Below are 44106 nucleotides of genomic sequence, written 5' to 3'. Positions count from 1 at the left end.
GGTACGACCGAGTGGATTCGAACCACCGATTTTGGCGTGGGTCATAGAGAGCGGTAGTGCTCTAACCAACTGAGCTACAGATGTTTTAAATTTGGAACATTAAAAATTGGTACGACCGAGTGGATTCGAACCACTGATTTTGGCGTGGGTTATAGAGAGCGGTAGTGCTCTAACCAACTGAGTGAAACTTTTTAAATTAGTATATTTATTAATAGAAGTTGTAGGAATTACTAAGAAGCAATAAAGATATAATTGGTACGACCGAGTGGATTCGAACCACCGACCTCTACCATGTCAAGGTAGCGCTCTAACCAACTGAGCTACGGTCGTACTGAGATGTTAAAATCAAGATTGGTACAACCGAGTGGATTCGAACCACCGACCTTTGGACCGGGCCATTAAGAGTGGTAGTGCTCTTTCCTTTGGTTATACCTAAATCGTGGTACAACCGAGTGGATTCGAACCACCGACCCCTACCATGTCAAGGTAGTGCTCTAACCAACTGAGCTACGGTTGTATTTTGATTTAAAACTGTTGTTAGCGTGGCTAAACAACGGAGGCTAATATATAGCGACTGGTTGTGTGAATCAAGCAGCTTTAGCTATTTTTGTGCTAAGTGCTGGTTTTTTATTCATAACGGACTAATTTCGCACGTTCTGTAAAAACCTTGCCACCAAGCAACATGGCTTTTCGCAGAGTGCTTAAGACTTTGTAAAATTGCGTCATTACTTTCGCTATTTACAAACTGGGCCAATTCTGTGTCACGCCATATTTGCTGGTAAAGAGGTTGTAGAGTTTCTAATCGACCCACTAAGAATGATTGATAAGGCTGTAGTTGCTCTAAATAAAACTTTTTAAACACATTACTCAACGTTTGCGCTTTTTGTTTATTCTTGTTTGCAGGGCAGAGATCATCTTTTGAATACTTCATGAGCAGCGCTGTTAATTGTTGATTGTAATGTGTTTGCACACGAGCTGCAGAAATTAGTAGCTTGTTGTATTTAAAACGATTTAATACTTCGAGTTGGTTGATGATTTGCTCAGGCTCTATAGCGTTTATTTTGCCGGTATTAATTTGATTGTTTAACTTAGCAATTTGCTCCATCGCGCTCACGGTTTCGCTAAAACCTGCGGTGTTTTCATCAATGTGTGTCGAACTTAGCTGCCAGCTTTGCTTAAACTCGCTTTCATTGAGGAGCATAGCTTTAAAGTAGGTCGCAAGGTTTGCTTGCTTTTGTCCTGCGGTGAGTTTTATTTTTTCAACTAGCTCACCTTGCTCATCAAAGCTTTCTAAGCATTCATTTGCGCTTTGAATAAACTTAATTTGATAACTAAGAACATTAGCAGGCGTTGCTGTTTTGCCAAGCTGGTTATTGTGCTCAGCAATAAGGGTTGCAAGTTTACATGGACGTAACTGGGCAAGTTCAAGCATACCAATGGTTGCTTTATCTTCAGTATTTTCAGTAAAGTGGTTAACAGTTAGTGTACTTGGTTTAGATAGCTTAAAACTTTCGGTTTTAAGCACGTTTTCTAATCTTTGCGCGTAGGTGTGATTTACATCACCGGAAGAGGGCATGCAGGCAATAAGTGCCACGCACGCTGTTGCGATGATAGAGTTTAGAAGGCTATTGGTTTTGCAAAAAAGGTGCATGTTTAAATCGCCTATGAACAGTGAACATCAACATAATTGCTGCGGCACTTAACCCCACAATAATGCCTATCCAAAAGCCATGAGGGCCCATTGCTGGAACAATTAAATCTGTACGAGCAAGTACGAAGCCAAGCGCAAAGCCGATCAACCAATAGGATACAAAGGTGATATAGCCAATTGGTGCCGTGTATTTTAACCCACGCAAAATACCATTGGCAGAAACTTGCAGGGCATCTGGTAACTGGTAGATACAAGCAAGTACCATGATTGAAGAGGCAAGGGCTAATACTTCAGGGTTATCAGAATACAATTGGCTTATAATATCTCGGGCAAAAAAGGTCACACTTGCCAGCAGAAAAGCAATAATTGCCGCGAGAATATAACTTGTTTTAACGGCATTTTTTAACTGCTGATAATGTTGTTGGCCAAATAAATTGCCTATTCGAATGCTAATCGCAATTGAGAGGCTCAACGGCATCATAAACAATAAAGTCGTCACACTGGCTGCAATTTGGTGACCGGCAACAGCAACAGCACCTAAGTGCGCTATAAACAAAGGAATACAGGCAAATAGCGTAACTTCAAAAAAAGTAGCTAATGAAATTGGAATACCCACTTTGGTGATAGTCCATAAAGTCGCGAGCTTTGGGGCTCTAAAATTTGCTAATAATGCTTTGGCATCAATCTTTCTATTAAAGTGACAATAAATAACCTGAGTTAACGCCATTGCTGTAAATACCAGTGCCGTGGCAATACCACAGCCCGCGCCACCGTAGGCTTGAAAACCTAATTTACCGTGTATAAATACGTAATTGGCAGGAATATTGACCGCTAAGCCAATTAAGCTAATGTAGAAAGCAGGTTTGGTCATTCCCATACCTTCAGTGATATTGCGGTACACACTGAAAAGTAAAAAACCAAAAATACCCCATTTTACAAAATGAATGTATTGCTCAGCTAAATGGGTAATAGACTGTGAGGTGTCTAATTGACTAAGCACTGTATCAGCAAGGCTTGCCAGCCCTAAACCGATTATGGCAAGTACTAACGCCAGATACAGACCTTGTTGAAAGTAGTGGCTAATACCTTGTTTATCGTTTGAACCAGCAAACTGCGCTATGATACCCGTTAACGCCAATAATATGCCTTGCAGTGCAAGCATTAACGGATTCCAAATACCCGTTGCAATAGAAAGTGCTGCCAAGTCTGTTGCACTTACTTGGCCTGCCATCACGGTATCTACAACCGTCATTAAAATAAGGGTTACCTGTGCCAAAAAAACAGGAATGGCTAACGAAATTAACCTTTTGGCTTCCCAACTACAAAAAGACATAAAATACACAACTAAATAAACAGACAGCCATTGTAATCTATTCATAGATCAATAAAAATCGCAGTTATCTATTTAATGAAGAAAAGAGAAAGCGATGTTCACTGGAATTGTGCAAACGCAAGCCGTTGTGGTTGATGCTACTAACCAAGGCGGTGTACTAAGGCTAGCTTTACAAGTAGAACAGCAATACGCTGAAAACTTGAATATCGGCGCTAGCATAGCCATTAATGGTTGTTGTTTAACCGTGGTGAAGTTTGCATCAGACACTCAAGGGTGCTGTGTTATAAATTTTGATGTGATTGATGAAACATTGAAGTTAACCAACCTAGGTAAGCTGGCTGTCAATGATACGGTGAATTTTGAACGTTCAGTGACTTTTGGGACTGAACTGGGCGGGCATATCGTATCGGGCCACATTCATTGTATGGCCGAGATACTTTCAATTAAACACCATCAAGACAACTGTAAAATGCAATTAGCATTAGCAAAAGAGTGGCAAAAATACGTGCTGTGCAAAGGGTTTGTCAGCGTTAACGGGGCAAGCCTCACTGTAGGTGAAGTTGATGAGCAGGGCTTTTGGTTGCACTTAATCCCAGAAACACTCTCAATTACCAATCTCGATAACTACCGCGAAGGGGATAAGTTAAATATCGAAGTCGATCAGCAAACTTATACCATTATCAACACGGTCGAAAATTATCTCTCGCAAGAAGGGCATATAAAACGAGCAAATTAAAAAATTTGCTCGTCGTCACTATCGACATGTAATTCGAGTTTGTTGTGTGCGTAATCGATATGCATATTCAAATGGATGGGATTGCAACATGCTGCGCAATCTTCATAGTAATCTTGGTCACCGTCACTTGCATCAAGTGCTACGTGAATGTGGTGGCCACAGTGAGGGCATGAAATCCGTTGTGTGTATTGGTCTTTCATCAGCTTTTACCTTAATCAGGCATGCCTGAGTTCGTTAAATTGCAATCTTCATTAAACCCTAACTCATCAAAAATGAATCTAGATTTAATTAGATTGATATAACTCACTAACCGAATTTATTTAAGCGTAGTGCTACCAATTCGGTTAGCATCTTTATTAATACGCTTTATAAGCTAAATATAGCTGTGTTTAGCGGTTTGTGACATTCCTTTTACAGTGATTTTTAGCTTATTTCAGGAGCTGATCAATTTGTTGTTTTGCTTCAGTAAGATAGTGCCCTGCAAAGATATTGGCATTATTGAGCATAGGGTATAGTTGGTAGATGGCTCTACGTTGCTCGTAGCCTACCTGCAATGGGTAGATATCGTTATAGGCGTCATAAAAGCTATCGGGAAGTGGTGCATAAAGCTCACTCATTGCGATATCGCATTCCCGATCACCATAATAACAAGCAGGGTCAAACACACTGGGCACATTATTATAAAAGCCCATATTTCGACGCCAAAAGTCACCGTGTAATAACGAAGGCTCTACAATATGGCTATGCAGTGCGTCTTTAACAAAAGCGATGAAGGTGTCTTGATTAACAAGCTCAATGCCTTTTTCTTGTAATAACTGCAATTGCCAGCCAATGCGTTCTTCAGCAAAAAATACATCCCATTTTTTGTGCCAACGATTAGGTTGTAGAGTGGGGCCAAGGAAGTTGTCGTTATCTAAGCCGAACATAGCTTGGGTATGCTTTTGGTGTAAATGGGCAAGGTGTTCTCCCATTTCATGCCAATTGGTATGGGGCTGTTTATCAAGTTCTAACCATTCAAGCACGATAAATGAAAACTCAATATTGCAACCTGTGGTGATGCAATCTGGGATCATAAATAAGCTTTCTTGAGTTAACAGCTCTAGATTAAAGGCTTCGCACTCTAGGCGCTCCAGATCACTTAAGTGAGCGACTTTCACAAAGAAGTGGTGTAAATCATCGCCAATTTGGAAGTATTTATCGTTATTGGGTGATTGTAATTGGCGCTTAAAGGTATGCTTAAAATCAAAATGCATCGCTTGGCTAATCTGTTCATTCACCGAATTCCACATAATTTTGTTCACCTTTTAACCATATAATTAAACTATGGCAAAAAGACGATGAATTAACAAACCCATAGCGTTAATATTGTTAAAGTTTATCGAAGTATTTATGAGGGGTCAGATGAATAAAAGTCTCATTACTAACTTAGTGGCACTTGCCTTAGTATTAGTCGGATTTTTATTTGAACAAGCAATTGTGCTTTCTGTTGGTTTATTTGCGTTATCGGGCGCAGTAACAAACTGGCTTGCTATTCACATGCTATTCGAAAAAGTACCATTTTTATACGGCTCTGGTGTTATAACATTAAAGTTTGCGTCTTTTAAGGTGGCGATTCGTAACTTGGTAATGACCGAGTTCTTCGCTGAAGAAAAAATCGATCAGGTCATGGCGCTCGCTAAACCGAATATTGATTTAGAGCCTGTGATCAGTGAAGTTAATTTAAGTCCGGCTTATGACTCTTTAATTGAGGTTATTGAAAACTCTCAATTTGGTGGCATGCTGTCGATGTTTGGTGGACGTGATGCGCTCGAGCCAATGCGCGAACCTTTCATTGAAAAAATGAAAGCAGCGGTGATTGATATTTCGAAGAGCGACGAATTTAAAACCATTCTTGATGAAAAGCTATTTGCAAAATCTCACCTTGGTGGCTCATTACACAGTACAGTTGAGCGTTTAGTTGATGAACGATTGAATGAGCTTACACCAACCATGGTAAAAGATATTATTCAAACCATGATCAAAGAACATTTAGGTTGGTTAGTAATTTGGGGTGGGGTGTTTGGCGGCTTATTTGGCCTGATAGCTGCGCTAGTCTAATGAAGAAGGAATTTGTAGCAGGCCTTCAAAGACCTGCTACTGTGTATTCATCATTATTTTGAGCCTGCAATTACAATCACAGTGTCATCAGATACGTTAGCGATATCTTGAATACTGGTTTTTGTTGCTATGTCAAAATTTAAGTATTTCGCAGAGTTATGCAACCCATAAGTGCTAACAAACTTATTAGTTGGCATATCATTGCAAAATAGTTTTTCTGTCATTACTCGTTTACTTAAGCGTAAATCGCGCATAGTTCCGATTACATTGAGTGGCTTATTTGATGCAATAGCCATACACGCTTGAGTGCCAACTGAGTTATCTGCTGCGACAAATTGGGCTGCACTTGCATCAGTTGCTGCTAGTGAAGAACCTAAAATTATTGCTGTACCTAGTGCTGTAGTTAACGTATTCATCTTTCTCTCCAGTTGTTGTCTATAACGTAACATTTGTGCGACCTGGCTATTATGGATACTGCACACTTCCTGTTTGCTGGGCACATTTAAAGTATTACGCTAAACAAAAACAATTGCTGTTAATGAAAATCGACAAGATGTAAGTAAGTATGTAGATGTGAACAAACAAAACTAACCGCTTGATAAGTGCTATTTTAAAGTGTGAATGTTGACACAATTAGCCTTAAAATTTTTTAATTAATTTTTAAAAATCCTGTATTAGCTCGTATTTAAGACTTGATATTTACGTGGCTGTTACATTTAAGTATTAACTCTAGCTTTTCTTTAAAAGGCTAATCAGAGTATAAGGAGCATCAGTGACCACAAAATTAGCAGGCTATTATCAACAAGCCTATGCATCTGAATCAAAACACTTTAATCAATGTTTTTATTGTGGTTGTGAAGCAACTGAGCGAGATTTTTGTCCGCCACTGCATATGCTGCAAAGCATTATAGATTTAGGCGAAGAGGCCGAATTTATATCAATTCCAGCATGTTATGAGTGCTTTGCATTACTGCATAACGAACGAGTGCTAACTATTGATGGGCGAGTGACAAAGCTAAAAAAGAAACTTTCTGCAAAATATGCAAAAGCGCTGAGAATTTATCACATGTGGCATGAAAGTGAACTTCACGATATGAGTGATGAGTTTGTGCACAGTATTAAAGCAGGCATGAAGTTAGGTGCAGAGGCGGCAGAGCGATTAGCATTTCAAGGTTATAGTTATGCAACTGAAGATGCCAGTGTCACTATTCGCGAGAAACGTGCCGAATTTGATGTGCAAGGCAAAGTCTTTTATGACTTTAAAGACGCGCTTAATTACTGCATTAATGATTTACAAGTCGACAGAACAGAATTCTATAAGCTGGTGGTCGAAGATTATAATGGTGATTTTAACCGTGCATTGAGTCAATACCGCCATCGACACGAAAAAATAACCGCAGCTAACGATGCAGATTCACTGATTAAAAGTTTTGCCAAGCAGCACAAGCAAAACTCAGACTTTGTAACTCGAACTGTGAAACATTTTATCAACAAAGATCCGAGCTTAACTACCGAAGGTGCGTTAGAGCAGTTATATAACAACTACATAAAGAAATAGTGCTCTGTGAGGCTGGTTATTCGTCTTGAATATTGGTGACTGGCCTCGTTTACTCGCATTAGAATTAACAATTAGTTAAAGTAATTAAATAATAAAAAAGAGGAACGTAAGAATGCAAAAATTTGCACCATCCTTGTTGGTTATGGCGCTTGGTGTCGCGTTAGCGGGTTGTCAAGACAATGGCCCACAAGATCCAAAAGTCTCAATTAACAAAAACCCATACCCAAGCACTTATCAGCCACTTGCATCACAAAGTACGTTAATCACTAATGCCACTGTTTTAACCGGCACAGGTGAGCGTTTAGATAACGCAGATGTATTCTTTGTTGATGGCAAAGTACAACAAGTAGGTAAAGACCTTTCTGTACAAGCTGATAAAACAATTGATGCAGAAGGTAAATGGGTAACACCGGGTATTATTGACGTGCATTCACATTTAGGTGCATACCCAACTCCATCAGTGGCATCACACCAAGATGGTAATGAAATGACCAGCCCTGTGACTGCAGAAGTATGGGTTGAGCATTCAGTATGGCCACAAGATCCTGGCTTTAACCGTGCTCGTGAAGGCGGTATTACGTCATTACAAATTCTACCTGGTTCAGCAAACTTAATTGGTGGCCGCGGTGTAACGCTTAAAAACATTCCCTCGCACACGATGCAAGGTATGAAGTTTCCTGAAGCACCATATGGTTTAAAAATGGCATGTGGTGAAAACCCGAAACGTGTTTATGGCCGCAAAGGTGTTTTACCATCAACGCGTATGGGTAACATGGCGGGCTATCGCACAGCGTGGATTGAAGCGACTGAGTACAAACGTGAATGGGATAAGTACGAAAGTGATTATGCCGCAGGTAAAAACCCTGCAGCACCTCACCGCGACATCAAGCTAGATACGCTAGCAGGTGTGTTAGAAGGTGACATATTAATCCATAACCACTGTTATAAAGCAGAAGAAATGGCCATGATGATCGACCTCGGTAAAGAGTTTGGTTATCACTCAGGTACTTTCCATCACGGTGTTGAAGCATACAAAATTGCTGACTTACTTGCTGAAAACGGTAACTGTGCGGCACTTTGGCCAGATTGGTGGGGCTTTAAAATGGAAGCCTACGACATGGTTCAAGAGAACGTAGCAATTGTAGATGCTGTTAAAAATTCATGTGCCGTTGTTCACTCTGATTCTGATACAACGATTCAACGCTTAAATCAAGAAGCCGGTAAAGTGATGTATCGCGCGAATGATGTGGGTTACGACATCTCTGAGCAACACGCAATTAAGTGGATCACTTCAAACGCGGCTAAATCGCTAGGTATTGATGATAAAACAGGTTCACTTGAAGCAGGTAAGCAAGCTGATGTGGTTATTTGGAACCAAAACCCATTCAGTGTTTATGCGAAAGCTGAACAAGTATTTATCGATGGTGCCAAAGTTTATGATCGTAACGATGATAAATACCAAGCACAAAGTGATTTCATGCTAGGTCAAAAATAGGAGTAACATTGATGACAAAATTAACTAAATCATTAAAGCTGTCACTTGTTGCTGCTGGCTTATTTTCTGCGACAGCAAGTGCTGCATCGGTAGCGATTGTCAATGCAACACTACACACTTCAACAGAGCAAGGCGTACTTGAAGGCGCAAGCGTTGTTATTGAAGATGGCAAAATTGTTGCAATTAACCCAGCGACTGTCAACGCGGATACAACCATTGATGCAAAAGGCCAAATCGTGACTGCAGGCTTTATTGGTACTATGAACCAATTAGGCTTAGTGGAAGTGGGTGCTGTTGCAGGGTCGCGCGATGGTGGTGACGACAAAGCAGGCATTGACTTTGATCCAAGCCTTGCATTCAACCCACGCAGTAGCTTAATTCCTTATGCACGCAAGGGCGGTATTACTCAAGATGTGATTGTACCAAACGGTGGTGACAGTATCTTTGCGGGTCTTGCATCTGTAGTTGATCTATCAGGTAGCTTTGAAAGCGTAAATAAAAAGCAAGTTGCACTTGTTGTTCATTTAGGTGAAAAGAGTAAAGGCTCACGTGCTATGTCGATGAAAACTCTTATCGACAAGCTTGAAGGCGAAAAGTCAGCTAAAAAAGATGACAAAAAAGAGCCATCAACAGAGCAAAAAGTTATAGCTGCTGTGCTTTCGGGTGATATGCCGCTGATTGCCAGTGTTCAACGCGCATCAGACATCTATGAACTTGTTAAGTTAAAAGAAAGCTATGGCATCAATTTAGTGATTCATGGCGGTGATGATGCTGTTGTGGTTGCTGATACATTAGCTAAAGCGGATGTACCTGTGATCATCAGCTCTATGGCTAACTTACCGGGTAGCTTTGACTCTATGCATGCAAATCTTGCTAACGCAGGTAAGCTTGAAAAAGCTGGTGTAAAAGTCATTATTGGTGTTGCTGGTGACTCAAGCCACAATGTATACCAATTACGTTTTGATGCAGGTAATGCTGTGTCATACGGTATGAGCCAACAAGGTGCACTTAGCGCAGTTACCAGCAATATTGCTGATGTTTTTGGTTTAAACTCAGGCGCAATTGCCAAAGGTAAACGTGCAAACCTAGTTATGTGGTCTGCTGATCCATTTGAGCTTAACTCACACGTAAGGAAAATGTGGATCAACGGTGAAGAGGTTTCAACCGAAGCGCGTCAAGACAAACTACGCGACCGTTATACAACTGATTCAGCGATGCCACGCGCTTATACTAAATAAGTGCTCAACATATAAAAAGGCCGCAAATTTGCGGCCTTTTTAATACATATTTTCAAACTAAAAGCTAAAAAATTAGATTGCTTAGTTTATAAAGGCTAAGGCCAAATATAAGCAGTATTACTGGCACAATTACAAGGTTAAGTAAAAGCGAATTAGTGTATCCTTTCATCACCGATTTTTGATTCACTAACCAAACAAGGTAACAGGTAACAATTGGAAGTAATAATCCATTGGCAGCTTGCGCAAAGATGATAACCGCAACCGGATCAAGCCCAAGCGATGCGACCAGTGCACCGAAAACAAGGATAGTGATAGCAACCAGTTTAAAACGTGTATCACTCATTTGTGTTGACCAACCAAGCATGCCGCAAACAGCGTAAGCACCCGCAAGCGGTGCAGTTATTGCGCTTGTAAGTCCAGCTGCACATAAACCGATAGCAAAAAAATAATGAGCCATACCACCTAGAAGGGGCTCAAGTTGCACAGCCATATTGGCCGCTGAAATTTTACCTGCATCGGTACCATAAAATGCCACAGAGGCTGTTGATAAGATAGCTAACGTGATTATGCCACCTAAAGTTATCGAAATACCGGTATCAAGGTTTGTTTCTTTGATTACTTTGTCGATATTTTTTGAACTATCGTGTTTTTCTGCAAGTACCCCAGAGTGTAAAAACAGGTTGTAGGGCACAATGGTTGTGCCTATCAAGGCAAGTACCGTGGTAATTGAATTATCAGGTAAGCTAGGTATAAATCCTTTTAGCACTTCACCAAGTGGCGGAGCCGCCATCACCAGCGTTGAAATAAACACTAAGCTCATCAACACCACTAAAACAATTAACGCCCCCTCAATGACTTTATGTTTGCCAGTATACAAAAGTACTGCACTTAGAATCGCAATAAGGGGAGTCCAGAGTAGTGGACTCACTGAAGGGAGTATTTCTTGCAGTCCTAAACTGGCACCAGTCAGATTGCCTGCTTCATAGGCTGCACTGCCAATACCAATTGCACTGATCACTAATATGGCAGCCAGGGCTTTAAAAATCGGTGTTTGAATGGTGGTTCTGAGTGCAGATGCTAAATCAAGTCCTGTAGCAACACCAAGACGAGCAGCCATTGATTGCAACAAAATAGTCGCTACAACTGAGAACAATAACGTCCAAATAAGAGCAAAGCCAAAATTAGCACCTGCAACACTTGCCGTGGTGATGGTACCTGGTCCAATAAAAGCTGCGGTGACTAGCAGTCCGGGCCCTAAACGCATAATAAAACCTTTTATTATTATTTTTATACATTAACTATTAGCAAAACAGCTAATGTTTTAGAAAACAGACCATATAGAGTATAGACAGACTTAGTATGGGTAAAGTAAAACAGGTGAATCGCTTAAAGTTAGCGAGTTGAACTTAGACCAATCCACACTGTAATTTTTATATACAGTACGTAGTAATGGCACAGTACGCATAACGAAATTAAAGTAAATGCACCTAAAATCAATGGTTTGCTTTAAGTTTTGGCTTGGTAGGTATCTTGCAAAGTGTATATGCTTTTAACTAAAGGAAATGAAAATGCCTGAACTTACTCTTTCAGCATATGCGGCCGTGTATGTTTATCTGATTATGCTGACAATTCAGTGGGTGGTTGCCGCTGTCACTAAAGCCAAACAGCCCAATGCGGTGCCTGGTAAACTCGATAATTCATTAAGCCACGATAGCTTTGTATTTCGTTCACATCGCACATTTATGAATACCTTAGAAAATAGCCCGTTATTTTTAGGTAGCGTATTTCTGGGGTTCTTTTTAAACTTGAACAGTAGTGCATTTGCACTGTGTATTTGGTTGTATGTGATAGCCAGGATCATTCATATGCTGCTGTATTATGGTGTAGCAACTGAGAAGAATCCAAGCCCACGCAGCTATTTCTTTTTAATCGCTGCTTTGGCAAATAGTGTGATGCTTGTTTTAATTGGTTTACGTTTGATTTAAACAGCATTGCTAACATATATAAAAGGCATTGAATGAATGCTCATACAATGCCTTTTTTAATACTGAAAACCTAGCTACTCAACGCCAATAAAGCCACCTGTTTGGTGTGACCATAGGGCAGCATAGATACCATCTTGGGCAATTAGTTGCTCGTGAGAGCCTTGTTCAACCACGCCACCTTCATCAAGCACAATGAGTCTATCCATTTGCGCAATAGTTGATAGGCGGTGCGCAATGGCAATAACTGTTTTGCCGGTCATTAAATCGTCTAGGCTAGTTTGAATTGCGGCTTCTACTTCAGAATCAAGGGCACTGGTTGCCTCATCTAAGATTAGAATTGGTGCATCTTTTAGAAGGACTCGTGCAATAGCAATACGTTGACGTTGACCACCAGAAAGCTTCACACCGCGTTCACCAACTTGTGCGGCAAAGCCTTTATTGCCTTTGCTGTCTTCTAAGTCTTCGATGAACTCAATTGCTTCTGCTTGCTTTGCGGCTGCAAGCATTTCATCTTCAGTAGCATCGGGTCTGCCATAAAGAATGTTATCTTTTACTGAGCGGTGTAACAGCGAGGTATCTTGCGTCACCATCGCAATGTGCTTACGTAAGCTTTCTTGGCTTACCTCAGCGATGTTTTGACCATCGATAGAAATCGTACCTGAGTCAACATCATAAAAGCGCAGTAACAAATTCACTAAGGTAGATTTACCTGCACCAGAGCGACCTACTAAACCTATTTTCTCACCCGGTTTAATATCTAAATTTAAGCCATTGATAACAGGGCCGCGGAGGGTCTCGTTGGCAGCTTTACCATAGTTAAATTGCACATTCTCAAAGCTTATCGACCCTTCATTAACAGTAAGAGTGCTTGCGTTTTCTTTATCATCCACTTCAATCGGCGTTGATAGGGTTTTCATACCATCAGCAACAGTACCAATGTTTTCAAATAGACTACTGATCTCCCACATGATCCACTGTGCCATACCGTTTAGTCTCAGTGATAAACTCACCGCAATGGCGATAGCTCCAACACTGATGGCGCTAATTGACCATAGATATAAAGAGAGGGCAGCAATACTAAATACCAATAAGTAATTTAGCGTGTTGATAGAGAAGTTTAGGCTAGTAACTAAGCGCATTTGCTTATATACCGGTTGTAAAAACACATCCATACTATCTTTTGCATATTGTTCTTCTCGCTGTGTGTACGAGAACAATTTGATAGTAGAAATGTTAGTGTAGCTATCAACTACACGTCCGGTCATTTCTGAGCGCGCATCCGCTTGTGAGCTTGCTACCTTCTTGAGCTTAGGTACAAAATACATTTGAATAGCGGCGTACAAAACCAGCCAAACCAATAATGGCAACATTAAACGCCAGTCAGATTCTGCGACCAAAAACACCATGGCGCCAAAATAGACCACGATATACATTAGTACATCGAGCAGTTTCATCACCGATTCACGAACAGCTAATGAGGTTTGCATCACTTTAGTTGCAATACGGCCGGCAAATTCGTTTTGATAAAAACTAACACTCTGACGAAGCAAATAACGGTGCGCTAACCAACGGATAGACATAGGATAGTTGCCAAGCAGCGCTTGATGTAAAACCGCTGAGTGAAAGAACACGACAATAGGTAACACCACCAGCAACATAACCGCCATTTTTGTAAGCTCAGCCTGCTGTTCTACAAACAAGGTATCTGGGGTGTATTGACCAAGCCAATCGACAAGCTGGCCCATGTAACTAAATAGCGATACTTCTAAAATAGCGAGTGCAGCGGCGCTTAACGACATCAGCAGCAATGAAAGCTCCATGCCACGAGTATAGTGACGGCAAAAAGCAAATAAGCTATTAGGTGGCTGAGAGGGTTGCTCTTTAGGAAACGGATTAGTCATCCGTTCAAATAAACGATACATAGACGACGCTTTTTAAAAATCAAAGTGGCCTTACTATACCATTTGAGTGGTTTTTTAGCAGTTCATTTAATTTAAAAACTAAGATTAAAATCTATCAACTATTCAGTTATTTACATCTAGTGTGAGAAATGAAAATATAATAAGAAAAAGGAATTAATGATGAAAAAGTTGCTTTGTACGCTGTCCCTCGTTTTTAGCTTACCGCTTTGTGCCTACCAAACCGACACCCACATATTTAAGGGCAAAAAAACCAGCATCGAAAAACCCGTAACGGTGACATTACCTGATGGCTATCAGGACTCAAAAAAATACAATGTTATCTATGTATTACATGGCTACAGTGGCAATCACAGCGATTGGACTAAGCTTACAAACATAGAAAAACTGGCAGACCAATATGATGTCATCATTGTTAACCCAGATGGCAACTTCGGTTCGTGGTATCTCGATTCTGATATCGACAAAAGCTCGCAATACGAAACCTACATTGCAGACGATTTACTAAATTATATCGATTCTGAATATTCGACTAATCGGTCTAAAAGTGGCCGTGCAATAACAGGCTTATCAATGGGTGGCTTTGGTGCCTTGCACATTGCAATAAATCACCCAGAACAGTTTGCAGCAGTTTCAGGGATATCTGCTGGGGTTGATGTTAGGCCCTTTAGTGCAGAGTTTGACCTTGAAAAAGTACTCGGCAGTTATGCTGAAAACAAAGAAAAATGGGATAGCATTGCCATTATTAACAACCTCCATAAAATTGCTGCTGGCAATACGGCATGGAAAAAGGGCGCTGATACCTTACCTATTATGCTTGATATAGGCGTTGATGACTTTTTTATTGAGCAAAACCGAGCGCTACACCAGGCGATGTTAAAAATGCGCATCCGCCATGACTATGTTGAGCGACCGGGTATTCATGACTGGCACTATTGGAATAAAGTGATTGCCTACCAATTTTTATTTTTAACCTCACATATGGCGCCATAAAAGATGCTTCAACGTATTCTGGTGTTAATTGCTATCGGCTTTTTCGCTTTTATTGGTTGGGTTATTTATCTTGCCAATACTGGGCAAAAGTCGGTGTTTTTCGAACTCGTTGCGGCCATTCCTTACGGTGATAAGTTGGGGCATTTTTGCTTATTTGGACTACTTACGTTATTCATAAACCTTGCCTTTAAGTTTAAAACATTGAACCTTGCTGGACGGCCTATTTATTTAGCTGTGTTGATTGTGAGTACGTTTGTGATTTTAGAAGAGCTAAGCCAATTTTTTATTGAATCGAGAACATTAGACTTTGTTGATTTAATTGCAGATTTTACTGGTATCGCAATATTTAGTGCCATATCTGCATGGCTTAGCAAAAAGTTATATCCACCCAAGGTCTAAACTTTCAGTGACTTGTTAGGTTTCGTCTATACTCAGTATAGTGCTAGCCTAAAAGTTGCGTATGAACAAAAATACCTCAGATTATTTGTCAGATATTATTGAGCTATTACTTGATGCTGTTTGCGTAGTAGATGTAAAAGGCACCTTGCTGTTTACTAATCCAGCCTTTGAAACAATTTTCGGATACGCACCAGAAGAAGCCATCAATAGAAAAATGTTGGACTTTGTTTATCCCGAAGATAGAGCAAAAACCATTAATGCTATCAATCAGATAATGACAGATAATCTACATCCAAGGTTTGTAAATCGGTGGGTGAAAAAAGACGGTACTGTGGTCCATGTCTTGTGGTCTGTCTATTGGTCAAAAGAAAAGCAAGTTAGAGTAGCGATTGCTCATGATATAACAGAACAGAAAAAGCTTGAGCAAAAACTCATATTCATGGCTGGGCACGATCCACTCACTAATCTCCCTAATCGTAGCTTTTTAATTACCCAACTAGAAGGGTCACTATCCACTGCTAATACTATTTCTGCAATTATTGCGGTATTGTTTATCGATATTGATGGCTTCAAGCAAGTCAATGATATTCACGGCCACAGTGCTGGCGACAAGCTATTAAAAACTATTGCCATGCGAATTCGCCATGTATTGGATAAAGACGACATAGTTGGCCGTTTGGGAGGGGATGAGTTTGTAATTGTTGTAAAAAGTGTAAAACGCAAAGCTGATGTAAAAAAAATTGCTGATAAACTAAGTCGTGAAATATGTAAGCCTTTAGTTTTTAATGATGATGAACTGTGTTATTCCCCAAGTATTGGTGCAGTTCTCTTTCCAGAGCATTATGGTGATGCAGAATTCTTAATACAGTGTGCAGATAAAGCTATGTACAAAGCTAAGTATGAAGGGGGTAATCGCTTGGTGTTTTATAACGAGGGAATAAAGTTATCAGGCACTAAAAATATTAAATAGTATTAATAGCTTTATCGGAAAAATGTTTTAACCTATTAATTTGTTTTCTAACGCATTACTATTGCGCGAAATGAAATATTAGTTAGCCTTTAATGATTCATTGAAGGAGTGAAACTATGTTAAAGCGTAAAATAACAACAACGGGTGCTTTGTTTAGCTCATCGCTGTTATTGGTCTCGGCAGCTCATGCCACAACACCTCAATATAAAGATCAACAAGCTTTGCATGATATTGCAAGTGCTGTTTCTAAAACACGTATAGAGCAAGATATTCAAACGCTGGTTGATTTTGGCACTCGCCATACTCTCTCTGAGACGAAATCAGATACGCGCGGTATTGGTGCTGCAAGACGTTGGATCAAGTCTGAATTTGAGGCGATTTCTAAAGCTTGCGGTAACTGCCTAGAAATCATCGAGGTAAAAGACACTATCTCCGGTGAAAAGCGTATTCCAAACCCGGTTGACGTGGTCAATATTGTGGCTATACAGCGTGGTCAAGTTGATGCAAACCGTATGGTTATGATGTCGGGTGATATTGACTCGAGAGTGTCTGATGTTATGGACTATACCTCAGATGCGCCAGGGGCTAACGATAATGCATCTGGAGTGGCTGGCGTGCTTGAATCGGCGCGAGTTTTATCAAAGTATAAATTTAACGGCTCAATTGTTTACGCAGCATTATCTGGTGAAGAGCAAGGCTTGTTTGGCGGTAAAATCTTAGCTAAATATGCACAAGAGCATGATTGGCGTGTTCATGGTGTTTTAAACAATGACATGATTGGTAATTCAACGGGCATTAATGGTGTAACAGATAACACAACTGCACGTATTTTCTCTGAAGGCACACGCGTTATTGAAACGAAAGACCAGGCTCATAAACGCCGTTTTACGGGTGGTGAGGTTGACTCAGCAAGTCGTAACCTTGCGCGCTACATAGATACAATCGCAGATCGTTACATCGAGAATCTAGATACCATGTTGGTATATCGACTCGATCGGTTTGGTCGAGGAGGGCACCATCGTCCATTTAACGATGTTGGCTTTGCAGCTGTGCGTATTATGGAGACAAACGAAAACTATAATCAACAGCATCAAGACTTACGTACTGAAAATGGTATTACTTATGGTGACACCATCGACCATGTTGATTTTGCCTATGCGGCGAAATTAACGTCACTCAATGCAGTGACAATGGCTTCAATGGCGTGGGCTCCAGCGCCGCCAACGGGTGTTAGTATTTCAGGTGCCGTAAAGCCGAGTACAACATTAGCGTGGCATAAAAGTGATGATCCAACGGTGGTCAGTTATAAAATCTATTGGCGTTATACCAGTGAGCCACAATGGCAGTTTAGCCGCGATGTTGGGAAGGTAACCGAAGCAACCCTTAAAAATGTTGTTATCGATAACTACTATTTTGGTGTTGCGGCTGTAAACAAAGACGGTATTGAATCACCGGTTGTATTTCCTGGCGATGTTGGCGCGTTCGAATGGCCAGACAAATCTGCTAAATAGCAATCGTTAAGTCATAGCGGACACCACCCAGTTCGCTATGAGCTGCTGTAATACGCCAGTTATGGGCTTCGACAATTTGTTTTACTATCGCAAGCCCAATTCCTGAACCTGACTGTTTCACTGTTTTTAAGTCAGGCACTCTATAAAGATGGTCAAAAATCTTTGCTAAACTCTCGTCGCTGACGCCAGGAGCTGAATCTTCATAGCAGATTAAAAGCTGTGTTTGGTTTTGGCTAATCGTCAAATTAATCTTACCAGGGTGATTTGTGTACTTAAGCGAATTACTGATTAAGTTTGCAAATAACTGTGAAAGCCGTGTTGCATCGCACTCAAAACTTAGTTCATCAGCAACATTTTGTGTAAATGTCACTTCAAATTTTTCAAGCTGGATCAGCATATCTGCGTGTAAGCTTTGGAAATACTCAGCCGCATTAACTGTTGTTACGTTGAGCTGAAAACTGCTTTGTTCTAAAAGTGAAATTTTATTTAAATCAGTCACTAAAGTTGCCATGTCGGTGATTTTTTGGTTAAGTTTTTCGTAAGTAAGCTCATTAAATTGGGTTAGGCCTGCTTGGAGCGTTTCAAGGTGTAAGCGCAACCCTGTTAATGGACCACTTAGTTCGTGAGCTACTTGTGATAATAACTTACTACGTTGACTGATTTGTTTATCCAGATAATTTCGGCGCTGTTCAATAAGCTGTTTTCTCTGTCTTATTCTTAATAAAGCAATGCCCATTGCAGCTAAAAGCAGGCTAAATAATAAGACGCTGTATAAAATAGCTTGACGTTGTGCGGCAATAGCTTGGCTTTTTTCATTGTCTTGAAGTTTTAAATCTTGTATTGCTAAATCGCGGTCGCGCATTGCAATGGAGTTTTGTAGCTCAGCTAAACGCTGGTTGTAGTTGTTACGGGCAAAGCCTTTTTCAAGCTCTGTAATAGCACGTTGATACGACAGGGCTTGTTTATAATCAGCTTGTTTTTCTGTCACAGTTATCAAATGTTCTAGGGCAATGATTTGTTTTTGCAGCTTATTTTTTTGTTTACTTAACTGGTAGGCTTGCTCAGCATAATGTTTAGCTTGTTCGTGCTCAGTAGAGCCAATGTACAGCTTAGCTAATGTAAGTAATACATCTATATATAAGTGATCGTCTTGCTTGAGTTCAATGAGCACTTGTTTTTCAATGCTTAATGCTTGGTCAGGTTTATCTATTTCGAGCAAATTTATCGCAATATTATGGTTTGCCCAGGCAGTATTTCGCGTACTGTTATAACTAGCGAAGACCTGCTTAGCCTCTTGTGCGTATGCAAGTGCTGCAGGGTAGTTTTTAAGTCCATATTCGCATTGGGATAGCTTAACTAAACTATGTCCGATATCAGATAGTGAACCCGTTTGCCTATCAAAACTAAGGGCTGTAATAAACTCGCTCTTTGCTTTTTCGTATTGTTCTAAATCTAAATAACTTTGGGCAATTGAATAACTTATACCTGCTTGTAATGAAATAGACGGCGACATTTGCTGAATAACTTCACGGCGTTTTAGCTTATATTCTAGGGCAAGGGTTAACCGGTCTAACTGTTCAAGATTACGCGAATAACCATGGTAGAGCATTTCTTTTTGCTTTAAGGATAATTCTCGATTGTTGTCGTGAATATAAACCTCAAGCAAGTTTAAGGCTGCTTGATATTCACCTGCATTATGATAAGCACTGACAAGGCTCGCAACGGCATCAATTTCGTAATCGGTGAGTTGCAAACGCTGAAACAGCGCGACATTTTGTTGAGATAAGTGAATTGCAGATTCTAGTTTATTTGCACTATATGCCAATCGAGCTTTGACTAAATACAATTCGCTATAAATAGAGGAGTCACTTTTATATTTTGGAGAAGACTCAAGTTCTTCTACTATATTTTGCGCCTGTTGAAACTGACCTAGGTGTATATGAACGTGAATTAATCTAACATTAAAGCTTAATTGCTCAGCAAAACTGGCAGATTCAATAAGGCGTTTATCTATATTTGTTAAATATTTATAGCGTTCTTGGTAATCGCTTATTGTTCTAGCTTCATCAATGTGGCCTTGTAGAGTTGACGCAATTGATGCAAATGACAAGGTACACAGCAGAATAACAAGAGCTTTAAAGTTCATTTTTAACATTTATTATTATTTTTTCTGAAGCAATTCTAGCACATCATGCTTTTGTGTTGAGTAAATTTGTTTTTTGTGATTAAAAAGAATTGCATTTTGCGATATAGATGGTTGCATCTTGCAAAAAGGATCTGCAAAAAACATTTAAAACCTTATTTTTTAATGAGTTATATTTTGGAACAATTGCTGCTTTAAATAATTACATAACCACAGGAGAGTGTAATTATGAAAAGCAAAATACCCGTCTGTCTTTTATCTGTGCTTGCCACTAGTTATGTAAGCGCAGCTCCGTTTGAAGAATGCCCAAGTAAAGCATTTCTAATACAAGGTACACCTGCACAAATGTTTGGAATTGATTTGGTCTCTGCTAAAGCGACAGTATTAGCACCGTCATTAAACTTTAGTGACGAAACAAACAATGAAAGCGTAAATGCTGTGGGTTTTAACTATAAAGACCAATATATGTATGGCTTTAGTAAGCAAAGCCCGAAGAGTGTTGTCAAAATTGGTGATGATTATCAACTAGAACGACTCGTGGTTAACGGTCTGCCTGATACTAACTTCTATGTGGGTGACATCCATGTAAATAGTGAAACTAATCAGGCGGTATATTATTTGTATCATCCCAAATTCGGATTGTACGGTATTGATTTGACAGAGCCTGCTGATGAATATCAAGCTGATTTAGTTGCGGGTTCAGCTAGCTGGGGGTTAGCTATTTATGATTTTGCTTTTCATCCTAATAGCAACCTTTTGTATGCAGTTGAATCAAATGGCGACTTATACGAAATAGATCTTAATAATCAGACACCCACATTTGTGGCGAACTTAGATATAGCTGGTGATACCGGAGCGAATGGTGCTGGGTATTTTGATGTAAAAGGACAGTTTTATTTTAGTAATAACCGAAGCGGTAAAATACACAAAGTAGACCTTAGCATCAGCCCTGTAAACGGTTACACGCCAACTGCTGCGGTGTTTACTTTAGGGCCTACATCAAATCAAAATGATGGTGCACGCTGCGCAATTGCTGAGGTAAAGGTAACGGATAATTCAATCGATTTTGGTGATGCACCAGCTCCTTATCAAACCTCACTCGAAGACAGTGGCGCAAGACATTTATTTGACCCAAATGCAGATCAAACTAATTTGGTTTACTTAGGTGCTACAGTAGATGGCGAGAATATTAATACACGTTCAGACTTACTTTTAACACCTGATGATCAATCAGATGACGGCGTTAAGTTCGTCACTGATTTGGTAGCAGGCAATACCAGTCAAATTATTGTTACCTCTGCAAATGACGAGACATATCTATACGCATGGTTTGATTGGGATCAGAATTACCAATTTGATGCGGATGAAATTACGGTGTCTAAATATCGGTTAAACCAAGGCGATAATAGCATTTTGGTTAATGTTCCTGATGATGCCGTTATGGGATCAACCTGGTCTCGCTTTCGTGTAACTGATGGTAGTGAAACCAACCCAATTACAGCAAGTGGTGGTGTTATTGGTGGGGAGGTAGAAGATTACTCTGTAACAACATTGGGAAGCCTAGTTTACCCAGGAGAAAATAGCTGGGTAACACTTGCATTTGAGGATAAATGGCCATTTTCTGGAGATTATGACTTCAATGATTTAGTTATAAACTATCGAACTACAATTATAGATCAAAATGGTGTGGCTACAGGTTACAAAATAGAAGGTGAGCTAGTTGGGATAGGTGCTGATTTTCATAATGGCTTTGCAGTTAGGTTATATGAGACTGTGGAAGGTTCAAATGATAAACGCATTTTACGTAGCCAAATTAATGCTGAAAAAACTAGTTTACTGATTAATGGTCTTGAACAAACGCACGAGATCTTAGAGCAAAATACTGAAGATGCTATTTTCGTGATTATGCCTGATACTTGGGATTACATTGATAAACAGTCTAATTGTAATTATTTTAGAACCGAGACGGGTTGTGATAGCAATAGTAAAGTCACGTTTTCATTGTTTATTGATTTATTACCAGGTACAGCGACCGCTGATGCACCTAAGTACACATTAGATCCTTTCATATTTGCAGCTGATGGACACTATCATGGTGAAGCCTTGGTTGGTAAAGACCCTAGAAGCTGGGAGGTTCACCTTAAGAATCAGCAGCCGACAGAAAAATTTGATATGCAACTATTTTCTTTCGCAGAGTCTGATGATGCATCTGACAGTGCGCAGGGTTTTTACTTCCAAACCGAAACAGGTCTACCTTGGGCAATTGAAGTAGGTACTTCGTGGGCTCACCCTAAAGAAGGGGTAGATATTACCCATGCATACAGCGACTTTAAAGCATTTGCAGAATCAAAAGGGCAAGAAAAGCCAATGTGGTTCAACAATGCTAAGCCTGCTAACGTGATTTCAAGAGGAGAATAATTATGAAACATTATACTTTAGTGATCATAAGCTTAATGTTAGCTGCGTGTGGTGGCGGTGGTGAAGGCGACTCTGCAACTGAAAGTACTGGAACAAATGTAACGCAAGCACCTACAACAGATACAACGCCACCTGAGACAACACCTCCTGCTACTGGCGTGGATCCTGAGACGATGAATGACTTAACGATTGCTCCTGAGTTTAATTTAAGTAGTAAATTAGAGCTCGATGTAGATGTAGATTTGAATATTGGTGACACCAGAGCCTTTTTAAACATATGTCTTAAAGGCGACGACGATAAAGCCGATTATAACCAGTGTTTGCTTCGTGCACCATTGGTACAGAGCAAGCTGTCATCTAGTTTAATGTTAGCTAACAGTGGATTAGAGCTGGTGGCCGAGGTGTGGTTTTATGACACTCAGAGTGAGCCTTTACGTTATTATTGGAAAAATGATAGTGAGCAGCCAATGGTGTTTACGATTAGGTAAGAGTGATCGATTCTTTACGTAAATGAGTTTAATTTGTAAGAATCTTATTTTCAACAGCTTGAAGAGGAATGAGTGATGGAATACATAGAGCAAGTGTTAAAATCAGTAAAGAGTTCTAATCCAAATGAAACGGAGTTTTATCAAGCTGTTGAAGAGGTTCTGTCTTCGATTAATCAATATCTCGAGATTAATGATAAGTATCAAAAAAACTCTATTGTTGAACGATTAGTAGAGCCAGAAAGGCAAGTCATATTTAGGGTTCCTTGGCTTGATGATCTTGGAAATGTTCAGGTTAATCGTGGTTTTAGAATTGAATTTAGTTCATCGTTAGGTCCTTTTAAGGGCGGCTTACGATTTCACCCCAGCGTTAACCAAAGTGTGGTTAAATTTTTGGGCTTTGAGCAAGTCTTAAAAAATGCATTGACAGGTTTACCGTTAGGTGGTGGTAAAGGTGGTGCTGATTTCAACCCCAAAGGCAAAAGCGACCATGAAATTATGCGTTTTTGTCAGTCATACATGACTGAGCTTTTCCGTCATATTGGTGCTAATACAGATGTTCCCGCCGGTGATATTGGCGTTGGGGCGAGAGAAATTGGTTATTTGTTTGGGCAGTACAAGCGGATCACAAACCAATTTAGTGGCGTTTTAACAGGAAAACCTGAATCATTAAATGGCTCTTCTTTAAGAACAGAAGCAACAGGATACGGCGTTGCTTACTTTCTAAGTGCTATGTTAGATGCGAAAGGCGACTCTTTAACAGGAAAACGGTGCTTAGTGTCTGGTGCTGGTAATGTTGCACTTTATCTGATGAAAAAGCTTGATGAGTACGATGCTGTGATTCTTAGCTGTAGCGATTCGAAGGGCACGCTATATAGTAAGAATGGGCTTGACGTAAAATTAGTGATGCATCTAAAAAGTGAACGTGGTGCTGAGCTTAGAGATTATTTGAATGAACATAAAGATGCTGAGTTCACACCTGTCAATCAATACCCAAGTGACGGTCATCAAGTTTGGCGATATGAAGCAGACATTGCTTTGCCATGTGCGACTCAAAATGAAATTACTAAAGATGATGCTAAAGCTCTTGTAGAAAACAGATGTTTAACTGTGTGCGAAGGTGCGAATATGCCAACTACACCTGAAGCAATGAAGATTTTCAAAGAGCACAACGTTTACTTAGGGCCAAGCAAAGCCGCAAATGCTGGAGGTGTGGCGACGAGCCAATTCGAAATGGCTCAAAATGCCAGTATGCAAAAGTGGCAATCTGAGCAAGTTGATGAAAAACTTCAGCAAGTTATGAAATCCATTTTTAATACTATTTCAGTTACTGCCAAGCAGTACTCTAATGAACACGACTTGGTGCTTGGTGCGAATATAGCGGGGTTTGAACGAGTTGCAGATGCAATGTTAAAGCAAGGTGTTGTTTAGTGATTTGACAATATAATTAGACACCCACTTTTTTCTAAGAATATAAAATGTAATTAAAGAGACATATTTTTTACATAAACAATAAAGACACCCATTTTATTTATTGATATGAGTGCAGTATCGCATAATTGAGATTTATCTCGGCTAGATGAAAGTAGGGAGTTGGTACTTAATTATTGCTCTGTCTGAAAAATTAGCTATTTAATTTATAACATAAGTAATTTCAGAACGTCGATATTTCTATTTATATCAATAGCTATTTATTAGTATTGTTTTGTAGTTTTAATAGATTAACAAAACAAAGCTTTGCTATTAGTTATTGAGCTTCTTCGTTTTCGTTTCATGTGATTCGTATAATCGTTGATGGCTTGTTCTTTACCCGCTGTATTTTTAAATGAGCGGGTAAAGGAAGTGGTGAGTGTAAGCCAGTTGTCAGTACAAATATCTAGTCTTTCAAGTATTGGTAATGCATCTTCAGGGATTTTCCCTGGTTTATCTTCTCGTATTGAGCGACCAGTCCAATCAACGAGTTGCAGGTATGTTTTGAGCTCATATGGTAGTCCCTTAGGCATATGCTTACGTGGTTTACCTGCAAAGCGCATAAGTGATTTCGGTTGCTTATTATTTTGAGCTGCATTAATTCTAGATTTAATACTGGTGTAGTCAGATTGCTCAGGTAAATCAGCCGCTTTCGCTCTTATAGGGTTTAGGTCAACATACGCAAGACAAGCTGCAAGAGCTGCTTCATCAAGTAATGCTTGTGACTTAAAGCGACCTTCCCAAAAACGACCTTTACAGTCATCTTCTTGATTCGCTTTTCGTGCAATACCCTCATTAAGAACACGCATAAACCAACTAATGCTGCTGAGCCTCTCACGATATAAATTTACTCTGGTATTAACTGAAGCGAGTTCGGCTTGTGTTAGCAATTCACCATTTAAAAATCGTTGGCATAGGAATGTAATTTTAAATAACTTGTGCCACCTAATCAGAATAGCCTTGTTATTTAGACGCTTAGCTTTTGCAATATCGATATGAAGAACGAGATGAGTGTGGTTACTCATAACAGCGTAAGCACAAACATCAATACAAAATATACGACCAAGTTGAAGTAGTTTGTTTTCAACCCAATCGCGCCGGTGTTCATATGAGCGACCAGTTAGTGGGTCTTGCCCGCACAAATAAGCGCGACGAACGCAGCGTGAAATGCAGTGATAATAAGGTGTGTTTGAAACGCTAATTAAGTTTCTACGTGGGGTTGCCATGCTCTTCTCCTCCATGAGTTGAACACTATAAGCTTAGCTGTAATTCCAAAAATTGAGAAATATTAAGTTGGATGTCTACATAAATTTAGTCTTTATATATGAAGCTCGGTTAACTCTTCAAATTTAAAATGGGTGTCTAAATATATATCTGAATAAAAAAGCTCAGCGGTGCTGAGCTTGCTTTAAATTAGGGCGTACTTTGCAAGTTAATGATTACGAAAATGCCTTTTCGCTTAGGAGTTCTTGCATTTGTTCGCGCATTTTAAATTTTTGAAGTTTGCCTGTTACTGTCATTGGGTATTCTTCAACAAAGCGGATGTGCTTTGGTACTTTGAAATAGGCAAGTTTATCTTTTAAAAAATCACGAATGGCATTTTCATCAAGTACCGCATCATCTTTTGGTTGGATCCAGGCGCACACTTCTTCGCCGTATTTTTCATCGCTAATACCAAATATGGCTGCATCTTGAATACCTGGATAGGTGTAAAGTACTTCTTCTATTTCTCTTGGATAAATGTTTTCTCCACCGCGAATGATCATGTCTTTTATCCGGCCAACGATAGCAACAAAGCCATCTTCGTCCATCACACCTAAGTCACCAGAATGTAACCAGCCGTCTTGATCAATTGTTGCTTTCGTTTTTTCTTCATCATTCCAATAGCAGCGCATAATTCCAGCACCACGGCTACATACTTCCCCAGGTAAGCCAACTTGTTGAACATCACCCAGCTCGTCGATAATTTTCACTTCAGTATTGGCTAATGCACGGCCTACTGTGGTAACTTGTTTTTCAAGAGGCGAGTCGGTTTCGGTTACGTTATTTATCGGGCTACATTCAGTTTGGCCATAACCAATTACAACTTCTTTCATATGCATTAATGAGTGAACTTTACGCATAACTTGCTCAGGGCAGGTTGAGCCGGCCATTACGCCTGTTCGGAGGCTAGATAAGTCATAGTTTGCAAAATCTTTAAGCTCTAACTCGGCGATAAACATTGTTGGAACACCATGTAAGCCTGTACAGCGTTCTTTTTCAACAACTTCAAGGGTTGTTTTAGGGTCGAAAGAATCACCCGGAAAAACAGCGGTAGCGCCTTTACTTATACATACTAAATTGCCAAGCACCATCCCAAAACAGTGGTATAAAGGTACCGGAATACAGAGTTTATCTTCATGTGTCAGCTTCATCGCTTGGGCCATCAAAAACCCGTTATTGAGGATGTTTTTATGGGATAAGGTCGCTCCTTTTGGGTTACCCGTAGTACCAGAAGTAAATTGAATATTGATATCTTGGTCACAATGTAAAGTGGCCGCAATGGCATCAAGCTCCAGCTTATGGGCATCTGTAGCGCGCTGCATGATATCGCTAAAGCTAAACATGCCAGCAGCAGGTTCATCACCAATACGAATAATGTTTTTTAGGTGTGGCAGGGCGTTTAAATTTAATTTACCTGCTTGTGAATCTGCAAGCTCCGGTGCGAGCTCATTGAGCATGTTTATATAATTACTGGCTTTAAATTCACTTGCTGTGATAAGTGTTGAACACTCAACACTATTGAGTGCGTATTTTAATTCGCTTGGTCGATATGCAGGGTTAATGCACACCATAATTGCACCAATCTTGGCTGTAGCAAATTGGGTTAAGCACCATTCAATATTGTTAGGAGACCAAATACCAACCCGGTCGCCAGGTTTTACGCCAAGTGATAATAATCCCATTGCTAACTGGTTAATCTGTTGCTGGTATTGCCTATAGGTTAAACGGATCTGTTGATGATGAACCACAATCGCGGGGTGATCAGGGTAATTGTCGACAATATTATCAAGGTACTGTCCAATAGTTTTTTCAATTAAAGGAATATCTGTACGGCCTTGATAATAGCTTTGAGTAAGTGGAAGCGCATTACAGTGTGTGTTCTTTGTCTGCATTGTATTCTCCGTGTCCGGTTAATTTGTTGTCATGGACTTGATGCAAAAGAATTGAAACAATCAATTAGGATGATTTCAAAACATGCGTACCTGATTAACTAAACATAGATTGTCGACAAAGAAAAGCTTTATAAGACTAATGTACAGAGTGTAATTTTAATAAAGCAGAATAAAGGATGGTTTTTGAGGTATAAAAAAACGTGCCGTAGCACGTTTTATTAAGAATAAGCAGCAATTAAGCTTTTGGCTCATCTTGCTTATAAGTTTTACGCATGATGTACACGTAAGCACTAATGAATGCGTTTTCTTGGAATTTTTTCAGTCCTGTGTCTTCAAAATCAATAGGCACTGGGTTGCGCTTAAGCTGCTCTTTGATTTCAGTTGCAGATAAAACTTGCACATCTAAGCGTTCAATTAACTGAATAGCCGTTTCCATTTTGAAACCTTTCGCACTACCAGCGAATTTACCTTTTGCTTGGCGCTCTTTGATTGCTACAGAGTCAATTTGGTAATCTTCCATTAATTTTTTGAAATCAAATTGGAATTTACGCATTACTTCTGTGTCATTACCATTGCCTAAGGTAAAACGTGTTTGTCTGACATCACGTATATCAAATACATCATTGTCTTTGGTTAAAATGCACAGTAGTACGTCACTACCTGTAATTTCTACACCACATGTTCTCATGGTCTTTCTCTAAATAACTTAATTTGCGCAATTATAGCAATTAACGTTATGAAAAACAGGTGCTTTAAAAATGAATTTTAATTGCGATAACACCGTGGTCACTTACACTAATATCTTCGGTTAATTTACTTGGCGAAATATGCTTATCATAACTTTCGTAGTCGAGCACTTTAACTTTCGAAGCTTGGCAATCGGGATTAAAATGCGCTGAAGCAAGAATATAATCTAATACATTCCCTTTTCCTTGGTAATAATGGCTAAAGGGTTTGTTTTTATTATCATAATATGAGCGGCTAAACTCATAGCTGTCGGTCAGACCAACAACAAGTTCGTTCTGTTCTATACAAGGTTCACAGCGAGTGGGGTGAAAGCCTTGAGTCATAAACGATAAAGTTGGGCTGGTAAGTACATCATTAAAGTCCCCCATAACAAGTGTTGCACATTGCATTTCTCGCTGCGTTTTCAGTGCATCATAATAGACAATAGACGCTTCTAATGAGCGGGAGATTTGCGACTGCATGGTACCCACCGTTTGATGTAGTAACTGCAGGAGCGGATCTTCAAGGTTATGAATATTAAGAATGTGCGCCATTGATTGCACACGCTGTGACTTAAAATGAACAACATAAAAACAGACTTCACCAAAATCAGGTAAATCAATGATACATTTAATCGGTGTGCGATTAAATTTGAACTCATTTTGATTGTTTAAGTACTCAAGTAATTCAGGGCATGGCGTCAGTGCATCGGCTGATTTAAACGGGTATTTACTCGCAATTGCAACTACAGGGTTGAATAACACTTGCGGATAGAGCGCATCATGGGACGGGCTATCGACCGTTTTAAAATAATCATAACCCGCTTCTTTACACTGCACTTCTAATGCGTGTTGACTAAACACTTCTTGAAATGCCACCACATCAGGGGTTGACTCACTTAAGAAATTAGCAACAAACAATTGTTTTTGCAGCCATTGTGTATTGTTATAGCGTTCATGTAATTGGTAAAACGAGTAGGGTGGCGCGGTATAATTTAATAAGTTAAATGTAGCAAACTTGAAAGAACGCGTGTTTGGCATTTTCATCACCCTAAAAGTACTGACTCATTAAGTATGAAATGAGTTAACTAATTGTCAATTTACTCTTCTAACTACTTGTATTTGAGCACGTGAGCAGCGACAATAGCTGCTTGTATTTGCGAAGACTCAGTAAATACAAGCTTAAATAGCAATGCTTATTCGTAAAAGCGTTGCAGAGTTACATAAAATTTTTTTAAAAATATTACATGTGATGCATTGTAGGCATCACCACTGTATTAAGGATTTATAATGCCAGTTATTACCCTCCCTGACGGCAGTCAGCGTAGTTTTGAAAACCCAGTAAGTACATATGACGTAGCGAGCGATATCGGTCCAGGTCTTGCCAAGGCAACGATTGCAGGCCGTGTTAATGGTACTCGTGTTGATGCATGTGACTTAATCACTGAAGATGCGCGTTTAGAAATTATCACAGCAAAAGATGATGATGGTTTAGAGATTATCCGTCACTCATGCGCGCACCTTATTGGTCATGCAGTTAAGCAGCTTTTCCCTGAAGCAAAAATGGCAATCGGTCCGACCATCGATAACGGATTCTATTACGATATCGATATGGAACACTCTTTAAGCCAAGATGATTTAGATGCTATCGAAAAGCGTATGCTTGAGCTTGCTAAAACAAACTACGACGTTGTTAAAAAGACCGTAAGCTGGCAAGAAGCACGCGATACTTTTGAAGCGCGTGGTGAAACATATAAAATGGAAATCCTAGACGAGAACATCGCGAAAGATGATCGTCCAGGCTTATACCATCACGAAGAATACATCGACATGTGTCGTGGTCCACACGTTCCAAACATGAAGTTCTGTCAACATTTCAAAATCATGAAAGTGGCAGGTGCTTATTGGCGCGGTGATTCTGAAAACAAGATGCTGCAACGTATCTACGGCACTGCATGGGCAGATAAAAAGCAACTTAAAGCGTATTTAAAACGCTTAGAAGAAGCTGAAAAACGTGATCACCGTCGTATTGGTAAAGCGCTTGATTTATGGCACTGGCAAGAAGAAGCGCCAGGCATGGTGTTTTGGCACAATGATGGCTGGAGCATTTACCGTGAACTAGAAGACTTCGTTCGTGAAAAATTACGTGAGTACGATTACGAAGAAGTTAAAGGCCCATTAATGATGGACCGTGGTTTATGGGAAAAATCAGGTCACTGGGACAAATACGCAGATGCGATGTTCACAACTGAATCTGAAAAGCGTGAATACGCAATCAAACCAATGAACTGCCCGGGTCACGTACAAATCTTTAACCAAGGTTTAAAATCATACCGTGATCTTCCATTACGTATGGCTGAGTTTGGTTGTTGTCACCGTAACGAACCATCAGGTGCATTACACGGCTTAATGCGTGTACGTGGCTTTACTCAAGATGATGCGCATATCTTCTGTACTGAAGAGCAAATCATGGATGAAGTTTCTGCATGTATCAAAATGGTTTACGACACATACGAAACGTTTGGTTTTGAGAAGATCGTTGTAAAACTATCTACTCGTCCAGAAAAGCGTATCGGTGAAGACGAAATGTGGGATAAAGCTGAGCTTGCGCTAGCTGATGCATTAAAAGCAAACGACATTGAGTTTGATTACCTACCAGGTGAAGGTGCATTCTACGGTCCTAAGATTGAGTTTACACTTTATGACTGTTTAGACCGTGCATGGCAATGTGGTACTGTACAGCTAGACTTCGCATTACCAGGTCGTTTAGGTGCAACTTATGTTGCTGAAAATAACGAGCGTCGTACACCAGTTATGATCCACCGCGCGATTTTAGGTTCAATTGAGCGTTTCATCGGTATTTTAACTGAAGAATACGCTGGCTTGTTCCCAACGTGGCTTGCTCCTAAGCAAGTTGTGATCATGAACATCACGGACAAACAAGCAGATTATGTGCAAGAAATTGTACAAAAATTAAATAAACTTGGAATTAGAGCCGCTGCTGACTTGAGAAATGAGAAGATTGGCTTTAAAATCCGTGAACATACGTTAAAACGTATTCCATATTTACTTGTTGTTGGCGATAAAGAAGTTGAACAACAAGAAGTGGCAGTACGCACTCGCACAGGTGAAGACCTAGGCAAATTTAGTGTTGATGATTTCATTGCAAAAGTAAGCGAAGAAATTAAAAATCGACAATAAATCATGAGCGTGTAGGGCAAAACAAACAGCCAACTACACGCTTTTTATTTTATATTCTTGGAGGATCGTACCATTAGAGGCGGCAAGAAAGGGCAACAAACAGCTCAAAAAAATCGTATCAACGAAGATATTACAGCTAAAGAAGTTCGTTTAATTGGCATCGACGGCGAGCAAGCTGGCATCGTGTCATTAAAAGAGGCGCAAGCTATCGCTGATGATGCGGGTGTAGATCTTGTAGAAATCAGTCCTAATGCTGAGCCACCTGTTTGTAAGGTTATGGACTACGGTAAGTTCATCTTTGAAAAAAGCAAAGAACTAAAAGAACAAAAGAAAAAGCAAAAGCAAATCCAGGTTAAAGAAATCAAATTCCGTCCAGGTACGGATGAAGGTGACTACCAGGTTAAGCTACGCAACTTACGCAAGTTCTTAGAAGCGGGTGATAAAGCTAAAATCACTATCCGTTTCCGTGGTCGTGAAATGGCTCACCAAGAAATTGGTATCGAATTATTAAACCGTGTTAAAGCCGATTTAGAAGATGTTTCACAAGTTGAATCATTCCCAAATCGTGTTGAAGGTCGCCAGATGGTTATGATGATGGCACCTATTGCTAAAAAGCAATAAACAGGGTATATTACGCACCGATTTTATTTCAGGTCTGCAAGTAACAGTTTACTGTTCACCTGAAATAACCGGTTATAAGTAAGGTTGCACTGCTTTTGTAGTGAGCCTTCACCGGATTATGGCAGTAAGTTAGGCCTAAAAAGTAGAGCTATCTTTATATCTCTCGCCTGCTTGCTAATTTTTAAGCAATACATTTGGAGTTATTGCAATGGCTTACAAGCTAAAAACTCACAGAGGCGCGGCTAAGCGTTTCAAGAAAACTGCTTCTGGCGGTTTCAAGCGTAAACAAGCGCATCTTCGTCACATTCTGACTAAGAAAACTTCTAAGCGTAAATTACACTTACGTCCTAAGATGATGGTTCATAAGAATGACCATGGTCTAGTTTCACGTATGTTACCATTCGCTTAATAGGAGTCTTCAGAAATGGCAAGAGTTAAACGCGGTGTTATCGCACGTGCACGTCACAAAAAAGTTTTAAAGCAAGCTAAAGGTTACTACGGAGCACGTTCACGTGTTTACCGCGTAGCTTTCCAGGCAGTTACTAAAGCGGGTCAATACGCTTACCGTGACCGTCGTGCTAAGAAACGTACTTTCCGTCAACTTTGGATTGCACGTATCAATGCAGCAGCTCGTCAAAACGGTCTTTCATACAGCCGTTTTATCAATGGTCTTAAAAAGACTTCTGTAGAAATCGATCGTAAGATCCTTGCAGATATCGCTGTTTATGACCAAGTTGCATTCGCAGCGCTTGTTGCAAAAGCAAAAGAAGGCCTAGCGGCTTAATTTCGCTTTTCATAAAGTTTAAAAAGGAGCCTAGTGCTCCTTTTTTTGATCTTAATTAATATTCATAACTAACAACGATTTTGCATAGCGTATGTCGTTTGCTCCATTTTTTTGTTGAATCACCGCAGTTTACGCAATCCATTCAGATTAGTTGTTATAATTTCCCCAATATAGAATAAGTACCGCACTTGAGAGTGATATGTTTGCGAGTTTAGTGTTTTTATCTGCTGCAGTAACTTTAGACAGCCACTTACCCCCACTGTTGCCATGGCAAGGCGATAGTGTGTCTTTAATGCAAGAAAAAGGACCTTTAACCACAGATTTTGAATTAAGCGAAGGCACTTTTTCGCCTGATTATGCAGACACTATGGCGTTCGTAGATCGCCTTGTTGCCGCAAACCAAACACAATTCAAAGTAACGACAATTGCAACGAGCAGTGCGGGTCGTGCGGTTAAGATGTTAGTGGCGAATGAGCAAGGTTTGTTTGATGCCAAACAACTTGTTGCTGATACAAAACCAACCATCTTTATTCAAGCAGGCATTCACAGTGGTGAAATTGATGGCAAAGACGCCATGTTTATGTTGCTACGCGATATTGCAACAGGTAAACGCCGCGATATTCTCAGCAAAGTCAATATTCTGTTTATTCCTATTTTAAACGTTGATGGTCACGAGCGTAGTAGCCAATACAACCGTATTAATCAGCGTGGCCCGATAGAAATGGGCTTTAGAACGAATGGTCTAAATTTAAATTTAAATCGTGATTACACTAAGCTTGATACACCTGAAGTACGAGGTGTGATGCAGGTTATTAATCAATTTAAGCCAGACTTATACGTGGATGTCCATGTAACCGATGGCGCTGATTACCAATATGATGTTACCTACGGTTATAACCCGGTTTTTTCGAGTGAATCACCAAGTGTGTCACAAGCGTTAGATAATCTATTTAAACCTGTTATTGATGCCAAACTCGAAAAAGCAGGGCATATTCCTGGTCCACTGGTTTTCGTAATGGACAAACGCGAATTTAAAAAAGGTTTAGCGGGTTGGGTGGCAACACCACGTTTTTCAAATGGCTGGGGTGATTTACGTTCATTACCGACCATCTTAGTTGAGAACCACTCTTTAAAACCTTATAAGCAGCGTGTATTAGGTACTTATGTATTTATTGATGGTGCCATTGACGCCTTAGCTGCAAACGATAAAGCCCTTAATGAAGCGGTTCAAAAAGAGCTCGATTTCAAACCGACACAATTAGTTGTTGAACGTGGTTATGCAAAAGAGCCAGATACCATCGAATTTAAAGGGATCGCCTATTCAAGAACTGAAAGCGCATTGTCTGGGCAAGCTGAAGTTAAATATTTAGGTGAAGTTAAAAACTATGACGCTTTGCCTATTTACTGGCAGAAAGAGGTTAAAAAGACCGTTAACGTACCTGCTGCGTTTTATATTCCGCCGGCGTACAGCCAATTGGTAAGTAAGCTTAAATTACACGGCGTAGAGGTAACGACAGTGAATGGTTTTGCTTCTGAGCCATTAACGCAAGCAAGCGTTGCTGATTATTCATTTGCAAAAGCGCCTTTTGAAGGACGTTTTCGTGTAGAGGCGACATTTGATTACAACACCGTAGAAAATGTCGATATGACCGGCTGGTACAAAGTCTCAACTGAGCAGCCATACTCAGAATTGGCTACACACTTACTACACCCAGAAGCGCCAGATTCATTCTTTGCTTGGGGCGAGTTTAATACTATTTTTCAGCGCACTGAATACGTTGAGAATTACGCTTTAATGCCGTACGCACGTCAAATGCTAAAAGAAAAACCTGCATTGGCTTTAGAGTTCGATAAAAAAATTCGTGAAGATAAAAACTTTGCTAAAGATGCTGATGCGCGCTTGCATTGGCTTTATGAGCGTACACCGTTTTATGATCAAGGCTATTTAAAATACCCAATTTTAATGGCGTTTGAGCAGTTACAAAAAGGACAATAACATGAAAGTGAAAGCTGTTCCTGTTACTGGCTTTGCGCAAAATTGCCGCATTATCATTTGTGAGCAAACGAATAAAGCGGCCTTGGTTGACCCAGGTGGCGATGCAGACAAACTTCAAGCAGAACTTGCTGCTTTAAATTGCCAATTAGAGGCAATTTATTTAACACATGGTCACTTAGACCATGTCGGCGCTGCAAAGCAACTCGCAGAGCATTTTAGCGTTGATATCATTGGCCCACATTTAGATGATAAATTTTGGTTTGATGCCTTGCCAATGCAAGCGCAAATGTTTGGTTTTGCACCAATTACACCATTTTATCCAACGAAGTGGCTAAATCATGGCGATACAATCACAGTGGGTGAACTTGAGTTATCTGTACGCCATTGCCCAGGGCATACGCCTGGTCATGTTGTTTTTTACCACCAAGCTTCAGAACAGCTGATAGTGGGTGACGTGATTTTCCAAGGCTCTGTTGGTCGTACTGACTTTCCAAAAGGGGATAGTGCGCAATTAATCGAATCAATTAAGTCTGAGATTTTATCATTCTCTGATGAAGTTGCTATTTTGCCAGGCCACGGTCCAAATACCACCGTAGGGCATGAGCGAAAAACAAATCCATTTATTAGTGGGCGTTTTGGTTGATATTTACTCGCAATAATGGCTAATTTTTTAATTAAGTGGATTGGTATAAAGTTGCAATTTTTTTGCACAAACAGTAGAAAATAGGCAGACTGATATTTAAATCAGTTATATAATTTAACCAGTATTTTTACAGAAAAAGAAATAAAATGTCTCTGAACCAAGTAGATCGCCAAATTTTGGCATTATTACAGCAGGATGCTAGCTTATCTACGGCAGAAATTGCCGATAAAGTTGGTTTATCTCAATCTCCATGTTGGCGTCGTATTGCTAAGCTTGAGCAAGATGGTTATATCAAAGGTAAAGTTGCTTTGCTTGACGAGAAAAAGCTTGGCTTTGATATGTTGGTTTATGCCCATGTTCGTCTATCTAACCACGGTAGAACGAACCTAGCTGAGTTTGAACGTTTAATTATGAGCTATGATGAAGTAACCGAGTGTTACAGTATGGCTGGTACGATGGACTTCATGCTTCGTATTATTTCAAAAGGTATTGAAGGTTATGAGCAGTTTGTTCGTGATAATCTATTAAACCTTGAGTTTGTTCAAGAAGTTCACTCAAACGTGACCATGACATGCGTTAAGCGTAGTACGTCTTTACCTCTTTAATCTTTTTCTACTACGTTTTATTTTTCGAAAACGGTTAGTGCTTTTAGGTACTAGCCGTTTTGTTGTTAATAATTGTTAACTTTTGCGGATTTTGCTAGAATTCTGCGCCTTGCCGAAATGCATTCACTATAAAGAGGATCTTAATGTTTAACTTACTCAGCAAAGCGCCAAGCTCTGCTAAAAACGATATTCTATCAGGCCTGACCGTTGCGTTGGCATTGGTACCAGAAGCGGTTGCGTTTGCTTTTGTTGCTAATGTTGAGCCTTTGGTTGGTTTATATGCCGCATTTATTGTTGGCTTAATTACGGCTATTTTTGGTGGTCGTCCAGGTATGATTTCTGGTGCAACCGGCGCACTAGCCGTTGTAATGGTAAGTTTAGTTTTAGATCATGGTGTAGAGTATCTATTTGCAACCGTCTTATTGATGGGGATACTGCAAGTACTCGCAGGTATCTTCAAGCTTGGCAAGTTTATTCGCATGGTTCCGCACCCTGTAATGCTTGGCTTTGTAAATGGTCTTGCGATTGTTATTTTCTTGGCGCAACTGGGTCAATTTAAAGTACCAGACGGTATGGGTGGCCAACAGTGGATGGAAGGGCAAGCACTTTATATTATGCTTGGCTTAGTAGCGTTAACTATGGCTATTATTCATTTCTTACCTAAGTTAACTACAGCTGTACCTTCATCGTTAGCTGCCATTGTAACGGTAACAGCGATTGTGATAGGCTTTGATTTAGAAGCGCGCACTGTACTAGATTTCTTAAAAGGAATGACAGGCAATGAGCAGGCAACGATCGCCGGTGGCTTGCCGGAGTTTCATATTCCTATGGTGCCATTTAATCTTGAAACATTAAAAATTATCTTCCCTTACGCTTTAGTTTTAGCGGCGATTGGTTTAATTGAATCGTTATTAACACTGACCTTAATTGACGAAATTACTGAAACCCGTGGTCACAGTAACAAAGAGTGTATTGGTCAAGGCGCTGCAAACATTACCTGTGGTTTCTTCGGTGCAATGGGTGGTTGTGCGATGATTGGTCAATCTATGATCAATATTAACTCGGGCGGTCGTTCACGTTTATCTGGTATTAGTGCCGCAATCATACTGCTAGCATTCATCATTTTTGCAGCCAGCCTCATTGAAATGATCCCACTAGCTGCCTTAGTTGGTGTTATGTTCATGGTTGTTCTTGGTACCTTCGAGTGGGCAAGCTTCAAAATGATGAAACGTGTACCTAAGTCTGATGCTTTTGTTATCGTGCTTGTTTCTGGCGTAACCGTAGTAACAGATCTTGCGATCGCGGTATGTGTGGGTGTGATTGTTTCTGCTTTAGTTTTTGCTTGGCAGCATGCGAAACACATTTACACAAGCAATTACATCGATGAGCAAGGCTCTAAAGTGTACGAGCTTCATGGTCCTTTATTCTTTGGTTCGGTTAAGAACTTTGCCGAGTTATTTGATGTTAAAAATGACCCAGAAGACGTGATCATTGAATTCAAACATAGCCGTGTTGCTGATCACAGTGCGATTGAAGCGATTGACAGTCTTGCAGAAAAATACGCAAAAGTCGGTAAGAAACTGCATTTGCGTCATTTAAGCCCTGATTGTATTCAACTATTACACAATGCGCGTGATTTAGTTGAAGTGAATGTGATTGAAGATCCAAATTATAAAGTGGCTTCAGATAAACTAGCTTAAAAATAAAGCAGATAAAAAGCGAAGGCTGTTGTGGCCTTCGCTTTTTTAATGTCTGAAGAATGCGGTAAGGCTATAAAAAATTAAGATAGGCGGCAGTGCTTTGTTCTCTTGACTATCGGTATAATAAAAATAATTATGAAAGGTAATCTGATATTTTGAATTGGCAATCATTAGTTGATAATCGACAACGCTTTTTCTGGGTTTTGCAAATTGCAGGCTGGATAGGGTATGCGTTAGTTAATTATATCGGCTCAAAAGTCTTTGAAATGCGTGATATTTACGTATTTGTTATTGTATTAAACGCTTATGCAGGCTGTTTAATGACAGTACCTTTACGTTATATGTATCGTAAAGTGTGGAATGCCTCACCTTGGGTATTAATGCTTGTCGTTTTTGGTGCTTCCTATGTAACTGGCACATTATGGGCCGTTGTACAAAAATTCAATTTATGGGAAATCTACCGTCACGGTTACCGTCCAAATGAATGGTTTTATTACTTTCAACAAGGTTTAGATTCGGTTTATATCATTCTTTGTTGGAGTGGTTTGTATTTTGGTATTAAGTATTACCAGCTATTGCAAAGTGAGCGTCAAAAGGCTCTAAAAGCAACCACTATGGCGCACGAAGCTCAGCTGAAAATGCTGCGCTATCAACTTAATCCGCACTTTTTATTTAATACCCTAAATGCAATCTCAACCTTAATTTTGGTAAAAGAGAACAAAGATGCAAATTTAATGGTGTCAAAATTGAGTGACTTCTTACGATACACACTCAATACCGACCCAATAAAAAAGGTGCCGTTAGAGCAAGAAATTCATGCCCTCATGCTGTACTTAGAAATTGAAAAAGTACGCTTTGATGAACGTTTACAAGTCAATGTAGACGTAAGCGAGCAGGCAAAAGAAGCCTTGGTACCAAGCTTGATCCTCCAACCTATTATCGAAAACTCGATAAAGTATGCGATAGCGCAATTAAATGAAGGTGGTGTGATTGATATTAAAGCACAAGTTTTTGCAAATGAACTATTATTGGAAGTAGGCGATAATGGTCCTGGCACTGAGCTTAAAAATGGCCAACTGGTTAATTCTCAAGGCGTTGGCATAGCTAATACACAGGACCGCTTAAAAACACTTTATGAGAACAACTACTCGTTTGTTCTCTCTGACAATACGCCAAGTGGATTAAAAGTTAATCTGCGCGTTCCGTTTGAAAAGGCTGTTAAGAAATGAGCAAAATTAGAACTTTGATCGTTGACGATGAACCGCTAGCAAGAAAGGGCTTAGCTGTTCGACTTTCTGAATTTGACGATTTAGAAGTCATTCGTTTATGTAGCAATGGTCAAGAAGCAATTGATGAATGCTTATCGGGCAATATTCAATTGGTTTTCTTAGATATTCAAATGCCAAATATGAACGGTTTTGAAGTTGCAAGAGCACTTAGCGAGAGCGTTAATCCATTACCCGCTATTGTGTTTGTAACGGCTTTTGACCAGTTTGCAGTTAAAGCATTCGAGATTCATGCGTTGGATTATATTCTTAAACCAGTCGATGACAACAGACTAAAACAGGCGGTAGAAAAAGTGCATACCTATTTAAAAACGCAACAAGATAACGCCCATAAGAAAAAACTAGCGAGCTTTGTTGCAGGTATTACAGGCAATAATTGCGAAGAAATTTTAAAGAAGTTAGCAACGGGCGATAGCCTTGCTGACCGTCGTTATCCAGAATCATTAGCTGTAAAAGAGCAGGGCGAGATTGTTCGTGTGCCTGTTATTACAATTCAATGGGTTGATGCGGCTGGTGATTATATGTGCCTTCATTGCCAAGATGGGCAAACGCATATCCTTCGTAAAACAATGAAAGAGCTTGAACAAGAGCTTGATCCACAACTATTTGTGCGAGTTCATCGCAGTGCCATTGTTAATACAAAGCAAATTAGCAAACTTGTAACTCAAGTAAGTGGTGAGTATCTTTTAGTGCTAGATAACGGCCAAGAACTAAAAGTAAGCCGAAGCTATCGCGATAAAGTGAAAGCAGCGCTTGCGAGCTAATACCAACCCGCAATAATACTTAATCATTTTGAGGGATCAAACCTGTCGCTAACTGCGTTAAAAATTTCTCATTTAGAACAACTAAATAACGAAATTTTTGCCTTGTAATCAACGAGGTTATATTGCCTCAAAATAGACTACTTAATTAAGCGGATTGGTATAATAGCTATTCAAAATTTAATAAGTTAAAAACAAAAAAGGCGCAATTATTAATTGCGCCTTTTTAATGAAAATTTGTAATAGTTTAAACTGTTACAATCTTCATAGTGTTAGTTGCACCAATCGTTTCCATTGCATCACCGTGAGTTAAAATCACAGTATCACCTGCTACTAGTGAGCCTTGCTCAACAAGAGTGTTTAATGCATCACGTACCATGCTTTCGTCTTCACACTTCGTTGAATCAAAGAATACAGGATAAACACCACGGTAAAGTGCTGTTTGGCCCAGCGTACTTGGATGACGTGATAATGAATAAATTGGTAAACCAGAGCTGATGCGCGACATCAATTTAGCTGTGCTACCTGATTCAGTCAGAGTCACAATTGCTTTAACAGAATCTAAGTGGTTAGCTGCATACATCGCAGATAATGCAATTGATTCAGCATTTGATGAAAAACGGCTGTCTAAACGGTGCTTAGAAACGTGCGTTTCTTTTTGTGATTCAGCACCTAAACAAACGCGAGCCATAGTCGCTACGGTTTCTTCAGGGTAGTCACCAGCAGCTGTTTCAGCAGATAACATAACTGCATCAGTACCATCTAATACGGCGTTTGCTACGTCCATAACCTCTGCACGTGTTGGCATAGGGTTATCGATCATAGATTCCATCATTTGTGTTGCAGTCACAACTGTACGGTTAAGTGAACGAGCACGGCTAATGATAAGCTTTTGTTTACCAACAAGCGCCGCATCACCAATTTCAACACCTAAGTCACCACGCGCAACCATCACTGCGTCAGAAGCAAGTACGATATCATCAATTGCTTCAACAGTTTCAACGGCTTCTGCACGTTCGATTTTTGCTAATAGTTGTGCGTTTGAGCCAGCAGCTTCTGCTAAAGAGCGAACATAACGCATGTCATCACCACTGCGTGGGAATGAAACAGCAATATAATCAACGCCAATCTCAGTGGCAGTAATTAAATCTTCTTTATCTTTATCAGTGAAAGCAGGGGCTGTTAAACCACCGCCTAAACGGTTGATACCTTTGTTATTTGAAAGTACGCCACCAACAGTAACAGTTGTGTGGACTAGGTCACCGTCAACGCTATCTACTGTCAATTGAATTAAACCGTCGTTTAATAACAGTAAGTCGCCTGTTTTAACGTCGTTAGGTAGCTCTTTATAGTCGATACCTACTGCATTAACGTCGCCTTGGCCTTTTTCCATTTTCGCATCAAGGGTAAATTTTGCGCCAACTTCTAGGTTTACTTTACCGTCTTTGAAGGTTGATACACGAATTTTAGGACCTTGTAAGTCTGCAAGGATAGCAACGTGTTTGCCTAAACGCTTAGCAATGCTGCGTACCGCTTCAGCGCGGTCTTTATGATCTTGTGCTACGCCATGTGAGAAGTTCAAACGAACCACATTTGCACCTGCACGAATAATTTTTTCTAGGTTGTTATCGCGATCGGTTGCCGGTCCAAGGGTCGCAACAATTTTTGTGCGTCTTAGCATCAAATTCTCCTGTGCGCTCAAATATATTAAGCGAATTGATGGTTATCTATTAAAATGTCGTGCCATAAACCTTTCATATAGGCTTATACATAAGCACAATGTAGAACTCATAAGTAAAAAATGATTGTTTTTACTTATGAGAATCTGGCTCTTTGTATTAATTATAGAGTATACAAAGTGTGAATGACGTTATTATGACACCGGTGTCAGGTAGCGTCAATACACATACCTTTTTAAAGGGTATTATAAAAATCTGGTCCGATGCCTTGGTTATTTTGATATACTGAGGGCCAACGTCGCTTCATGATTTCGATGATTTATCTCAAGTTGGCTGTCAAGCTCGCATTTTTGGGCTGCTTGGGTATAATGCGCGCGTAATTATTTTGATTAACTAACCAATAGTTGTTACCGAGGAGGACACTAAATGCAAGTTGCATTAGTAGGGTTAGGCGTTATGGGTAAAAATCTTGCCCTCAACCTGATTGAAAAAGGGCTGACATTAGTAGCTTACGATAAAAACCCAGATGCGGGTGCCGAGTTACTAAGCTGTGCGAAAGCATTAGGTTTGGCAGACCGTTTACATATTGTGTCTGATTTAAATGATATGGTTAGACGCTTAGAGCCGCCTCGTTCGATTCTTCTTTTAGTTCCTGCTGGTGAATTGGTTGATAAAGTATGTACAGAGCTTGCAGAAGCAGGTGTTGACTGTGATGACATTATCGTAGATTGCGGCAACAGTAACTACAAAGACGGCATTAGCCGTAAACTTAAATATCAAAACAAATTTGAATTTGCCACTATGGGTATTTCTGGCGGTGCAGAAGGCGCACGTCACGGCCCTGCAATGATGGCAAGTGGTTCAGAAGGCGGCTGGGAGCGTGTTGAGCCGTGGTTTGAAAAAGTAGCGGCAAGCTACAAAGGTGAGTCGTGTTTTGCACGTGTAGGCCAATCTGCAAGTGGTCACTTTGTGAAAATGGTGCATAACGGTATTGAATATGCGCTAATGCAATTAATTGCAGAAATGTATCAACTATTACGTTTAGGTACTAATCGTTCACCAAAAGAAGTGGCTGACATTTTCAATGAATGGTCCGAAGGCACTTTAAATAGCTACTTACTGTCAATTTCAAGCCATATCTTGAGCCTTGAAACGACAGAAGGCGAGCCGCTAGTTGATTTAATCGACAATAAAGTTGGCGCGAAAGGCACGGGTTTATGGACTGCACAAAATGCCCTAGAGCTTGGTATTGCTGTGCCATCACTCGTTGCGGCTGTTCAAGCTCGTCACTTAACAAATACGTGTGATACGCATGCTGCTAAAGAAATGACTTACGCTGCTAAAGCAACTGATACCGTTGATTTAGACTTAGCAGAGCTAAAAGATGCATTCACATTGGCAAGTTTACTTGCTTATCGTCAAGGTTTAGCACTTATCAAAGGTGCGTCTCGTGCGCATCAGTGGAAAGTTGATCTTTCTAAAACGCTACAAACGTGGCGCGCTGGCTGTATCATTCGTGCTGATTACTTAGACAATGTCGCTGAAGGTGTAGAATTTATTGATTCTATGCAGCGTGAATCAGCAGCATTACGTAAAGTAACGGGTGCAGCAGTTGCATCTGGTCTTGCATTCCCAGTGTTAACTGCAACGCAAACTTACATTGCGACGTTAACAACACCAAGTAATGGCCACCTTGTGCAAGCACAACGTGACTACTTCGGTGAGCATGGTATTAAAACTCACAGTGGTGAGATTTGCCATTTAACAGATTTAGTTGAGATTGACGAAAAAGTTCGTTAATTATCAAAAAGCATAAAAAAGGCACCAATTGGTGCCTTTTTTGTATTTGTTGTATTAACGACTTAGCTCACCGCGCAGGTTGTCTTGCATCAAATGGCGAATTGTTTCTACTTCAAGCTTTTGACTAAATAAGTAGTGTAACTTGGTCAAACAGGCTTCTAATGTCATATCGTAGCCACTGATCACACCACAATTTAATAAGGCATTACCGGTTGCATAACCGCCCATATTAACTTGGCCTTTTAAGCACTGCGTTAGATTTATAATCACCATACCGCGTATGCTTGCATCATTAAGAATGTCTAAGAAAGCTGGATCTTGTGGGGCATTACCCACGCCAAAACTTAATAACACAAGTGCTTTGATGTCGTCATTAACTAAACTTTTCACCACTTTTGGGCTGATCCCAGGATAGAGATAAAGCACACCAATTGGCTGTGGCGTGATATTCGATACCTGTAGTTCGTTATCAACATAAGGGCTAAGTTGCCCTTTAATAAGCTGAATATTAATTCCTGACAGTGCTAATGGTTCAAGGTTCGGTGATGCAAAGGCATCAAAGCCATCAGCATGGGCTTTTGTTGCACGGTTACCACGGAATAACTGGTTATTAAAAAACAGGCTTACTTCAGCAATTGGGTAATTTGCGGCTAAATACATGGCATTAAGTAAGTTTACTTGGCCATCAGAACGAAGTTGCGACAATGGAATTTGTGAGCCTGTCACAATCACAGGTTTTGTCAGGTTTT

Annotated in this window: 38 protein-coding genes and 2 tRNA genes (1 of these 40 only partly in view); 24 read left to right on the top strand and 16 right to left on the bottom strand. The window is 40.0% G+C overall.

The window, feature by feature from the left end:
* Positions 1-253: 253 nt before the first annotated feature.
* From NO991_RS06670 to NO991_RS06655, 4 genes are all read right to left on the bottom strand, one after another.
* Positions 254-330: transfer RNA gene (locus tag NO991_RS06670), tRNA-Val, on the bottom strand.
* A gap of 110 nt (positions 331-440) precedes the next feature.
* Positions 441-517 (bottom strand) — tRNA-Val (locus NO991_RS06665).
* A 114-nt stretch (positions 518-631) separates the two neighbouring features.
* The gene (locus tag NO991_RS06660; RefSeq protein ID WP_371351818.1) at positions 632-1651 is read right to left on the bottom strand and encodes a DUF3080 family protein; all 1020 of its coding nucleotides are present in this window, start codon (positions 1649-1651) and stop codon (positions 632-634) included.
* Entirely contained in the window at positions 1626-2984 is a 1359-nt protein-coding gene (locus NO991_RS06655) for an MATE family efflux transporter (protein ID WP_371351920.1), read from the bottom strand. The genes NO991_RS06660 and NO991_RS06655 overlap by 26 nt, the downstream gene beginning before the upstream one ends.
* 94 nt (positions 2985-3078) lie before the next feature.
* Between NO991_RS06655 and NO991_RS06650 the strand changes: the two genes are divergently transcribed.
* Positions 3079-3720, top strand: a complete 642-nt coding sequence (locus NO991_RS06650) for a riboflavin synthase subunit alpha (protein ID WP_371351817.1) — start codon at positions 3079-3081, stop codon at positions 3718-3720.
* Here NO991_RS06650 and NO991_RS06645 read toward each other — a convergent pair.
* Positions 3717-3920, bottom strand: a complete 204-nt coding sequence (locus NO991_RS06645) for a CPXCG motif-containing cysteine-rich protein (protein WP_054561385.1) — start codon at positions 3918-3920, stop codon at positions 3717-3719. The two genes, NO991_RS06650 and NO991_RS06645, sit on opposite strands and share 4 nt — an antisense overlap.
* A 228-nt stretch (positions 3921-4148) precedes the next feature.
* A complete protein-coding gene (locus NO991_RS06640) occupies positions 4149-5009 on the bottom strand; it encodes a fructosamine kinase family protein (protein ID WP_054554735.1) in 861 nt (286 codons plus the stop codon).
* Positions 5010-5121: 112 nt separating this feature from the next.
* Here NO991_RS06640 and NO991_RS06635 point away from each other — a divergent pair, with 112 nt between their 5' ends.
* A complete protein-coding gene (locus NO991_RS06635; protein WP_138601847.1) occupies positions 5122-5817 on the top strand; it encodes a DUF445 domain-containing protein in 696 nt (231 codons plus the stop codon).
* Between the two features lie 53 nt (positions 5818-5870).
* Here the strand turns inward: NO991_RS06635 and NO991_RS06630 are convergent, their stop codons facing one another.
* Positions 5871-6233 carry a DUF3718 domain-containing protein gene (locus tag NO991_RS06630; protein WP_054554737.1) on the bottom strand — a complete coding sequence of 121 codons (363 nt, stop codon included), beginning with the start codon at positions 6231-6233 and terminating at the stop codon, positions 5871-5873.
* A 356-nt stretch (positions 6234-6589) separates the two neighbouring features.
* Here NO991_RS06630 and NO991_RS06625 point away from each other — a divergent pair, with 356 nt between their 5' ends.
* The 3 genes from NO991_RS06625 (at position 6590) to NO991_RS06615 (ending at position 10108) form a co-directional block, all read left to right on the top strand.
* Positions 6590-7375, top strand: coding sequence for a hypothetical protein (locus tag NO991_RS06625; RefSeq protein WP_138601849.1), 786 nt, complete (start codon positions 6590-6592; stop codon positions 7373-7375).
* 112 nt (positions 7376-7487) lie between these two features.
* Positions 7488-8870: an amidohydrolase gene (locus NO991_RS06620; protein WP_187490683.1), complete on the top strand. Its 1383-nt coding sequence runs from the start codon at positions 7488-7490 to the stop codon at positions 8868-8870.
* 11 nt (positions 8871-8881) lie between these two features.
* On the top strand, positions 8882-10108 hold the full coding sequence (locus NO991_RS06615; RefSeq protein WP_199528508.1) for an amidohydrolase family protein: 1227 nt from the start codon (positions 8882-8884) through the stop codon (positions 10106-10108).
* A gap of 64 nt (positions 10109-10172) precedes the next feature.
* On the opposite strand, the gene NO991_RS06610 is transcribed toward NO991_RS06615, so the two are convergent.
* Positions 10173-11372 (bottom strand): Nramp family divalent metal transporter, encoded by a 1200-nt coding sequence (locus NO991_RS06610; protein WP_138601855.1) that lies wholly within the window; start codon positions 11370-11372, stop codon positions 10173-10175.
* 304 nt (positions 11373-11676) lie between these two features.
* Between NO991_RS06610 and NO991_RS06605 the strand changes: the two genes are divergently transcribed.
* Positions 11677-12093, top strand: a complete 417-nt coding sequence (locus NO991_RS06605; protein WP_054554742.1) for an MAPEG family protein — start codon at positions 11677-11679, stop codon at positions 12091-12093.
* 74 nt (positions 12094-12167) lie between these two features.
* On the opposite strand, the gene NO991_RS06600 is transcribed toward NO991_RS06605, so the two are convergent.
* Positions 12168-14015: an ABC transporter ATP-binding protein gene (locus tag NO991_RS06600; protein WP_194442259.1), complete on the bottom strand. Its 1848-nt coding sequence runs from the start codon at positions 14013-14015 to the stop codon at positions 12168-12170.
* Positions 14016-14171: 156 nt separating this feature from the next.
* Between NO991_RS06600 and NO991_RS06595 the strand changes: the two genes are divergently transcribed.
* The 4 genes from NO991_RS06595 to NO991_RS06580 all read left to right on the top strand — a co-directional run bounded on the left by NO991_RS06595 (position 14172) and on the right by NO991_RS06580 (position 17885).
* Entirely contained in the window at positions 14172-15005 is an 834-nt protein-coding gene (locus tag NO991_RS06595; protein WP_371351816.1) for an alpha/beta hydrolase, read from the top strand.
* A 3-nt stretch (positions 15006-15008) separates the two neighbouring features.
* The gene (locus tag NO991_RS06590; RefSeq protein ID WP_054554745.1) at positions 15009-15404 is read left to right on the top strand and encodes a VanZ family protein; all 396 of its coding nucleotides are present in this window, start codon (positions 15009-15011) and stop codon (positions 15402-15404) included.
* Between the two features lie 61 nt (positions 15405-15465).
* Positions 15466-16374, top strand: coding sequence for a diguanylate cyclase domain-containing protein (locus NO991_RS06585; RefSeq protein WP_371351815.1), 909 nt, complete (start codon positions 15466-15468; stop codon positions 16372-16374).
* A gap of 116 nt (positions 16375-16490) precedes the next feature.
* Positions 16491-17885 carry a M28 family metallopeptidase gene (locus NO991_RS06580; protein ID WP_235372949.1) on the top strand — a complete coding sequence of 465 codons (1395 nt, stop codon included), beginning with the start codon at positions 16491-16493 and terminating at the stop codon, positions 17883-17885.
* Here the strand turns inward: NO991_RS06580 and NO991_RS06575 are convergent.
* Positions 17878-20031, bottom strand: coding sequence for an ATP-binding protein (locus tag NO991_RS06575; protein WP_235372950.1), 2154 nt, complete (start codon positions 20029-20031; stop codon positions 17878-17880). The genes NO991_RS06580 and NO991_RS06575 overlap by 8 nt on opposite strands.
* A gap of 225 nt (positions 20032-20256) precedes the next feature.
* Here NO991_RS06575 and NO991_RS06570 point away from each other — a divergent pair, with 225 nt between their 5' ends.
* The 3 genes from NO991_RS06570 (at position 20257) to gdhA (ending at position 24362) form a co-directional block, all read left to right on the top strand.
* Positions 20257-22446, top strand: a complete 2190-nt coding sequence (locus tag NO991_RS06570) for an LruC domain-containing protein (protein ID WP_371351814.1) — start codon at positions 20257-20259, stop codon at positions 22444-22446.
* 2 nt (positions 22447-22448) lie between these two features.
* The gene (locus tag NO991_RS06565; protein ID WP_371351813.1) at positions 22449-22934 is read left to right on the top strand and encodes a hypothetical protein; all 486 of its coding nucleotides are present in this window, start codon (positions 22449-22451) and stop codon (positions 22932-22934) included.
* A gap of 75 nt (positions 22935-23009) precedes the next feature.
* On the top strand, positions 23010-24362 hold the full coding sequence (gene gdhA / locus NO991_RS06560) for an NADP-specific glutamate dehydrogenase (protein ID WP_187490690.1): 1353 nt from the start codon (positions 23010-23012) through the stop codon (positions 24360-24362).
* Between the two features lie 290 nt (positions 24363-24652).
* On the opposite strand, the gene NO991_RS06555 is transcribed toward gdhA, so the two are convergent.
* The 4 genes from NO991_RS06555 to NO991_RS06540 all read right to left on the bottom strand — a co-directional run bounded on the left by NO991_RS06555 (position 24653) and on the right by NO991_RS06540 (position 29322).
* Complete coding sequence (locus NO991_RS06555) at positions 24653-25627, bottom strand: transposase (protein WP_371351812.1); 975 nt, start codon at positions 25625-25627, stop codon at positions 24653-24655.
* A gap of 213 nt (positions 25628-25840) precedes the next feature.
* Positions 25841-27556: an AMP-binding protein gene (locus NO991_RS06550; protein ID WP_371351811.1), complete on the bottom strand. Its 1716-nt coding sequence runs from the start codon at positions 27554-27556 to the stop codon at positions 25841-25843.
* Positions 27557-27791: 235 nt separating this feature from the next.
* Positions 27792-28244: a DUF3010 family protein gene (locus NO991_RS06545; protein ID WP_054561405.1), complete on the bottom strand. Its 453-nt coding sequence runs from the start codon at positions 28242-28244 to the stop codon at positions 27792-27794.
* A 64-nt stretch (positions 28245-28308) separates the two neighbouring features.
* On the bottom strand, positions 28309-29322 hold the full coding sequence (locus NO991_RS06540) for an endonuclease/exonuclease/phosphatase family protein (RefSeq protein ID WP_166340043.1): 1014 nt from the start codon (positions 29320-29322) through the stop codon (positions 28309-28311).
* 249 nt (positions 29323-29571) lie between these two features.
* Between NO991_RS06540 and thrS the strand changes: the two genes are divergently transcribed.
* From thrS to NO991_RS06490, 10 genes are all read left to right on the top strand, one after another.
* The gene (gene thrS / locus NO991_RS06535) at positions 29572-31482 is read left to right on the top strand and encodes a threonine--tRNA ligase (RefSeq protein WP_063529252.1); all 1911 of its coding nucleotides are present in this window, start codon (positions 29572-29574) and stop codon (positions 31480-31482) included.
* A gap of 57 nt (positions 31483-31539) precedes the next feature.
* Positions 31540-32103 carry a translation initiation factor IF-3 gene (infC, locus tag NO991_RS06530; protein WP_082389338.1) on the top strand — a complete coding sequence of 188 codons (564 nt, stop codon included), beginning with the start codon at positions 31540-31542 and terminating at the stop codon, positions 32101-32103.
* A gap of 208 nt (positions 32104-32311) precedes the next feature.
* Positions 32312-32512: a 50S ribosomal protein L35 gene (gene rpmI, locus NO991_RS06525; protein ID WP_054554888.1), complete on the top strand. Its 201-nt coding sequence runs from the start codon at positions 32312-32314 to the stop codon at positions 32510-32512.
* Positions 32513-32527: 15 nt separating this feature from the next.
* Positions 32528-32887: a 50S ribosomal protein L20 gene (rplT, locus tag NO991_RS06520; protein WP_036968189.1), complete on the top strand. Its 360-nt coding sequence runs from the start codon at positions 32528-32530 to the stop codon at positions 32885-32887.
* A gap of 199 nt (positions 32888-33086) precedes the next feature.
* On the top strand, positions 33087-34883 hold the full coding sequence (locus tag NO991_RS06515; protein WP_371351809.1) for a M14 family metallopeptidase: 1797 nt from the start codon (positions 33087-33089) through the stop codon (positions 34881-34883).
* A gap of 1 nt (position 34884) precedes the next feature.
* A complete protein-coding gene (locus NO991_RS06510) occupies positions 34885-35526 on the top strand; it encodes an MBL fold metallo-hydrolase (protein ID WP_300357668.1) in 642 nt (213 codons plus the stop codon).
* 146 nt (positions 35527-35672) lie between these two features.
* Positions 35673-36131: an Lrp/AsnC family transcriptional regulator gene (locus tag NO991_RS06505; protein WP_036968198.1), complete on the top strand. Its 459-nt coding sequence runs from the start codon at positions 35673-35675 to the stop codon at positions 36129-36131.
* Between the two features lie 143 nt (positions 36132-36274).
* The gene (locus NO991_RS06500) at positions 36275-37831 is read left to right on the top strand and encodes a SulP family inorganic anion transporter (protein ID WP_054554885.1); all 1557 of its coding nucleotides are present in this window, start codon (positions 36275-36277) and stop codon (positions 37829-37831) included.
* A 155-nt stretch (positions 37832-37986) separates the two neighbouring features.
* Positions 37987-39060 carry a sensor histidine kinase gene (locus NO991_RS06495; RefSeq protein ID WP_054554884.1) on the top strand — a complete coding sequence of 358 codons (1074 nt, stop codon included), beginning with the start codon at positions 37987-37989 and terminating at the stop codon, positions 39058-39060.
* Positions 39057-39881, top strand: a complete 825-nt coding sequence (locus NO991_RS06490; RefSeq protein ID WP_054554883.1) for a LytTR family DNA-binding domain-containing protein — start codon at positions 39057-39059, stop codon at positions 39879-39881. Before NO991_RS06495 ends, NO991_RS06490 begins: the two co-directional genes overlap by 4 nt.
* Before the next feature lie 244 nt (positions 39882-40125).
* On the opposite strand, the gene pyk is transcribed toward NO991_RS06490, so the two are convergent.
* On the bottom strand, positions 40126-41559 hold the full coding sequence (gene pyk, locus NO991_RS06485; RefSeq protein ID WP_138601084.1) for a pyruvate kinase: 1434 nt from the start codon (positions 41557-41559) through the stop codon (positions 40126-40128).
* A 424-nt stretch (positions 41560-41983) separates the two neighbouring features.
* Between pyk and gndA the strand changes: the two genes are divergently transcribed.
* Positions 41984-43357: an NADP-dependent phosphogluconate dehydrogenase gene (gndA, locus tag NO991_RS06480; protein WP_054553937.1), complete on the top strand. Its 1374-nt coding sequence runs from the start codon at positions 41984-41986 to the stop codon at positions 43355-43357.
* A gap of 54 nt (positions 43358-43411) precedes the next feature.
* Here gndA and ansA read toward each other — a convergent pair whose 3' ends face one another.
* On the bottom strand, positions 43412-44106 hold the 3' portion of the coding sequence (gene ansA, locus NO991_RS06475; RefSeq protein ID WP_300357686.1) for an asparaginase. The gene runs 316 nt beyond the window's last position; 695 of the gene's 1011 nt are visible here — the last part of the coding sequence; its start codon lies beyond the right edge, outside the window; the stop codon is at positions 43412-43414.

Origin of the sequence: Pseudoalteromonas sp. DY56-GL22, from assembly GCF_041414715.1 — a bacterium.
Taxonomy (GTDB): Bacteria; Pseudomonadota; Gammaproteobacteria; order Enterobacterales; family Alteromonadaceae; genus Pseudoalteromonas; species Pseudoalteromonas simplex.
Note: the sequence above shows the minus strand (reverse complement) of the source record. Positions and strands in the feature narration are given on the sequence as shown.

Excerpts from the sequence above, each read along its gene's own strand:
- thrS (WP_063529252.1), top strand. The coding sequence starts at position 29,572 with ATGCCAGTTATTACCCTCCCTGACGGCAGTCAGCGTAGTTTTGAAAAC.
- NO991_RS06630 (WP_054554737.1), bottom strand. The coding sequence starts at position 6,233 with ATGAATACGTTAACTACAGCACTAGGTACAGCAATAATTTTAGGTTCT.
- NO991_RS06645 (WP_054561385.1), bottom strand. The coding sequence starts at position 3,920 with ATGAAAGACCAATACACACAACGGATTTCATGCCCTCACTGTGGCCAC.
- NO991_RS06575 (WP_235372950.1), bottom strand. The coding sequence starts at position 20,031 with ATGAACTTTAAAGCTCTTGTTATTCTGCTGTGTACCTTGTCATTTGCA.
- NO991_RS06570 (WP_371351814.1), top strand. The coding sequence starts at position 20,257 with ATGAAAAGCAAAATACCCGTCTGTCTTTTATCTGTGCTTGCCACTAGT.
- NO991_RS06650 (WP_371351817.1), top strand. The coding sequence starts at position 3,079 with ATGTTCACTGGAATTGTGCAAACGCAAGCCGTTGTGGTTGATGCTACT.
- NO991_RS06605 (WP_054554742.1), top strand. The coding sequence starts at position 11,677 with ATGCCTGAACTTACTCTTTCAGCATATGCGGCCGTGTATGTTTATCTG.
- NO991_RS06600 (WP_194442259.1), bottom strand. The coding sequence starts at position 14,015 with ATGTATCGTTTATTTGAACGGATGACTAATCCGTTTCCTAAAGAGCAA.
- NO991_RS06595 (WP_371351816.1), top strand. The coding sequence starts at position 14,172 with ATGATGAAAAAGTTGCTTTGTACGCTGTCCCTCGTTTTTAGCTTACCG.
- rpmI (WP_054554888.1), top strand. The coding sequence starts at position 32,312 with ATGGCTTACAAGCTAAAAACTCACAGAGGCGCGGCTAAGCGTTTCAAG.
- NO991_RS06615 (WP_199528508.1), top strand. The coding sequence starts at position 8,882 with ATGACAAAATTAACTAAATCATTAAAGCTGTCACTTGTTGCTGCTGGC.
- NO991_RS06515 (WP_371351809.1), top strand. The coding sequence starts at position 33,087 with ATGTTTGCGAGTTTAGTGTTTTTATCTGCTGCAGTAACTTTAGACAGC.
- NO991_RS06660 (WP_371351818.1), bottom strand. The coding sequence starts at position 1,651 with ATGCACCTTTTTTGCAAAACCAATAGCCTTCTAAACTCTATCATCGCA.
- NO991_RS06550 (WP_371351811.1), bottom strand. The coding sequence starts at position 27,556 with ATGCAGACAAAGAACACACACTGTAATGCGCTTCCACTTACTCAAAGC.
- NO991_RS06585 (WP_371351815.1), top strand. The coding sequence starts at position 15,466 with ATGAACAAAAATACCTCAGATTATTTGTCAGATATTATTGAGCTATTA.
- rplT (WP_036968189.1), top strand. The coding sequence starts at position 32,528 with ATGGCAAGAGTTAAACGCGGTGTTATCGCACGTGCACGTCACAAAAAA.
- NO991_RS06545 (WP_054561405.1), bottom strand. The coding sequence starts at position 28,244 with ATGAGAACATGTGGTGTAGAAATTACAGGTAGTGACGTACTACTGTGC.
- NO991_RS06655 (WP_371351920.1), bottom strand. The coding sequence starts at position 2,984 with ATGTCTTTTTGTAGTTGGGAAGCCAAAAGGTTAATTTCGTTAGCCATT.
- NO991_RS06540 (WP_166340043.1), bottom strand. The coding sequence starts at position 29,322 with ATGCCAAACACGCGTTCTTTCAAGTTTGCTACATTTAACTTATTAAAT.
- gndA (WP_054553937.1), top strand. The coding sequence starts at position 41,984 with ATGCAAGTTGCATTAGTAGGGTTAGGCGTTATGGGTAAAAATCTTGCC.
- gdhA (WP_187490690.1), top strand. The coding sequence starts at position 23,010 with ATGGAATACATAGAGCAAGTGTTAAAATCAGTAAAGAGTTCTAATCCA.
- NO991_RS06565 (WP_371351813.1), top strand. The coding sequence starts at position 22,449 with ATGAAACATTATACTTTAGTGATCATAAGCTTAATGTTAGCTGCGTGT.
- NO991_RS06620 (WP_187490683.1), top strand. The coding sequence starts at position 7,488 with ATGCAAAAATTTGCACCATCCTTGTTGGTTATGGCGCTTGGTGTCGCG.
- NO991_RS06635 (WP_138601847.1), top strand. The coding sequence starts at position 5,122 with ATGAATAAAAGTCTCATTACTAACTTAGTGGCACTTGCCTTAGTATTA.
- NO991_RS06505 (WP_036968198.1), top strand. The coding sequence starts at position 35,673 with ATGTCTCTGAACCAAGTAGATCGCCAAATTTTGGCATTATTACAGCAG.
- NO991_RS06555 (WP_371351812.1), bottom strand. The coding sequence starts at position 25,627 with ATGGCAACCCCACGTAGAAACTTAATTAGCGTTTCAAACACACCTTAT.
- NO991_RS06580 (WP_235372949.1), top strand. The coding sequence starts at position 16,491 with ATGTTAAAGCGTAAAATAACAACAACGGGTGCTTTGTTTAGCTCATCG.
- pyk (WP_138601084.1), bottom strand. The coding sequence starts at position 41,559 with ATGCTAAGACGCACAAAAATTGTTGCGACCCTTGGACCGGCAACCGAT.
- NO991_RS06500 (WP_054554885.1), top strand. The coding sequence starts at position 36,275 with ATGTTTAACTTACTCAGCAAAGCGCCAAGCTCTGCTAAAAACGATATT.
- NO991_RS06640 (WP_054554735.1), bottom strand. The coding sequence starts at position 5,009 with ATGTGGAATTCGGTGAATGAACAGATTAGCCAAGCGATGCATTTTGAT.
- NO991_RS06590 (WP_054554745.1), top strand. The coding sequence starts at position 15,009 with ATGCTTCAACGTATTCTGGTGTTAATTGCTATCGGCTTTTTCGCTTTT.
- NO991_RS06610 (WP_138601855.1), bottom strand. The coding sequence starts at position 11,372 with ATGCGTTTAGGGCCCGGACTGCTAGTCACCGCAGCTTTTATTGGACCA.
- NO991_RS06510 (WP_300357668.1), top strand. The coding sequence starts at position 34,885 with ATGAAAGTGAAAGCTGTTCCTGTTACTGGCTTTGCGCAAAATTGCCGC.
- NO991_RS06490 (WP_054554883.1), top strand. The coding sequence starts at position 39,057 with ATGAGCAAAATTAGAACTTTGATCGTTGACGATGAACCGCTAGCAAGA.